At 39.1% G+C, this 57,671-nt stretch carries 53 protein-coding genes, 1 tRNA gene and 1 riboswitch (2 of these 55 running past the window's edge); of the genes, 49 read left to right on the top strand and 5 right to left on the bottom strand.

Annotation, left to right across the window (positions count from 1 at the left end):
* The 6 genes from ABVZ64_RS08880 to ABVZ64_RS08855 form a co-directional block, all read left to right on the top strand.
* Positions 1–661, top strand: the 3' portion of a protein-coding gene (locus ABVZ64_RS08880) for a CatA-like O-acetyltransferase (RefSeq protein WP_352400653.1). 8 nt of this gene lie to the left of the window's left edge; only the last 661 of its 669 coding nucleotides appear in the window; its start codon lies beyond the left edge, outside the window; the stop codon is at positions 659–661.
* 214 nt (positions 662–875) lie between these two features.
* Complete coding sequence (locus tag ABVZ64_RS08875; RefSeq protein ID WP_352400652.1) at positions 876–1,151, top strand: autorepressor SdpR family transcription factor; 276 nt, start codon at positions 876–878, stop codon at positions 1,149–1,151.
* Positions 1,144–1,794, top strand: a complete 651-nt coding sequence (locus ABVZ64_RS08870) for an SdpI family protein (RefSeq protein WP_352400651.1) — start codon at positions 1,144–1,146, stop codon at positions 1,792–1,794. The genes ABVZ64_RS08875 and ABVZ64_RS08870 overlap by 8 nt, the downstream gene beginning before the upstream one ends.
* 165 nt (positions 1,795–1,959) lie before the next feature.
* Positions 1,960–3,603, top strand: coding sequence for a putative manganese-dependent inorganic diphosphatase (locus ABVZ64_RS08865; RefSeq protein ID WP_352400650.1), 1,644 nt, complete (start codon positions 1,960–1,962; stop codon positions 3,601–3,603).
* Positions 3,600–4,364, top strand: coding sequence for a tRNA pseudouridine(38-40) synthase TruA (gene truA / locus ABVZ64_RS08860; RefSeq protein WP_352400649.1), 765 nt, complete (start codon positions 3,600–3,602; stop codon positions 4,362–4,364). Before ABVZ64_RS08865 ends, truA begins: the two co-directional genes overlap by 4 nt.
* Positions 4,357–5,937 carry an NAD(P)/FAD-dependent oxidoreductase gene (locus tag ABVZ64_RS08855; RefSeq protein WP_352400665.1) on the top strand — a complete coding sequence of 527 codons (1,581 nt, stop codon included), beginning with the start codon at positions 4,357–4,359 and terminating at the stop codon, positions 5,935–5,937. Before truA ends, ABVZ64_RS08855 begins: the two co-directional genes overlap by 8 nt.
* 127 nt (positions 5,938–6,064) lie before the next feature.
* Here the strand turns inward: ABVZ64_RS08855 and ABVZ64_RS08850 are convergent, their stop codons facing one another.
* Complete coding sequence (locus tag ABVZ64_RS08850; RefSeq protein ID WP_352400648.1) at positions 6,065–6,544, bottom strand: GNAT family N-acetyltransferase; 480 nt, start codon at positions 6,542–6,544, stop codon at positions 6,065–6,067.
* Between the two features lie 181 nt (positions 6,545–6,725).
* Positions 6,726–7,577 (bottom strand): LytA/YqiH family protein, encoded by an 852-nt coding sequence (locus ABVZ64_RS08845; protein ID WP_352400647.1) that lies wholly within the window; start codon positions 7,575–7,577, stop codon positions 6,726–6,728.
* 252 nt (positions 7,578–7,829) lie between these two features.
* Here ABVZ64_RS08845 and ABVZ64_RS08840 point away from each other — a divergent pair, with 252 nt between their 5' ends.
* From ABVZ64_RS08840 to ABVZ64_RS08800, 9 genes are all read left to right on the top strand, one after another.
* On the top strand, positions 7,830–7,988 hold the full coding sequence (locus ABVZ64_RS08840) for a hypothetical protein (RefSeq protein ID WP_352400646.1): 159 nt from the start codon (positions 7,830–7,832) through the stop codon (positions 7,986–7,988).
* A gap of 22 nt (positions 7,989–8,010) precedes the next feature.
* The gene (gene glmS / locus ABVZ64_RS08835) at positions 8,011–9,834 is read left to right on the top strand and encodes a glutamine--fructose-6-phosphate transaminase (isomerizing) (RefSeq protein WP_352400645.1); all 1,824 of its coding nucleotides are present in this window, start codon (positions 8,011–8,013) and stop codon (positions 9,832–9,834) included.
* Between the two features lie 171 nt (positions 9,835–10,005).
* A complete protein-coding gene (locus tag ABVZ64_RS08830; RefSeq protein WP_352400644.1) occupies positions 10,006–10,392 on the top strand; it encodes a GntR family transcriptional regulator in 387 nt (128 codons plus the stop codon).
* Entirely contained in the window at positions 10,389–11,237 is an 849-nt protein-coding gene (locus ABVZ64_RS08825) for a hypothetical protein (protein ID WP_352400643.1), read from the top strand. The genes ABVZ64_RS08830 and ABVZ64_RS08825 overlap by 4 nt, the downstream gene beginning before the upstream one ends.
* A gap of 12 nt (positions 11,238–11,249) precedes the next feature.
* Positions 11,250–12,737: a hypothetical protein gene (locus ABVZ64_RS08820; protein WP_352400642.1), complete on the top strand. Its 1,488-nt coding sequence runs from the start codon at positions 11,250–11,252 to the stop codon at positions 12,735–12,737.
* Positions 12,725–13,450 (top strand): ATP-binding cassette domain-containing protein, encoded by a 726-nt coding sequence (locus ABVZ64_RS08815; RefSeq protein WP_352400641.1) that lies wholly within the window; start codon positions 12,725–12,727, stop codon positions 13,448–13,450. The genes ABVZ64_RS08820 and ABVZ64_RS08815 overlap by 13 nt, the downstream gene beginning before the upstream one ends.
* A 284-nt stretch (positions 13,451–13,734) precedes the next feature.
* Positions 13,735–13,974, top strand: a complete 240-nt coding sequence (locus ABVZ64_RS08810; protein ID WP_352400640.1) for a FeoA family protein — start codon at positions 13,735–13,737, stop codon at positions 13,972–13,974.
* On the top strand, positions 13,971–15,977 hold the full coding sequence (gene feoB / locus ABVZ64_RS08805; protein WP_352400639.1) for a ferrous iron transport protein B: 2,007 nt from the start codon (positions 13,971–13,973) through the stop codon (positions 15,975–15,977). Before ABVZ64_RS08810 ends, feoB begins: the two co-directional genes overlap by 4 nt.
* A gap of 12 nt (positions 15,978–15,989) precedes the next feature.
* Complete coding sequence (locus ABVZ64_RS08800; RefSeq protein WP_352400638.1) at positions 15,990–16,127, top strand: hypothetical protein; 138 nt, start codon at positions 15,990–15,992, stop codon at positions 16,125–16,127.
* 35 nt (positions 16,128–16,162) lie between these two features.
* On the opposite strand, the gene ABVZ64_RS08795 is transcribed toward ABVZ64_RS08800, so the two are convergent.
* Together ABVZ64_RS08795 and ABVZ64_RS08790 are read right to left on the bottom strand one after the other, a co-directional pair.
* Entirely contained in the window at positions 16,163–16,966 is an 804-nt protein-coding gene (locus tag ABVZ64_RS08795) for a CAP domain-containing protein (protein WP_352400637.1), read from the bottom strand.
* 195 nt (positions 16,967–17,161) lie between these two features.
* Positions 17,162–17,848: a TIGR00266 family protein gene (locus tag ABVZ64_RS08790; protein ID WP_352400636.1), complete on the bottom strand. Its 687-nt coding sequence runs from the start codon at positions 17,846–17,848 to the stop codon at positions 17,162–17,164.
* Between the two features lie 291 nt (positions 17,849–18,139).
* Between ABVZ64_RS08790 and ABVZ64_RS08785 the strand changes: the two genes are divergently transcribed.
* The 11 genes from ABVZ64_RS08785 to ABVZ64_RS08735 all read left to right on the top strand — a co-directional run bounded on the left by ABVZ64_RS08785 (position 18,140) and on the right by ABVZ64_RS08735 (position 28,072).
* A tRNA-Gly gene (locus ABVZ64_RS08785) sits at positions 18,140–18,211 on the top strand.
* Positions 18,212–18,453: 242 nt separating this feature from the next.
* On the top strand, positions 18,454–19,584 hold the full coding sequence (locus ABVZ64_RS08780; RefSeq protein ID WP_352400635.1) for an aldo/keto reductase: 1,131 nt from the start codon (positions 18,454–18,456) through the stop codon (positions 19,582–19,584).
* Between the two features lie 5 nt (positions 19,585–19,589).
* A complete protein-coding gene (locus ABVZ64_RS08775) occupies positions 19,590–20,042 on the top strand; it encodes a DUF1893 domain-containing protein (protein ID WP_352400634.1) in 453 nt (150 codons plus the stop codon).
* Entirely contained in the window at positions 20,029–20,928 is a 900-nt protein-coding gene (locus tag ABVZ64_RS08770; protein WP_352400633.1) for an SPL family radical SAM protein, read from the top strand. Before ABVZ64_RS08775 ends, ABVZ64_RS08770 begins: the two co-directional genes overlap by 14 nt.
* Positions 20,929–20,943: 15 nt before the next feature.
* Complete coding sequence (locus ABVZ64_RS08765; RefSeq protein WP_313529620.1) at positions 20,944–21,225, top strand: DUF503 domain-containing protein; 282 nt, start codon at positions 20,944–20,946, stop codon at positions 21,223–21,225.
* Positions 21,226–21,402: 177 nt separating this feature from the next.
* Positions 21,403–22,704 carry a trigger factor gene (gene tig, locus ABVZ64_RS08760; RefSeq protein ID WP_352400632.1) on the top strand — a complete coding sequence of 434 codons (1,302 nt, stop codon included), beginning with the start codon at positions 21,403–21,405 and terminating at the stop codon, positions 22,702–22,704.
* Between the two features lie 99 nt (positions 22,705–22,803).
* Positions 22,804–23,403: an ATP-dependent Clp endopeptidase proteolytic subunit ClpP gene (gene clpP, locus ABVZ64_RS08755; protein WP_352400631.1), complete on the top strand. Its 600-nt coding sequence runs from the start codon at positions 22,804–22,806 to the stop codon at positions 23,401–23,403.
* Positions 23,404–23,405: 2 nt separating this feature from the next.
* A complete protein-coding gene (gene clpX / locus ABVZ64_RS08750; protein ID WP_352400630.1) occupies positions 23,406–24,701 on the top strand; it encodes an ATP-dependent Clp protease ATP-binding subunit ClpX in 1,296 nt (431 codons plus the stop codon).
* Positions 24,702–25,088: 387 nt separating this feature from the next.
* Positions 25,089–26,282 carry a threonine ammonia-lyase gene (ilvA, locus tag ABVZ64_RS08745; protein ID WP_352400629.1) on the top strand — a complete coding sequence of 398 codons (1,194 nt, stop codon included), beginning with the start codon at positions 25,089–25,091 and terminating at the stop codon, positions 26,280–26,282.
* A gap of 373 nt (positions 26,283–26,655) precedes the next feature.
* Positions 26,656–27,594: an EamA family transporter gene (locus ABVZ64_RS08740; protein WP_352400628.1), complete on the top strand. Its 939-nt coding sequence runs from the start codon at positions 26,656–26,658 to the stop codon at positions 27,592–27,594.
* Positions 27,575–28,072 carry a GNAT family N-acetyltransferase gene (locus tag ABVZ64_RS08735; protein WP_352400627.1) on the top strand — a complete coding sequence of 166 codons (498 nt, stop codon included), beginning with the start codon at positions 27,575–27,577 and terminating at the stop codon, positions 28,070–28,072. The genes ABVZ64_RS08740 and ABVZ64_RS08735 overlap by 20 nt, the downstream gene beginning before the upstream one ends.
* 81 nt (positions 28,073–28,153) lie before the next feature.
* On the opposite strand, the gene ABVZ64_RS08730 is transcribed toward ABVZ64_RS08735, so the two are convergent.
* Positions 28,154–28,732, bottom strand: a complete 579-nt coding sequence (locus ABVZ64_RS08730; protein ID WP_352400626.1) for a ferredoxin domain-containing protein — start codon at positions 28,730–28,732, stop codon at positions 28,154–28,156.
* Positions 28,733–28,928: 196 nt separating this feature from the next.
* On the opposite strand from ABVZ64_RS08730, the gene ABVZ64_RS08725 reads away from it, so the two are divergent.
* The 23 genes from ABVZ64_RS08725 to ortB form a co-directional block, all read left to right on the top strand.
* The gene (locus ABVZ64_RS08725) at positions 28,929–31,766 is read left to right on the top strand and encodes an FtsK/SpoIIIE family DNA translocase (RefSeq protein WP_352400625.1); all 2,838 of its coding nucleotides are present in this window, start codon (positions 28,929–28,931) and stop codon (positions 31,764–31,766) included.
* 388 nt (positions 31,767–32,154) lie between these two features.
* Positions 32,155–32,234: riboswitch (ZMP/ZTP riboswitch) on the top strand.
* A 79-nt stretch (positions 32,235–32,313) separates the two neighbouring features.
* A complete protein-coding gene (locus ABVZ64_RS08720) occupies positions 32,314–33,984 on the top strand; it encodes a formate--tetrahydrofolate ligase (RefSeq protein WP_352400624.1) in 1,671 nt (556 codons plus the stop codon).
* A gap of 12 nt (positions 33,985–33,996) precedes the next feature.
* Positions 33,997–34,854: a bifunctional 5,10-methylenetetrahydrofolate dehydrogenase/5,10-methenyltetrahydrofolate cyclohydrolase gene (locus ABVZ64_RS08715; protein WP_352400623.1), complete on the top strand. Its 858-nt coding sequence runs from the start codon at positions 33,997–33,999 to the stop codon at positions 34,852–34,854.
* A gap of 15 nt (positions 34,855–34,869) precedes the next feature.
* The gene (rimO, locus tag ABVZ64_RS08710) at positions 34,870–36,228 is read left to right on the top strand and encodes a 30S ribosomal protein S12 methylthiotransferase RimO (protein WP_352400622.1); all 1,359 of its coding nucleotides are present in this window, start codon (positions 34,870–34,872) and stop codon (positions 36,226–36,228) included.
* Complete coding sequence (gene pgsA, locus ABVZ64_RS08705; RefSeq protein WP_352400664.1) at positions 36,212–36,745, top strand: CDP-diacylglycerol--glycerol-3-phosphate 3-phosphatidyltransferase; 534 nt, start codon at positions 36,212–36,214, stop codon at positions 36,743–36,745. The genes rimO and pgsA overlap by 17 nt, the downstream gene beginning before the upstream one ends.
* A gap of 7 nt (positions 36,746–36,752) precedes the next feature.
* A complete protein-coding gene (locus ABVZ64_RS08700; protein ID WP_352400621.1) occupies positions 36,753–37,676 on the top strand; it encodes a DMT family transporter in 924 nt (307 codons plus the stop codon).
* A 104-nt stretch (positions 37,677–37,780) separates the two neighbouring features.
* The gene (locus ABVZ64_RS08695) at positions 37,781–39,022 is read left to right on the top strand and encodes a competence/damage-inducible protein A (protein ID WP_352400620.1); all 1,242 of its coding nucleotides are present in this window, start codon (positions 37,781–37,783) and stop codon (positions 39,020–39,022) included.
* Positions 39,012–39,890: a DMT family transporter gene (locus tag ABVZ64_RS08690; protein WP_352400619.1), complete on the top strand. Its 879-nt coding sequence runs from the start codon at positions 39,012–39,014 to the stop codon at positions 39,888–39,890. Before ABVZ64_RS08695 ends, ABVZ64_RS08690 begins: the two co-directional genes overlap by 11 nt.
* A gap of 41 nt (positions 39,891–39,931) precedes the next feature.
* The gene (recA, locus tag ABVZ64_RS08685) at positions 39,932–41,053 is read left to right on the top strand and encodes a recombinase RecA (RefSeq protein WP_352400618.1); all 1,122 of its coding nucleotides are present in this window, start codon (positions 39,932–39,934) and stop codon (positions 41,051–41,053) included.
* 279 nt (positions 41,054–41,332) lie between these two features.
* Entirely contained in the window at positions 41,333–41,959 is a 627-nt protein-coding gene (locus ABVZ64_RS08680) for a regulatory protein RecX (protein ID WP_352400617.1), read from the top strand.
* An 18-nt stretch (positions 41,960–41,977) separates the two neighbouring features.
* The gene (locus ABVZ64_RS08675; protein WP_352400616.1) at positions 41,978–44,749 is read left to right on the top strand and encodes a tetratricopeptide repeat protein; all 2,772 of its coding nucleotides are present in this window, start codon (positions 41,978–41,980) and stop codon (positions 44,747–44,749) included.
* A gap of 130 nt (positions 44,750–44,879) precedes the next feature.
* Positions 44,880–45,185, top strand: coding sequence for a 50S ribosomal protein L21 (gene rplU / locus ABVZ64_RS08670; protein WP_313529582.1), 306 nt, complete (start codon positions 44,880–44,882; stop codon positions 45,183–45,185).
* 2 nt (positions 45,186–45,187) lie between these two features.
* Complete coding sequence (locus ABVZ64_RS08665) at positions 45,188–45,520, top strand: ribosomal-processing cysteine protease Prp (RefSeq protein ID WP_352400615.1); 333 nt, start codon at positions 45,188–45,190, stop codon at positions 45,518–45,520.
* Between the two features lie 2 nt (positions 45,521–45,522).
* A complete protein-coding gene (gene rpmA, locus ABVZ64_RS08660) occupies positions 45,523–45,813 on the top strand; it encodes a 50S ribosomal protein L27 (RefSeq protein ID WP_307884108.1) in 291 nt (96 codons plus the stop codon).
* A gap of 115 nt (positions 45,814–45,928) precedes the next feature.
* A complete protein-coding gene (gene obgE / locus ABVZ64_RS08655) occupies positions 45,929–47,206 on the top strand; it encodes a GTPase ObgE (protein ID WP_352400614.1) in 1,278 nt (425 codons plus the stop codon).
* Between the two features lie 164 nt (positions 47,207–47,370).
* Positions 47,371–49,068 (top strand): sensor domain-containing diguanylate cyclase, encoded by a 1,698-nt coding sequence (locus ABVZ64_RS08650; protein ID WP_352400613.1) that lies wholly within the window; start codon positions 47,371–47,373, stop codon positions 49,066–49,068.
* Between the two features lie 179 nt (positions 49,069–49,247).
* A complete protein-coding gene (gene yfmF, locus ABVZ64_RS08645; RefSeq protein ID WP_352400612.1) occupies positions 49,248–50,507 on the top strand; it encodes an EF-P 5-aminopentanol modification-associated protein YfmF in 1,260 nt (419 codons plus the stop codon).
* Entirely contained in the window at positions 50,494–51,741 is a 1,248-nt protein-coding gene (yfmH, locus tag ABVZ64_RS08640; protein ID WP_352400611.1) for an EF-P 5-aminopentanol modification-associated protein YfmH, read from the top strand. The genes yfmF and yfmH overlap by 14 nt, the downstream gene beginning before the upstream one ends.
* 204 nt (positions 51,742–51,945) lie before the next feature.
* A complete protein-coding gene (locus ABVZ64_RS08635; protein ID WP_352400610.1) occupies positions 51,946–53,952 on the top strand; it encodes a transporter substrate-binding domain-containing protein in 2,007 nt (668 codons plus the stop codon).
* Position 53,953: 1 nt separating this feature from the next.
* Positions 53,954–55,309 (top strand): sigma-54-dependent transcriptional regulator, encoded by a 1,356-nt coding sequence (locus tag ABVZ64_RS08630; RefSeq protein ID WP_352400609.1) that lies wholly within the window; start codon positions 53,954–53,956, stop codon positions 55,307–55,309.
* 185 nt (positions 55,310–55,494) lie between these two features.
* Positions 55,495–56,952, top strand: a complete 1,458-nt coding sequence (locus tag ABVZ64_RS08625; RefSeq protein ID WP_352400608.1) for a Na+/H+ antiporter NhaC family protein — start codon at positions 55,495–55,497, stop codon at positions 56,950–56,952.
* 14 nt (positions 56,953–56,966) lie between these two features.
* Positions 56,967–57,272, top strand: coding sequence for a 2-amino-4-oxopentanoate thiolase subunit OrtA (gene ortA / locus ABVZ64_RS08620; protein ID WP_352400607.1), 306 nt, complete (start codon positions 56,967–56,969; stop codon positions 57,270–57,272).
* Positions 57,272–57,671, top strand: partial view of a 2-amino-4-oxopentanoate thiolase subunit OrtB gene (gene ortB / locus ABVZ64_RS08615; protein WP_352400606.1) — the start only. 1,019 nt of this gene lie beyond the right edge of the window; the window shows 400 of its 1,419 coding nt (coding positions 1–400); its start codon is at positions 57,272–57,274; the stop codon falls past the right edge of the window. The genes ortA and ortB overlap by 1 nt, the downstream gene beginning before the upstream one ends.

The raw sequence follows: 57,671 nt of genomic DNA, 5'->3' as shown, positions 1-57,671 counted from the left end.
AACAGAGGAACAGCTATTTGAACCAATAGATATGGAGAATTGGTCGAGGGCACAAAGCTTCTATTATTACACCCAAATAGCTCCTACAACCTATTCTATTACTGTGTCTATGGATGTTACAGTGTTGCGAAAGGAATTGAAGATTAGAGGGCTAAAGTTCTTTCCTGCATACCTATGGCTTGTAACAAGGGCTATTCAAGAAGTAGAGGAGCTTAGAGTAGGAGTAATGGACGGTGTTTTGGGGCACTGGAAGAGACTAATTCCTGTATATCCACAATTTCATGAAGATGACAGAAGTACCTCATTATTGTGGACTGAATACTATGATAATTTTTCCAAGTTTTATCAATGTTATTGTAGCGACATAAGGGAATATGGTGACAACCATGGTATTTTGACCTCAAAGGGTATTCCTTTGCCAAACGGATATGTAATTTCTTGTATACCCTGGTTTACACTTCAGAGTTTTTCCCTATATAACCATAACTTAAAAGACTATTATTTTCCTAGTTTTGAGGCGGGAAAATTTGTTGAGACACAGGGTAAGATTTTAATGCCATTATCGGTTACGTTGCATCATGCAACAACAGATGGCTATCATTTGAAAGTTTTTTTTGAAGCATTACAGCGTATGATGGATTATCCATCCCAATGGATTTGAAGAATGCAATGGATTATTACCTATTAAATGCCTTAGGAAGATAACCTAGGGTATTTTTTATTGAAAGAAGAACTACGAACCAATTGCTTAGGAGAAGTGTCTGTCAGGAAATGGGGGAATATATTTAGATAATCATCTAAATGATATTGACGCAGTGTTGAATATATGTTATTTTATATTTAGATAAATATCTAAATGAAGTGGAGGTAATCAGTTGGGGATTCAACAAACATTAAAAGCAATAGGAGACCCCACTCGCCGGGAAATCTTAGATTTATTAAAGGCAGGAGAAAAAACTGCTGGTGAAATAGGTCAGCATTTCCAGGCTACAGGGGCAACAATTTCTCACCATTTATCCGTTTTAAAAAATGCGGGTTTGATTATGGATGAGAAAAAAGGAAAGTATATTTATTATGAGCTAAACATGACAGTTTTTGAAGAAATTTTAAGCTGGTTAACAGCTTTTACCGGAGGGAATAAGGATGAATAAGAAGAGATTAGCTATTTATTTTTTTGGAGCTTTGCCACTCATTATGGTGTGTTTGGTTTATAAAAATTTACCCGACTTGGTTCCCATGCAGTTTCAAAGCGATGGCGGTATAAGATATGGAGAAAAGTGGAAACTATTTTTGATTGCAGGTTTAAGTTTGGCCATGGGGGTATTTATGCCCCTTATGGCTAAAATTGATCCTAGACGAGAGAACTATTCAAAATTTTTTCCTGTCTATGAAAGAATTGTTTTAATAATAGAAGTTTTTATGGCCGTGACAATGGGGATTGTGATTTTAGAAACACTTTTTCCTGGACGAATACCAGTGATACGTGTAGTAAGCGGAACAGTTGGCTTAATGTTTGTTCTGTTGGGCAATATGATGCCAAAGGTTAAATCCAATTATTTTACAGGAATAAAAACTCCTTGGGCTTTAAGCAGTGAAACAGTTTGGAATAAAACACAAAGGCTGGGTGGCAAGATGTTCTTTTTTGGTGGTTTGGTTATGTTTTTAAGTGCATTTGTTTTTCCCATACAAATGATGCAGTATATAACCATTGGTTTAGTATGTTTGATTGTGTTGGCGCCAACGTTAATGTCATATGTTTGGTATCAAAATGAGATAAAATCCATAGAGAAGTAGTAAAGAAACTCTAATTTATTAGGGCTTGCATAAAATAGTGAGCATGCTAACAAAAAATGTTGACGGTACAAAGATTTACGGCTATACTGAGTTCAATGATAGCCAAAGATGCTTTTACCGTCAATTTTTTAGAGGGAATTTTTTTCTCCTTGGGAGGTTAAGAATATGCAAAAAGAGAGAACTGTTTTTGTGATTGGACATAAGAACCCTGATACGGATTCCATTTGCGCTGCTATTGCTTATGCAGCATTAAAAAACAAGTTAAACGAAGGTAGTTTTGCTCCAAAAAGGGCAGGAGAAATTAACAATGAAACAAAATTTGTTTTGGAACATTTTGAAGTTGATGTTCCCGAGTTTATAGACCATGTTGGCACGCAGGTGAGTGATGTAACGATTAAAACCACACCTGCAATCAGTAAAGAGTTTTCCTTAAAAAAAGCATGGAATACCATGCGTGACTTAGGGGATGCCACAATGCCAGTAGCACAGGATGGAAAACTTGTGGGAATTATTTCTGTTAAAGATATTGCTACAGCAAATATGGATGTATACGAAACTCATATTCTTGCAATGTCCCATACCAAATATACAAATATTCTGGAGACCATCGATGGCAAAATGATTGTAGGCGATGAGAATGACGTTGTAACAAAGGGGAAAATTTTGATTGGTGCTGCAAATCCCGATTTATTGGAATCATACCTGGATGAGGGGGATATTGTGATCACTGGGAACCGCTTTGAGAGTCAGCTTTGTGGGATTGAAATGAATGCAGGGTGTATTGTTGTTTGTATGGGGGCTCCAGTCTCTAAAACCATTCAGAAATTGGCTATTGAAAACAACTGTAAAATTATCAGCACACCTCATGATACCTATATGACAGCAAGATTAATGAGCCAAAGTACTCCTGTTGGCTATTTTATGCGGAAAGAAAATTTAATTACGTTCCATAAAGATGATTTTATCGTAGATATAAAATCGGTGTTATCAAAAATTAGGCACAGAGACTTCCCTGTTTTGGATCATGAGGGAAACTACTGTGGTATGCTTTCCAGACGTTCTCTGTTGAACACGGAAAAGAAGAAAATTATTATGGTGGATCATAATGAAAAATCTCAAGCTGTAGACGGTATAGATGAGGCGGAAATTATTGAAATTATCGACCATCATCGTTTGGGTAGCTTGGAAACTACAATGCCTGTGTATTTCCGTAACCAGCCCGTTGGATGCACGGCAACAATTGTTTATGGAATGTATTTAGAAAACGGGATTGAGGTTGAACCTAAAATTGCTGGGCTGTTATGTTCTGCTATTTTATCAGATACATTAATGTTCCGCTCTCCTACCTGCACAGAAAAGGACAAATTGGCTGCGGAGGCTTTGGCTGAGGTAGCGGGGATTGAAATTCAGGAGTATGCTGAAAAGATGTTCCGAGCTGGAAGCTGCTTGGGTGATAAGGCTCCTGAGGAAATCTTTTACCAGGATTTCAAAAAGTTTAGTGGTGGTGGCCTAAGCTTTGGTGTTGGGCAGATTTCCTCTTTGGATCAGGATGAGCTGGCTCAATTACGCCCCAAAATTGCCGCCTATATGAAATCTATCCAGGGTAGCTGTGACATATTATTTTTCTTATTAACGAATATCATTACCGAATCTTCAGAGTTGGTGTTTGTTGGAGATAAGGCGAAAGAGGTTGTTGATGCAGCATTTTGTGGTAAGATGGAAGATGATTGGATTCTACTGCCGGGAATGGTTTCTAGAAAGAAACAGTTTGTTCCTAAAATACTAAATGGGATTCAACAATTGATATGATGAAAAATTATAAAATAATTCTTGCCTATGATGGCGGCCGATATAATGGTTGGCAGAAGCAAGGCAACACAGATAATACCATACAAGAAAAATTGGAGGGCATCCTTACTGCTTTGGCAGGATGCCCTACGGAAATTTATGGCTCAGGCAGAACAGATGCGGGAACCCATGCCTATGGACAAGTTGCTAATTTTCATATGAATTGGTTGGGAACGCCAGAAAAATTGATGGATAGCATTAATGAAAAGCTACCTGAGGATATAGCGGTGCTGTTCATTCAAGCGGTTAGTCCAAAGTTTCACAGCAGGTTGAGTGCAAAGGCCAAAATTTATGAATATACCATATGGAATAGCAAAAAACCCCCAGTGTTTGATAGAAAGTATGTTTTTTGGAGCCAGAAATCCTTAGATATTGAGAAAATGAAGACGGCGTCTAAGTTCTTTTTGGGTGAGCATGACTTTAAAAGTTTTTGTGCCAATAAGCGTATGAAGAAATCCACTGTACGCCAAATATATGATATTCAGTTTTATTGCTCTGTGGACAAAGTCACTATTGCTTATTATGGAAATGGATTTTTATATCAAATGGTAAGAATAATGACTGGAACGCTTATTGAGGTCGGCGAAGGCAAATACAAGCCTGAAGAAATCCCCTTAATATTAGAGGCATTAGATAGAAAAAAAGCAGGCTTTACAGCGCCAGCCAAAGGGCTTGCATTAAAAGAAGTATTCTATGAAGAAGGGCAGGATGGAAATGATTAGAATAACTGATTTAAAACTACCTATTCATGGAACGGAGGAACAACTAAAAAAGAAAGCAGCTAGGGCCTTGGGTCTCCCTATGGAGGCCATCGTGGAACTACAAGTTTTTCGTCGGTCGATAGATGCAAGAAAAAAAGATCAAATCCACTATGTGTATGTAGTTGATGTTCTAGTTAAGGACGAGAAAAAGATATTAGCCAAGACAAAAGGTAAAAATATTACAGTGACGCCAGATTTTTCGTATTCATTCATACAGGGAAAAATAAAATGTAACTATCGCCCAGTGGTTGTGGGGTTTGGACCAGCGGGGATGTTTGCAGCCTTACTTTTGGCAGAAATGGGTATAAAGCCTATTGTGGTGGAGCGAGGCGGGGATGTGGAGAGTCGCCATAAAGCCATAGAGGGATTTTGGAAAGAAGGCAAGCTTGACACTGAGAACAATGTTCAGTTTGGGGAAGGCGGTGCTGGGACTTTTTCAGATGGAAAGTTAACCACGAGAATTAAAGATCCTCGATGCCGCAAGGTTTTGGAAGAACTTGTGGAGGCCGGTGCACCTGAGGAAATTCTATATGATGCAAAGCCACATATTGGTACAGATCTATTACGAGGCGTGGTACAGCGAATTCGGGAAAAAATTATTTCTCTTGGCGGTGAAATTCATTTTTTTGCAAAGGTAACGGATATTGTTGTGGAAAGTGGAAAAGTACAAGGGGTTATCTTAGCAGATGGCAAAACCATTGTAACCAATGATGTTGTGCTTGCCATAGGTCATAGCGCAAGGGATACCTTTGAAATGTTGCATGAAAAGGGTGCATCCTTAGAACAAAAACCCTTTGCCATGGGTGTTAGAATTGAACATCCACAAAAAATGATTGATGATGCCCAATATGGAGCTACAGCAGAGAATCTTCCCCCTGCGGATTACCGCCTAACTTATACCACTCAGAAGGGTCGAGGCGTATATACTTTTTGTATGTGCCCTGGTGGGTATGTGGTGGCTGCGGCTTCAGAGGAAGGCCGATTGGCAGTGAATGGAATGAGTGAGTATTCTAGAGATGGTGAAAATGCAAACTCAGCCCTCCTGGTACAAGTTTTCCCGGAGGATTTTGGCTCAGACCACCCCTTGGCAGGAATGCATTTTCAGCGTAAGCTAGAGGAAAAATCATTTCAGGCAGGCGGCGGAAACTACGCTGCACCAGTTCAAAGGGTAGGTGCATTTTTGCAAAGAAAGGCAGAGACCTTAGAAGTTTCTCCAACTTATCTTCCTGGAACAAAAGAGGTGGATTTGGATGCGATTTTCCCTGCCTTTATGACAGAAGCAATGCGAGAGGCAATACCCGCCATGGCTAAAAAATTAAAGGGGTTTGACAGGGCAGACGCTGTATTAACGGCAGTGGAAAGCAGAAGTTCCTCCCCAATACGAATTTTACGTGGTGAGAATGGTGAAAGTCCATGGGCAGAAGGGCTCTATCCCACAGGGGAAGGTGCTGGCTACGCAGGTGGCATTGTTTCTGCCGCTGTGGATGGGATTTCTGTGGCTGAAAAGATTTTTACTAAGTATAAACAGCAATGATTCTTAACACTTTGAGAAAAACTACGAAAACTCGTAGGATAGTATTATATCTATCTTACGAGTTTTTTCATAAAAACAAGCTTAAATTTTTAGCAATATATACTAAAAATTTCCTTTAAGTTTTTGGTTAATCACCTCTTGCCAGGCTATGTAAAGTTTCCCCTGAAAGACGATACACAGTCCAATCTTTCATGGGTTCTGCGCCAAGGGATAGATAAAAATGAATGCTTGGCTGATTCCAATCCAAACACCACCACTCTAAACGACCACATCTGCGATCTACAGCAATTTTTGCCAATTTTGCTAGAAATTTTCTACCGTAGCCAAACCCTCTAAATTCTTCTTTGATGTATAAATCTTCAAGATAAATACCAGATTTACCCAAGAAAGTTGAAAAGTTGTGGAAGAAAAGGGCGAAACCGATTTCTACACCTTCAACCATGGCGAAGATGACCTCAGCTTTTCTTTGGTCAAAAATCCATTCTTCCAGGAGTGCCTCAGTGGCAACTACTTCATCTAACATCTTTTCATAATCTGCCAACTCTCGAATAAACTGCATTATTAAGGGCGAATCAGCTTTATTTGCAAAGCGAAAACTCAATTCCATAAAAATCTCCCTTCGGTAGTCTTATTTGTTTTAATTTAATATAGAGGGTAACTTTATTTAAGTTTGTAGGTATCCACTCCATTAACTATGGTACCCATGTAGGATGGATACCATAGTTTTAAATACTAGAATCATGGTTGCCTTATTGGAAAAAGGATTGTTTAAAGGCGGTATAAATCCTTTAGTCGATTTCTAAAATGGTTAAGGATCCTGTCTTATCATCACACAGGTATTTAAGTGAAAATGCATCACCCTCGTTTAGACTATGTAATTTTTCAGACACGGTAGAGTTGTAAAACTGAAAGGCTTGTATGGTTCCATCTTCTAAGGTAACTTCCACAGTATGGTTATCGGAGAGGCCGTTAAAAATAGCGGAAACACCTTGAGGTGGGAGAACCAAACCGTTAATAGGGGTAACATCTGTAATGCTGTAAAAATACTTAGGGTCTTTAATACCGTCGGCAAAGATATTTTTTTGCATGGTAATATTCCACTCACCCAAAACTTCTTGAACTTCCGTGGTTGATTGAAGTTTCGCTGTTACTGAGTATGTATCATCGGATTTCTTATAGTCTGATAAAACTGTCTCGGCTAGACCTCGGTCTCCTTGTTCTAGTAAATAGGAATCCCAATTTTTGTCATAGGTGATAAAGCTAGACAATCCTTCGGGAAGGGGCAATAAATCAACATAGTTTGCAAAGAGAGCAATAGCATATTCTTGTGCTACCTTTCTTGGAACTTTTAGGCGATTATCATCTGTTTCGGAAACCAGGGGATGTTCTGCTCCGTATTCCCCTAAGAAGTAATATAGGGCGCTCCAGAAAAAATCGGGATCCGTTGGGGTATAAGTTTTATTATTTTCAAGCATACACCGCACTAGGGAATCAACGGGTTCAACCATAGCTGTCATATCTTGAGGCAGCGTGTTGGAAGTTTCTTTTTGCTGAGCCTGGGGTTCATTCATTTTTTTGCTACAAGCTGTTGTACCAAATAATAAAAGCCCAGAAATTATATAAATTATGTATTTTTTCATTTACAGTCCTCCTTAAGGCTAGTTTCATATACAATAGTATATTCCTATTTTATAAACGAATCGTAACAAAAGTCTTTCATATTTATAAATTTTTTTTGCAAGTCTTTCCTCCTCATACATAAAATATGATAGGAGAAGTCTTTACCCCTTAGAAAAAAAATGTTATACTATCAAAACGATATTGTCATAACATAGATAAGAATGGCAAATCGTGGGCTTCCTATCGGTTAATATGGAAGAAGGGATGGTTTTTTGTATGATAGCGCCAGAACCGCAGATAGGGCGGTTGACGAGGTAGAAGTGATCGAAATTTCGGCGGATGCTTCTCGCCCATTCGTTCAGGGTCGCAGGTCTTTCTACAAAATGGAAGAGTGGATTTTCCAGACAAAAAGAAGGGCAACGGACGAATAAAAAATGAAGGAGAACTTTAATTATGTGTGGAATTGTTGGATATGTCGGTAACGAGGAGGCAATACCTGTTTTGCTAAATGGCCTTGCCAAGTTAGAATACCGTGGATATGATTCGGCGGGTATTTCGGTTTATAAGGATGGAATTCAAACCATTAAGACAAAGGGCAGGTTAGCGATGCTCTCAGAAAAAATTGAAGGTGGAGAATCAGTATCTTCACACATTGGTATTGGCCATACCAGATGGGCTACCCACGGTGCGCCAAGTGACAGAAATAGTCACCCTCATAATAGCCAAAGCGGTAAAATATCTGTTGTTCATAACGGGATTATTGAAAATTATATTGAGCTAAAGGATTTTTTGGAAGATAATGGATATCATTTTTTGTCGGAAACAGACACAGAAGTGGTTGCCCAGTTGTTTGATTATTATTACGAAGGTGACCCTGTTGGCACCCTAAGAAAAATAATTGGGAAAATTCGTGGTGCATATGCTTTGGGTATTATGTGTAGCGATCATCCCGATAGTTTAATTGCAGTTCGTAAGGATAGTCCTCTTTTGGTAGGCCTAAGTGAGGATGGAAACTATATTGCTTCGGATATTCCTGCATTATTGGAATATACAAGGGACTATTATTTATTGGATGACAATGAAATTATACTTTTAACCACGGAGGGTGTTACCCTTTTTGACTTAGATGGAAATCAGATTCAAAAAGATGTCTTCCATGTAACATGGGATATTGATGCAGCTGAAAAGGGTGGCTATGACTACTTCATGATGAAAGAAATTATGGAGCAGCCAGAAGCCCTAAGAAAAACTATTTTTCCAAGAATCGAAGAAAAAGGAATTGAGTTGGAATCTCTTTCGTTGACAGAGAAGGAAATCAGGGAGTTTAACCGCATTCATATTGTTGCTTGCGGTAGTGCATGGCATGCAGGAATTGTAGGAAGATATGTAATGGAAGAGGTTAGCAGAATACCCGTTGAGGTTGATATTGCTTCGGAATTCCGTTACCGCAATCCTATTTTGAATAAAAATGATCTTTGTATCATTATTAGTCAGTCAGGTGAGACAGCAGATACTTTGGCTGCCCTAAGAGAAGCGAAGAAACAAGGGCTTAAGGTGCTGTCTATTGTGAACGTAGTTGGTAGCTCCATTGCCAGAGAAAGCGATGATGTGATCTATACATGGGCGGGACCTGAAATTGCAGTAGCAACTACAAAGGGTTATACAACCCAACTCTCAATGCTGTATTTGGTGGCGCTTCATTTTGCAAAGGTTCGTGGTACAATGAATGAGGAAAATTTGCAAGCATATGTGCAAGAACTTCATCAATTGCCAGAAAAAACCGAGGAAGTGTTAAAATTGGATGGCCAGATGGCTGAACTTGCGAAAAGGTATGCCCATAGTGAGGATGTATTTATTATTGGTCGTGGCCTGGACTATGCAGCTGCCATGGAATCTTCACTTAAGCTAAAGGAAATTTCTTATATTCATAGTGAGGCTTATGCTGCCGGAGAATTAAAGCATGGCACAATTTCTTTAATTGAAGAGGGAACATTGGTGATTGCCATTGCAACCCAGGAAAGATTATTCGAAAAGTTGGTCAGCAATGTGAAAGAGGTAAAAGCTAGGGGTGCAAAGGTAATTGCCATTACAACTGAGGGAAGCCACGATATGGATAATGTGGCTGATGAGGTTGTTTATTTACCAAGATCCGTAGATATGTTCACAAGTTCTTACAATGTTTTGCCTATGCAGTTGTTTGCATACTACACAGCGGTTGAAAGAGGTTGTGATGTGGATAAACCTAGAAATCTTGCTAAGTCTGTAACTGTAGAATAAATAAAAAGCCTTCATGAAATTCATGAAGGCTTTTTTTATTGGTTAAGCAGGGAAGACTGTATGGATTAAATTGTAAATTTAACTGCGTTTCTATTGACACATAGGTGTATTATTTATATAATACACCTATGTAGTGTACTATTGATATAGTACACTTGGGGAGGGTTTGATATGTTAGACTTTACAGAGCTGACTCTAAACACAGTGGAACCAGTTTATATACAAATAAATCGATTTGTAAAACGTCAAATTTTTTTTGGAAAGGCAAAAAAAGGGGATCCATTACCATCAAGAAGGGAGTTGGCGACACAACTAAAGATTAATCCCAACACGGCTCAAAAGGCCTTCAAGGCTATGGAAGAGGCAGGTTTGGTGTTAACGCCCAAAAACACTGTGAGCATTTTGTATTTTGATGAGGAAATGTTGATCGAGATTCAGCGTCAAATGACAGCAGATATTGTGGCAGAGTTTGTAAAAAGGGCAAAAGAAAATAAACTATCCCTTGAGGAGGTAATGGAATTGCTTCAAATGGAGTGGGAAATGGGGGCGAAAGAATGAAAAATATGTTAAAGCTTTGTAATTATTTGTTTGCTTGGTTTTTTCGTAAATATGAGCGATATATTTTAGCAATTTCATTGGTAATTGCAATTATATTGCTTTTGGTTGGGGACTTGAATAATAGAGATATGTACAATCATATTGCCATTGAATTTCGTACATATGATTTAGTTGTGGACTATAGTGGTGCTGGATTTGTATTTTTACTTGGTTTGATTATACTTTTTGCCTCACTCTTTATTCAAATAAACAGTTTTTATACCAATGGGAAAGGGATGTATTCTTTATTGACCTTGCCTATGAAGCGAAGTGAGGTTTTTATGGCGTTCTTTTTGTTGGCTATAACCTCTATTATGCTTTATTTTTTAGCGTGGTTCATTGTCATGGTACTGCTTTATTTTCCTATAACAAATATGTATGAAAAAGCAGCCTCTGAGGCGGTATTATATATTTCCGAACAAGTGACTCTAAGAAAGTTAGATGCAAGGATTACCAATGGGTTCTTTCTAGCATTCCAGAGGAGTGTTTTTTTGTCAACGTGTTTTCCAACATCTTGGATACAGTGCTTAGCATTATGGTCAGGGATGTTTTTATCCGCTGTTGCCATTGTGTTTGCAGGGCTTTATAATGAGTTTATTTTTACTCGGATAGGGTTGCTTATCGTTGGTCTTGGAGGCTTTATTGTTTCGATTTACCAGGCTTGGGTTTTGTTTGATGGTTTTTTCTTTTATTCTGGGAAAAAACTGCTACCTACGAGTAAATTTATTTCCGTTGGTGCCGTGTTCACTGGGGTAGCTTTGATTTGTGCTGCTTTATACAAATTGAAGCGTAGAAAAGAAATTTAGGGAGGGATGGTTATGAGAAATAGAGTTATTTGGGTAATGGTCATATCTATCCTCATTTTCTCGGTTTTTATTGGCGGAATGACCAAGCTTAGAGATAAGGGTATCTTTTATCTAGAAGATATAGAAGGCCAAAGAGAATACTTAAGTCTTTTCCCCTTAGAGGGGATAACGGGAGATGGAACACACGCGTTTACCTTTCGCATAGAGGATGGGGATCTTTCTACAAGATTTTATTCCATGGGGTCAGAGCAAGTGCGCAACTTATTTTTTGCAGAGCGGGCAGGTATAAAGGGATTTCAAAAGTATCATTATGACTATTATAATTCAATGTTTCAAAATGATATGAATTCTTATGCAGACTCGGCACCTTCTCATGGTGCCTCTATTCAAAAAAAAGAGGGAATCCACGAGGAAATGATTGAAAAAGGGTATTTTGCTTATGATGAATTTACCGCAGGCGAAACCATTGTTGCAGACAAAATAGATGTTTACTTAAACTTTTGGGGGTTAGAAGGTGTCGGTGAAGCAAGGTTACGTACAGGTATGACCATACAAGACAAAGATTACTACTATACTAGAGGATATAGAGGAAACACCGAAAATTACGCCGGATACGCGTCTTTTGATGATTTAGGTATGCAATCGTACTGTGTTAGACAGGGGGATGCATATTATATTTTAGTGGGATCCAAAAGCAATTGTGTAGGGGAAACATCCCTTTATCGTATAAAGGAGGATGGGCTTAAGGCTCCAGAGGCTCAATATGTGGATCCTGGCATTTACAATACTGCGGAGTATGGAGATGCACAGGTTCTTTGTTCTTTTCCCATAGATCCATCCAACCAGGTACTTGGGATGTTTGGGGTAGGTGATAATTCGCTTGGTATATTTAGAGTGGAGAATGAAAACTTATTGTTCGAAATCTATGATCTTGAGGGTAACCGAAAGGCACAAGATTTGCTTTCGCGTGAGCAGAGCCGAAAAATAGATCAGACAGAGGCAGAGGTTACCGTATGGGATGATGGGACTGTGTCCATTTATTTTAAAATGTATGATGTAGTTGAGAAAGAAAAAAATTCACAGGTTTGGGAATGCTTGATAGATGGCATTTATCAGGTAGATGAAAAAGGATTAAAAAGATTTAAGTGCTACGGTGAAAATGGAGGGAAATTACTTTCTGCTTGCAGAAATAATTTGGTTTTGGATGTGTATATGGATTTTGAGGAGGAAACAAAGATTCCATATAACTATAATTATGATGTTTATATTTGCATTACCAATGGCGACACTGGCGGTGTTTTATACCAGGGAGTATTCCGAACAGATTATTCGGAGGATAGTTTAAAGAACTTGTCTGGGTATAACATTGCGAAAAATGCTGTCTATTTGGAAGAAGCCATGAAGACCCAATATATAGATGGTATCATAGGGCAAAGGAAACGTCTGATTTCTGATGTTGTGCCTATAAATGGAAGGGGGCAAAGTATATGGTGGAGATAAATAACTTATATTTTACCTATCCAAATTATTCAACGGTTTTGGAGAAGATATCCTTTTCTGTACCCACAGGGCAGATTGTAGCAGTGTTGGGAGAAAATGGTGCAGGAAAAACCACTCTTTTAAAGCTCATTGCAGGTTTATTGGTCCCTGACGGGGATGTACACGTCCTGATTGACGGAAAAATACCCCAACAAGCCTCAGGACAAATTGCTTACATTAGTGAAGCAGGAACATATTTTAACGACTTGACACCAAAGACCTATGGTGATTTTTTGCAGGACTTTTTTCCAACGTTTGATCGACAATATTATGATATGCTGTTAGATTTCTTTCAGCTAGAGATGCGTCCTATTAAAAAAATGTCTAAGGGTCAAAAAGCAAAAGTAGAGATCGCAGCAGGAATGGCAAAGCGCACGCCATATATCATTATGGACGAACCTTTTGTTGGGAAAGATATGTTTACACGTCAAGATTTTATGCAGGCCTTGGCAGGAACACTTAGCGGCGATGAAACTATCTTTATAACGACCCATGAAATTGGAGAAATTGAAAATTTTGTGGATCGTGTAATCATTTTGAAAGGTAATAAAATTGCTGTCGATATTATGTTGGATGAGTTGAGAAGAGAAAGTAAGACCATTCAAGAATTAATGAAGGAGACCATAGGTTATCAGGAAAATAGTTTTTATTCCCTGTTAGATAAGATGGAATAGTGATGGATGGTTAAGTCCCGGTATACATTATGATGTTAAAAAAATGAATGTATATTGGGACTATTTTTTGTGGGGAGGGTTTTTCTGGAGAAAGTTATAACTGGTTTAAGTTAAGACGAATATTAAGTCCTATTTGATTGTAATAATGCCAAGTGGTTTTTTTGTATGAATATAGATTAAGGCTTAATTTGCCGTAAAATCAGTATAATTGACATCAGGAGGGGGCTGTGCTATACTTTCACGAGAATTATAAGTTAGCCTTAATTAATTAGGTGAATAGAGGGATGAAAATGATGTTAAGTGAGTTGCCAATTGGCAAAGAAGCGACAATTACTGAAGTTGGCGGCGAGGGTGTATTGCGCTGCCGACTTTTAGATATGGGATTAATCCCTAAAACGAAAATAATAGTAACAAAGGTTGCACCTATGGGCGACCCTATAGAGTTGCGTGTGAGAGGGTATACGCTTACCATTCGTATTGAAGATGCCCAAAAAATCCAAGTGGTTGAGGGGGCTAAAAAATGATATTTGCTTTAGCCGGAAATCAGAACTGCGGTAAAACCACTTTGTTTAACCAATTGACAGGTTCTAATCAGCATGTGGGAAACTTCCCTGGTGTAACCGTGGATCAGAAAGTTGGAGAAATTAGGGGTCATAGGGACTGCAAGGTAGTAGACCTACCGGGTATTTACTCCATTCGTCCTTATACAAATGAAGAAATTGTTACACGAGATTTTATTTTAAATGAAAAACCAGACGGCATTATTAACATTGTTGATGCAACGAATATTGAAAGAAATCTTTATTTAACCCTTCAGTTGATGGAGATGAGAATTCCTATGGTGTTGGCCCTCAATATGATGGATGAGGTGCGTAATAACGGCGGGACTATAAATGTGGAAAAGATGTCAGAACAATTAGGCATTCCCGTTGTTCCCATTAGTGCCGTAAAAAATGAGGGTATAGAAGAATTACTAAATTGCGCATTGAAAGAAATAAGGCAAAAGAAGTTACCTGAGAGAATGGATTTTTGCCCGCAGGGGCCTGTCCATCGTTGCATTCATTCCGTATGCCATCAGTTGGAGGATCATGCGGAAAACGCAGGCCTTCCGTTACGCTTTAGCGCAACAAAAGTGATTGAAAATGATGCCGATATCATCCAAAGGCTAAATTTAAGTCAAAATGAATTGGAACTCATTGAACATAGCATTATTGAAATGGAGACAGAACTTTCAATGGATCGTAACGCCGCCCTTGCAGATATGCGCTATGATTTTATTGAAAAAGTATGTGACTCAACGGTGATCAAATGCCAGGAGAGTAAAGAACATATTCGAAGCGTTCGAATCGATAGCTTATTAACCCATAAATACTTGGCAATTCCCATTTTCATTGGAATTATGTTTACAATTTTCTTCTTAACCTTTAATGTGTTTGGGGCAGTTTTAAGCGATGGTTTGTCTGTTTTAATCGATGGCGCTACGGCCTGGGTGGATGGAGCCTTGGCTGCCTATGGGATTAACCCCGTTGTACATAGCCTAGTAATTGATGGTATCTTTGCGGGCGTAGGCAGTGTTTTAAGTTTTTTGCCTATTATCGTTGTTTTATTTTTTTTCCTGTCTATTTTGGAGGATACGGGATATATGGCACGTATCGCCTTTGTGATGGATAAACTCCTAAGAAAAATTGGACTTTCTGGACGAAGCATTGTCCCATTACTAATGGGTTTTGGCTGTACGGTACCTGCTGTTATGGCAACCAGAACTCTTTCTTCCCAAAGGGATAGGAAGATGACCATCATGCTAACACCTTTCATGAGTTGCTCTGCCAAAATACCAATTTATGCGGTTTTTACAGCAGCTTTTTTTCCTAAGTACGCTGCATTCGTAATGATTGGATTGTATGTGACTGGGATTGTAGTTGGTATCTTGGTAGCTTTGTTATTTGGAAAAACAGTTTTTGAGGGGAAGCCCATTCCTTTTGTAATGGAACTGCCGAATTATCGGTTCCCTTCCCTCAAAAGTGTACTCCTTCTGATGTGGGATAAAGCAAAGGACTTTTTGCAAAAGGCATTTACTGTGATTTTTGTAGCCACGATTATTATTTGGTTCTTGCAAAGTTTTGATAGCCATTTGAATATAGTTACTGATAGCGCTGACAGTTTGCTTGCTATAATTGGTCAGGTTTTAGCACCTTTGTTTGTTCCTTTGGGCTTCACTGATTGGAGAGTTCCTACTGCTCTTATTACAGGGTTCACAGCAAAAGAAGCCGTAATTAGCACCATGAGCGTTTTGTTGGGAACAACGGTGGCACAGCTCAATGGTGCCCTATCAACCTTGTTCACCCCAATGTCTGCCATCAGCTTTTTGGTATTCACATTGTTATATACACCCTGTGTTGCTGCCGTTGCAGCAGTGAAAAGGGAGCTAAATTCAGGGGTATTGGCAGCAGGAATCGCGTTTCTACAATGTGTGGTTGCTTGGATTGTAGCTTTTGGCGTATACCAATTACTGCATTTATTTGTATAAGGGGCTGTAACTATGAATTTTGCAGATTTTATTATTTTAGGATGTATAGCATTGGGTCTGATTTTAGCCATTCGTCAAATGAAGAAGAAGGGCGGCTGTTGTGGTTGTTCTGGGAATTGCGCCCACTGCAAAAAGGATAAAAAAAAGTGAACCCAAGAGGGTTCACTTTTTGCTTTTTGTTTCAATTAGTATGTAAATAACTGTGTCCATGCTGTGCCGTCAACGCCAACACCGATGGATTTGAAATTGGAGTTTAAAATATTTTTTCTGTGTCCTTCAGAGTTCATCCAAGCGTTTACTACCTGCTCGGGAGTTTTTTGACCAAGGGCAATATTTTCCCCAGCACCTCTGTAAGATGCACCTGCTTCGTCAAGGGCTGTAAAACAGCTTCTGCCATCAGGTCTTGTGTGAGAGAAACTGGTCTGAATTTCTTTTGCTCTAATCTGGGCAGCTTTCATTACGTCTGCATCCACTGCCAATGGGCTAATTCCCTGTTTTGCTCTTTCTTCATTTACTAAGTCAACCACTTTCTGCGCATAAGCAGAGATGGAAGCAGAAGTATCTTCGGAGGTATTACCGTTGTTACCGGAACCTGCGTTACCGGAACCTGCATTGCCGGAGCCTGTGTTACCGGAACCTGCGTTACCGGAACCGTTATCGCAAGAACCGTTATCGCAAGAACCGTTATCACAAGAACCGTTATCACAAGAACCGCCATTTAAATTGCAATTAAAATTTGGAATTGTAATGGAGGGTTTTACACTGGAGCCGTTAAGACCCTTTAAAATGCTGTTGATATCCAGTGAATTTACGCAACTCTTACTTGTGCTACCATTGCTACTGCAATTTGCTGTGATGCAGTTTTTCACTGCGGTAACGTTTTTACACTGCAAGGATGCTGTATTTCCACTTAGAGGCATAGCCATCGCCTGCACAGACATAGACAATACTGCAACGGAAACTGCTGAGATTAATCGGAATTTTTTCATTTTAGTTCCTCCTTTAAATTTAAGTTAAAACAATTACAGAAATATTTCTTTTATGTTATGTAATTGTTACAAAAATGTTACATAAACATCTTACCATATTCTTCTGCGGAATAAAAGAGGTAACATATTCCAATTATCTAATGAGAATCTTATAAAAAAGGTACTCTTTAGCAGATATTATACTTTGATAGTAAATTAGTTGGATGAACTGGAGGGGAAATAGGGTCTTAACACTCCGGCAACTGCACTAATGGGCATGGTTTGAAGCCAAACATGACCAGGTCCTGTGATAACTGTATTAAAAAGTCCTTCGCCACCAAACAGCATATTTTTGATACCAGGGACCATTTGGATGTCCATCTGACAGGTGGTGCTCATGGCGGCCAAGTAACCGCTGTCGATGACAATTTGTTGTCCAACTTGCAGATCATATTCAACGGTGTGGCCATCAAATTCTGCAAAGAAGATGCCGTTTCCAGATACCTTTTGTAGGATAAAACCTTCCCCACCAAAGAGTCCAGAGCCAATTTTTTTATGAAAATGAACAGAAAGCTGTACACTTGATTCACCTGCAAGAAAAGCACTTTTTTGCAAGATGTATTCTTTGTTTGGACCTACTTCAAAGGCCTTGATGCTTCCTGGAAAACTGGAGGCAAAGGCAATTACCCCTGGACCCTGACTTGCAGTGTATTTATTCTGGAAAAAAGACTCCCCAGAAAACATTCGACCAAAAGCTTTACCGATTCCCCCATTTGTGTTCGTATCCATCAGCATATTTGGAGACATCCACGCCATAGAACCTTTTTCTGTAATCATTGTTTCATTTGCATCTAGCTTGCAGATAACAACGGGTAAGGTTTCGCCCAAAATTTCATATTTCATGTAAAATCCTCCTTAAATAAAAAACTGTTATGAGTAGAATACTTTACTTGCCCCTTGTATCGTTTTTATATACTATAAATAAATAACATTTTAAAGGCAAATAAATGACAATTTTAGGGTTTAATTATAGCATATAACAATGTAAGGTTAGGTAAAATTGATATAAATGTTTTAGCTCAATAGCTTTATCATGATTAAGGGGTGTTGCTTGTTGTCGAATGCACAATATTTTTTTAAATTATTATTGACAACCTTTAAAATTTAGTATATTATATCTATGCAATTAGATATGCGCGAGTGGCTCAGTGGTAGAGCATCGCCTTGCCAAGGCGAGGGTCGCGAGTTCGAATCTCGTCTCGCGCTTTAAAATCGATTTTGATTATTCAAAATCGATTTTTTTATTGCATAAATTTTTTGAATGTTTAGGAGCTAGAATCAATAAGAAAAGAGATGATCTTAACAGAATTTTATTTTTACATACTAAATATCTATGATTTTATAAAAAATTATGATAGGGTAAAGGGACAGAATTAAAGGATAATTATTGTGATTTCCATGGAAGTTTTGTATGCCAAATACTTATGAAGGGGCAGAAGGGAGTTATTATGGAAAAGAGAAAGCTAAATAATATAGGAGTAGAGACTTCATTATTGGGGTTTGGATGTATGCGTTTTCCGGTAACAGAAAATGGTATGATTGATGCGATGCAATCTCAGGCAATGATAGATTATGCTCTAGCTAAAGGTGTCAATTATATTGATACGGCTTATTTTTATCATGAGGGCGAAAGCGAAACTTTTCTGGGTAAGGCACTTAAAAAGCATGACAGACAATCTTATTTCTTGGCAACAAAATTACCCGTTTGGATTTTAAAAAATAGACAAGAAACGCGAAAAGTGGTTGAAGAGCAATTGCAACGCTTGAATACAGAATATATAGACTTTTATCTACTGCACACATTGGATCGAAAAAAATGGGATGTGGTATTGAAATATGACATTTTATCCATTTTAGAAGAATTGCGTGAAGAAGGGAAGATACGGTATATTGGCTTCTCTTTTCACGATGAATACGACGTTTTTGAGAAAATTATTGGGTATCGAAATTGGGATTTCTGCCAAATTCAGCTAAATTATATGGATATAGAGGAACAAGCGGGGTTAAAGGGTTATTATCTTGCAGAAAATTTGGGTATACCTGTTATTGTGATGGAGCCGGTTAGGGGAGGTGCGTTGGCTAGCTTCTCTGAGGAGATGAATGCCAAATTTAAGGCCCTTGATGATTTGGCGTCTATCCCATCTTATGCACTGCGGCATGTTGGGGGATTGCCAAATGTAAAGGTGGTTTTGAGTGGTATGAGCTCTATGGATCAGGTTCGAGATAACATAAAAACTTTCGCCTCATTTGCGCCGTTAACTAAAAGTGAAAAACAAGTTATTCAAGAAATTAGGGAGATTTTGCAAGGAAGGGTACAAAATAGATGTACAGGATGTGGCTATTGTATGCCCTGCCCTCAGGGGGTAAATATACCAGAAAACTTTAAGATTTGGAACAAATATCATATGTACCAAAAATTTGAGGCTATTCGATTTAGTTGGGCCGGAGTTGGAAAAAGAGCCAAGGCGAATCATTGTATACAGTGCAAATTATGTGAAGAAAAATGCCCCCAAAAGATAAAAATATCTGAGGATATGCCCCGAGTGTGGACAGATATCAATGAGAAAAGGTGGAAGTGAGAATAATGGTGACGTTACAAATGGAACAGGCCAAAGCTGCATTGGCTGAAGATCAAGTAACCTTTGCTGTGGTTTCAGCACAAGGAGAAATACGTACCTCAACAAGAAAAGGAATTACACCCATTATGGAATTGCTGAAAGTGGAACCGAAATTTTTAGAAGGGGCCTCTGTGGCAGATAAAGTGATTGGAAAGGCTGCAGCATTGTTGTTGATAAAAGGGAAAATTAACAATTTGTATGCTCACATTATTAGTAGCCATGGAGTTGAGGTGTTGAAAAAGTATGGAATACCATTTCAATATGATAAAATGGTACCATTTATTATCAATCGTGCAAAGGATGGAATGTGCCCCATGGAGGCAACCGTTTTAGAGGAAGTAGATGCCGAAATTGCCTTTATACAATTGCAAGATAAATTAGTGCAATTAGCAGGGAGAAATGAAAATGCAGGGGTGTAGCCACATTCAATGCAAAACAGCTTGCACGTTGGTAAAGGGAGGCTTCCCTTATCATTGGGACTTAAATGTTTATAGAGGATGCAGCCATGATTGTAAATACTGCTATGCTCGTTACTCCCACAACTATCTGCAGGAAAAGGGTAGCTTTAACCAAAAAATTTTTGTGAAATCTAATATAGCGGAGGCATTGGAAAAACAACTTCGAAGCCCCAAGTGGGATAGAAGTGTAATAAATTTAGGCGGGGTTACAGATAATTACCAAAGTGCGGAATCAGTAGAGAAACAAATGCCGGAAATACTTCGTCTAATGATTCAATATAACAATCCTATTATCATTTCGACCAAATCTGACTTAATCTTACGAGATTTTGATTTGATTGATGCATTATCAAGAAAAACATATGTGAATATTGCATCAACAATTACAACAGCAGATGAGTACTTGCAAAGAAAAGTAGAACCGGGTGCAGTAAGCCCGGAACGTCGTTTTTTTATGCTCAAGGAGTTTGGAAAAACCAAGGCCTCTACGGCGGTGCATATGATGCCGTTAATGCCTTATTTAACGGATGGGGAAGAAAATATAGAGCGAGTGTTTGCTCAGGCAAAGGAATCAGGGGTTCATTATTTGTTGGCTGGGTTTTTATACTTAAGAGGAGAAACAAAGCAGGTTTTTTATAATTTTTTAAAAAAAGAATATCCACATTTGTCTATAGAATATAATAGGCTTTATCAAAAGGGTGAAGTTAATGATTATCGTAAGGTTGTTTTTCAAAGACTAAGTAAAGCAAGACGAAAGTATAAAATTTCCGCTGACTACAAAAGCAGACTGGATAAAGAGGTTTTTGGAAAAAATGAACCTATTCAGCTTACTCTTTTTGATACATAAGAAAGGGGGAATTCTATGATTATCGGTACTTGTGAAGTTACGTTTTATGCAGATTGGGTTTCATCACTAAAAGAAAAACGTATGGTAGTGAAAAGCCTTGTTGATAAAACCAAACACAAATTTAATGTCTCTGTGGCCGAAGTAGATTGTCAAGACGAACATAAAACGATTGTCATTGGTTTTGCTTGTGTTACCAATGAAAAACGGCATGCTGACAGTATGATACAGCATATCCTACGGTTTATGGAACAAAACACGGAAGCAGAAATGATTTCCACGGAAATTGATGTGTTTTAGGGAGGATTTTTGGCTGAAACAGTGGTTTTTTTTACATTTAACAGTAGATTTTCAAAATACCGTGTGTTATAATAACCTTTGATTGTGCGGTTTTAAAACTGACATTTGAGTGGCGACAGTTTAACTTAAGATAAGCTTGGTTGTCATAGAAACATATTTTAAGGAGGAGCTTCAAACATGAACGCAACATTGTTGAGCAAGGAAAAAACAGAAGTAAAGTTTTCTTTTGAAGTTAGTGCAGAAGTATTGGAAAAAGGTATGGCTTTTGCTTATAACAAGCATAAAAATCAGATTTCTATCCCTGGTTTTAGAAAGGGTAAAGTACCCAGAAAGTTGATCGAGGCACAGTATGGTGAAAGCTTCTTCTATGAAGATGCAGTAAACCACATTTTCCCCGAAGAATATATGGCAGCTGTTAAGGAATTAGGCTTGGATGTAGTTTCCACACCCACATTGGATGTGGATTTTATCGAAACAGGCAAAGGTGCGAAGTTCCTTATTGATGTAACTGTGAAACCAGAAGTTAAATTAGGACAGTACAAAGGCCTTTCCGTTGAAAAGGTAGTATCTGAAGTAACTGAAGAAGAAGTGTTGGCTGAGTTGCAAAAGGTTCAGACAAAGAACGCTAGAACAGTAGAAGTTACAGACAGAGCAGCAGAAATGGGCGATGTAGTAAAAATGAGCTACGAAGGTTCTGTTGACGGCGTTCCTTTTGAAGGCGGCAAGGCTGATGAGCACGAATTAGAATTGGGCAGTGGTATGTTCATTCCTGGTTTTGAAGAGCAGGTTGTAGGCCATACATTGGGAGAAAAATTTGATATTAACGTCAAATTCCCCGAACAGTACCATTCTGAAGAATTGGCTGGCAAGGATGCAGTTTTTGCAATTGAAATTAAGGGGATTACAAAGAAAGAATTGCCTGAGTTGGATGATGCATTTGCAGAAGATGTTTCTGAATTTTCCACTTTGGATGAATATAAAGCTAGCATTCTGGAAAAGCTTGCAAAGGAGAAAGCAGAAAAAGCAAGTCAGATTCAGGGCGATAAACTTTTGGATGTAGCAGTTGCAAACTGTGAAATGGAAGTTCCTCAGGTTATGTATGACAATAAAATTGACAGCATGATGAGAGAGTTTGAAGAAAACATCACTCGTCAAGGCTTAAGCTTAGATATTTATTGCCAGTACATGGGTACAACACCAGAAGAAATGAGAGAAAACTTCAAGGACACTAGCGTAAAAAGTGTTGACGCCAGATTAATGCTTGAAGCAATTGCAAAAGAAGAAAGCTTAACTATTTCTCAGGAAGATCTGGAAGCTGAAATCTGCAAATATGGCGAAAGCTATGGTATCGATGGAAAAACTATGCTGGAAATGTTCAGAGAAGAAGACAAAGAGGCACTGGAAAATGATATGCTTGTTAGAGCAGCGATGAAGCTGATTGAAGAAACAGCTGAATTAACAGAGCCTAAGGCTGAATAAGACCAACCAATTAGGCACAGGATTCCTGTGCCTAATTTTAACTTTATAGAGTTAAGGTGTTTCAAGTAATTAAAATAAATTGGAATGGAGGGAGTTCATATGAGTTTAGTGCCTATGGTAGTAGAACAAACAAACCGTGGAGAACGTTCTTATGATATTTATTCCAGACTGTTAAAAGACAGAATTATTTTTCTGGGCGAAGAAGTAAATGACGTTACTGCCAGCCTTGTCGTAGCTCAGCTGTTATTTTTAGCAGCGGAAGACCCTGATAAAGACATTAGCCTTTATATCAACAGCCCCGGTGGCTCTGTAACTGCAGGGCTAGCTATTTATGATACAATGCAATACATCAAACCTGATGTATCAACTATTTGTATTGGTATGGCGGCAAGTATGGGGGCTTTTCTTTTAGCCGGTGGTGCAAAGGGTAAAAGATATGCACTACCCAATGCAGAGGTTATGATTCACCAGCCTAGTGGTGGTGCAAGAGGGCAGGCAACGGATATCCATATTCACGCCGAAAATATCCTGCGGACAAAAAGAAAATTAAATGAAATTTTAGCAGCAAACACGGGTAAATCAGTAGATGTAATCGAAATGGATACCGAGAGAGATAATTTTATGACGGCTGAGGAAGCGAAGGCCTATGGCCTTATTGATGATGTAATCACCAAACCTCAGACAAAGGAGAGAGGCTAAATATGGCAGGAAAAACAGAAGATATGAACAAATTGCGTTGTTCCTTCTGCGGGAAGGCTCAGGAACAGGTGAAAAAACTGATTGCTGGGCCGAATGTATACATTTGTGATGAATGTATCGATCTTTGTGCCGATATTATGGATGAAGAGTATGATGTTTTAGCAAATAAAGAAGAAGATTTTAATGTTCCCAAGCCCATAGAAATCAAGGAAACCCTTGATCAATATGTAATTGGTCAGGATAAGGCGAAGCAGGCACTGGCTGTAGCGGTTTATAACCACTATAAGCGTATTTTCATGGATGCCAAGGCGGATGATGTGGAACTGCAAAAAAGCAATATTCTTTTAGTGGGACCTACGGGTACCGGGAAAACTTTACTTGCACAGACTTTGGCTAAAGTTTTAAATGTTCCTTTTGCCATTGCAGATGCAACCTCTTTAACGGAAGCAGGCTATGTTGGCGAGGATGTGGAAAATATCCTTCTGAAGTTGATTCAGGCAGCTGATTATGACATTGAACGTGCAGAAAGAGGTATTATCTACATTGACGAAATTGATAAAATTACCAAAAAGTCTGAAAATGTATCAATAACCAGGGATGTAAGCGGTGAAGGCGTTCAGCAGGCATTGCTAAAAATTTTGGAAGGTACAACAGCAAGTGTGCCACCGCAGGGTGGTAGAAAGCATCCTCATCAGGAATTTATTCAGATCGATACAACAAATATTTTGTTTATTTGTGGTGGTGCTTTTGGTGGTATAGAAAAAATCATCGAAAACCGTATGGGTCACAAAGTAATCGGCTTTGGCGCTGAGGTGCATAGCAAGCTGGACAAGACAAATGACGAGATTCTACGTTCGTTAATGCCTCAGGACTTGTTGAAGTATGGGTTGATACCAGAATTTATTGGACGTTTACCTGTTGTGGTAACGTTGGATAATCTGGATGAAGATGCGTTTATCCATATTTTAACAGAACCTAAAAATGCATTAACAAAGCAGTATGAGTATTTGTTTGCATTGGACGATGTAATCTTAGAATTTGAACAAGATGCACTTCTTTCTATCGCAAAAAAAGCAATGGAAAGAGCAACGGGAGCCAGAGGACTGCGAGCAATCATGGAAGAATTCATTAATCCAATTATGTACCAGATTCCAGCAGAAGCAACGGTAGAAAAATGTATCATCACCCAGGGCGTTGTAGATGGTAAGGAAGAACCTACCTATGTTTACAACGAGAATAGACAACCTTTACAGCGTATGCGTAAGCGCAAACCAACAAGAAAGGTGAATGCTTCCTAAAGAATTGGGAATTGCAGTCATATAAAAAGGAAATCGAACCTCTATGATTATTTTTCATAGAGGTTTTCTTATTGATAAAGCGGTTTTTTTCTTATTTTTAGCAAAAATGTTTATCCAAAAAACGTTTTTAAGTTGAAATTGTGGGGAATTGGTAAAGTATTTTTTATGCATAACTACATAGAACATGAAGGATTTGTTTTTTTTCTGCGGAATAATGTGCATAAAAGATGGAATGAATAGCAATTATCACAAAAACATAAAATAACGGAAAAATATTATGAAATAGGTTGACGTTGTGAAAAATGAGACATATAATTAATTTGTATTTGAGAGATAGACAAAAATAAACATATGTCCATATATTAAAGACGCAGGAGTGAGCATATTATGTTATCTTTAGAAATGATCCAAGATGCAAAAAAGGTTTTAGAGGGCGTAGCAACGGTTACACCTTTGTTTCAGTCAAAATTCATTAATCCAGATGCTGATGTTTACATTAAGTGTGAAAATATGCAGGTAACAGGTTCCTTCAAATTAAGAGGTGCCTATTATAAAACCGTTAACTTAACACAGGAAGAAGCGAAACATGGTGTTGTGGCCTGTTCTGCTGGTAACCATGCTCAGGGCGTTGCTTTAGCAGCACAGAAAGAGGGAATTCCTGCTGTTATTTGTATGCCTGCTGGAGCACCATTGGCAAAAGTGGAAGCAACGAGAAGCTACGGAGCAGAAGTGGTTTTGGTTCCAGGAGTTTATGATGATGCGGCCGCAAAAGCGGCAGAATTAAGAGATGAAAAAGGATATACCTTTTTACACCCTTTCAATGATGACTATGTAATGGCAGGGCAAGGAACGGTCGGTCTTGAGATTTTGGAGCGTTTGGAAGATGCAGAAGTTGTTTTAGTTCCTATCGGTGGCGGCGGATTAATTAGCGGTGTTGCTTGTGCGATTAAGTCTTTGAAGCCAAGCTGCAAAGTCTACGGTGTGCAGGCTGCAGGTGCTCCATCCATGTATAACTCCATTCGTGGTGGCAAAATTGAGACACTGCCAGAAGTTAGCACTGTTGCTGATGGTATCGCTGTAAAGCAGCCAGGTGATAAGACTTTTGAAATGTGCCAGAAGTATGTGGATGGCATTGTTACGGTTACGGAGGAAGAAATTGCCTCTGCCATTCTTCTACTTTTGGAAAAACACAAAATGGTTGCAGAAGGCGCAGGTGCTGTTTCTGTTGCGGCTGCAATGCATAATAAGGCTGACATTAAAGGCAAGAAGACTGTTTGCGTTATTTCCGGTGGCAATGTGGATATCAATATTTTAGACCGTATTATTGATAAAGGCTTGCAGGTAAATGGACGTTTAACAAAGTTCTCTGTAACAATGATGGATAAACCGGGCCAGCTTACAAGCTTACTTGGGGTTATTGCAGAAGAGGGCGCAAATATCTTTAATGTAAATCATGACCGTATGGTGCGTAATGTGGCCGTTGGTAAATGTGTGGTTGATGTCACTGTGGAAACAAGAAATAAGGAACACTGTGAAGAATTAATCAAAATGCTGAATTCTAAAGGTTATGATGTGAAGTAATAAAAAGAGATATTTCACAGGTATTGAAGAGTTTTTTGCTATTGTCGCTGAGATATGGCTGTCGAAATTCATTTGGTGGCACAAATAAAAAGTAGATACATCTGAATATACCATGTTTGTAATAAGGGGAAAAAGAGATATTTATAATAAACTAGGGTTGTGGAAGATAATATGTTAAGGAAGAATACCTACTATTAATTTCCAGAACAATCTGATAATCTGCCTCTTTGTGGGAAAGAGGAGATTGGTATATCATTAAAATTGACCTAACATTTAAAAACATCCTTCTGTTTGACAAAAGGATGTTTTTTTAGTTGCACAGTTGAGGGTGAACCTCTATACTATAAGTTAACTTGATTATGGAGGGAAGGGAATGGAAGGAAAGAAAAAAACGGGTATTTTGATTACCCTAAGTGGTGGAATCTGTTGGGGGATTTCAGGCTGCTTTGGGCAGTATCTCTTTGTGGAAAAAGGGGTTACAGCAGAGTGGCTTGTTACAATACGACTTATTTATGCTGGGATTTTATTGATTGCAATGGGACTCATATTACAAAAAAATAAAATGTGGAATGTTTTTAAAGACAAGGCGGACCGTAAACAATTGCTAATTTTTTCAATTTTAGGGATGCTATTATGTCAATACACTTATTTTGCGGCAATAGAACATTCCAATGCAGGAACAGCAACGGTTTTGCAATCCTTAAACCCGTTGGTTATTCTGGTGGTGGTTTGTGTAAAAGAAATTCGTCACCCAAGCAAGTTAGAGGTAGGAGCCATTATTTCGGCCCTTTTAGGTACATTTTTACTAAGTACCCATGGAGACATACATAATATGTCTCTAACGGGTATGGCATTGTTTTTAGGGTTAAGTTCAGCAGTATGTGCTGCCCTTTATAACCTTCTTTCCGGTGGGCTAATGAAAAAATACGGTGTATATGTTGTTGTTGGGTTTGGTATGCTCATTGCCGGTATTGTCATGACAGTTCTTGTGCGTCCTTGGGAGTATGAAATTCTTTGGGATAGAGAAACAATTTGGGCTGTTTTAGGTGTTGTTGTAATCGGTACTGCTGTAGCATTCTCTCTATATTTAAAGGGGGTGAGTATGGTGGGGCCATTTATGGGAAGCCTTTTGGGTAGCATTGAGCCGGTAACAGCGATTGTGGTTTCCTTGGTATTCTTAGGTTCGGCATTTCATCCCATTGAGCTGGTTGGATTTATCTTGGTTTTGGGAACAGTTTATGTATTGTCTTTTTACTCTGGTAGAGAAGTGAAGGATAAGGAAGTGAAAAAGGATGAAGCTAAGACCTTATAAGAATGAGGACGCAAAACATATTGTGGGTTGGATCAAGGATGAAACAGCTTATTATCAATGGTGTGCAGGACTTTTTGGTGAGTACCCTCTTTCTGAAAAAAAGATAATTGAATTTTATGAGGCGTTACAAAACAACACTTCCTATTGGGGTATGACTGCTGAGGATGAACTGGGTGTCATGGGTCATATTTCAATGCGCTTTGTGGATGAGAAAAAGAGAGTTGTACGCCTAGGCTTTGTGCTGGTAGATGTTAATAGAAGAGGTCAGGGTCTTGGAAAAGAGTTAGTTTCCTTGGGAATTGCGTATGCGAGGCTGTTTTTGGAGGCAAACCGAGTCACTTTGGGTGTGTTTGAACAGAATGCTGTTGCGAAAAAATGCTATGAGTCTTTGGGATTTGTGCAAGATCAGGAGAGTGTGATAAAATATAAAGTTAAAGAGCAAGAGTGGAACTGCCTGGAAATGGTTTTAAATCCTTGAGAGCTGCTAAAACAGGAAATTCCCCTAATTTTGAAAGGAACCCCTTTGTTAGAAAAAAATCTAACGAAGGGGTATTTTTATTTATTTGGCGTTACATCCAGGTGTGGCAGCGGATGAAGCCGGAGCAGTTGCAGGACGATCAAAATAAGGGCTCTTTTCAGAAACAGAAAGAGGCACACCATAGGCTAAGAATACTTTTTCGGAAAAAAGGCCTAAGGCTAATGCGGCTTTTCCGGCGGAAAACATAATGCGGTTGTCAATATGGTGTGCAGCTGCAACAGAGACAGCAGAACCCATGGCAATGCCTAAGTCACCAACGGCAAAAGCACAATGGGTGCCACTTTTATTAGCTCCAAAGCAATCACCTGCTCCGCAGTAACCACAAAATGGTAGACCGCGGTAAGTTTCCTGTGCACCAAAAAGAACAACACATGCGGACAAGTCAACGTTTTCTGCATCTCTAATATAGAAAGGTTGCCTGGTTTCTTCACCGATTTTTCTCATTTGTGCAGAGAGGGCATCCTTGTCAGCACCATCAATAATAATTGTTTCCATGCTATCTCTGCCACATCCCTTGGGTGCAGTCTTTGCCGCTGCAATCATGAGGGATGCAACTGTTTCGATTGCTCTTAATTGAATCTTTTCTCCACTGTATTTCATCTTAAGTTCCTCCTTAATCCTTTTGTAGACATGAATCCCTCATATTATACAGTATTATCTATAACCCTGGCAAGGAGACAATAGAAAATGTGATTGTGAAAAAAAGATGCGTAAATTGCATATTTATGGTATAATTTTATATTAAGGCAAATACAAGTAAGATTCTTTGATTCAAAAGATAGATGGGGTGAGAAGTTTGGAAGAACAGAAAAAGACAACAAAAAAGAGTGGTGCAAAGGGTGCTTCTAAGCCTACCGCTAAATCTCCTGCCGTGAAAAAAAGTACAACAAAAAATAATGGAACGGGAAAACCTAATTCGAAGAAGGTGCCTCAAAAGGCGTCCACAAAGGTAATGACTCAGACCAGCCGTTTTGGGGATAGTATTTTGGATGAGGTCATTCTGATTATTATAATACTGGTTGCTATTGTAGCTGAAATTAGCTTAATTACAGAAAAAATGGGAGTTATCGGCCTTATGTTCAATGGACTTTTTAAAGGGCTTTTTGGACTTTCAGGGGCATTATTACCATTGCTTATTATTGCATATTGTGCTTGGTTATTGGCCAGTAGTGAGAGGAAAATGCCATTGGTTCGTGCAATGGGAGGTCTTTTATTTTTACTCTGTGTTTCTTCTGGTATGCAATTGATTAACCCCATTGAGACAACTGCCAACTTAAGTTTCTTTGGAAAAATAGGGGCATACTATGGTGAAGGTACCTTATTGAATGGTGGCTTTTTTGGCGGTGTGTTTGGAGGTTTGTTATATCGTGCCCTGGATACCCTTGGTAGTACCTTGGTACTGATTGCGCTATTGATCGTTTCTGTGATTATGGCTACGGGGAAATCTTTTTTTCAGGCGCTTGGAGACTATTCTTCCCATCGTAAAGCAAATCAAAAAATTAGAAATGAAAAAATTAAAAGTAAGGCTGAGCAAATTCGACAAATGGAAATGGCAGAGGCTGTGAAATTGGAGCGCCGTCGAGAGAAGGCTAGGAAAAAAGTTAACTATAATATTAAACTAAATGAAGAAGAAGGGCTACCTGTGGAAGCACCGGTGATTGCAGAAACGGTATTCCGCAAGAAAGAGCCAACAAAATATAAGAAAGCAACTCCCATTTATAATTTTACCATGGATGATTATGAAGATGTAGTAGAGCCTATTGCAGAGGCCTCATCTTCAGATTTTGAAATTGAGACATTGCCAAAGACAGAGAATTTTAAAGAGGATATACCTGTCATTATGCATGCCAAAGGGGTTTTGGATGAGGATGAACAACTGATTGAAGATATCTTCAGGGAGGTTGCAGAAGAAGAAGAAAATAGGGAAGTGGAGAAATACTTGGGAGTTGCAGAAGAAGATTGTACAGAGGAAAATGCCATTAACCTAATAGACGGGCCTCAGGGTGAAGATGAAGATATTCCAATCGGCAGTTTGGACGATGGGGCAACCACTGAGGGTATCGATGAAACCGGGGAGGTAGGCACTGTGGAAGACGTTTCTCAGGGGACTGAGAAGCCGGAGGTGGCTTCAGCTGATGAGGACAAAGCCCAAGGGGTTATAGATACACCTGTAGAGGAGGAAATACCATATGTGTTCCCTCCAATTGAGTTATTGGGTGAAGACCCTAAAACGGGGGGGGGAGATTCCAAGGCAGAGATGTTAGCCAATGCCAGAAAGTTAGAGTCCACACTAAAAAGCTTTGGAGTAGATGCAAAAGTAATTCAAATTAACAAAGGCCCTACGGTTACCCGATATGAGTTATCTCCTAGTCAGGGTGTAAAGGTTAGTAAAATTGTAAATCTGGCTGATGATATTGCTCTGAACTTAGCGGCAAGTGGCATACGAATTGAAGCCCCTATCCCTGGTAAGGCGGCAGTAGGTATCGAGGTGCCAAATCGGGAAACGCAATCTGTTTATTTAAGGACGGTATTAGATAGTGAAGCTTTTCATAAGCATTCATCAAAATTAGCCTTTGCTTTAGGGGAAGATATTGCAGGGAACCCTGTGGTAACAGATATTTCTAAAATGCCCCATTTATTAATTGCTGGGGCAACAGGTAGTGGTAAGAGTGTTTGTATTAATACGTTAATAACCAGTATCCTGTACAAAGCCGATCCAAAAGAGGTAAAGCTCTTACTGGTTGATCCAAAGGTAGTGGAGCTTAGCGTGTACAATGGAATCCCTCATTTACTCATTCCAGTTGTAACGGATCCCAAAAAAGCATCTGCAGCTTTAAACTGGGCAGTGCGAGAAATGTTGCAAAGATACAACGATTTTGCAGCTTGTGGTGTTAGAGATATCAAAGGCTTTAATGCAATGAAACAGGATGCGGGGGATGAGAAAGGGAAGATGGCTCAAATTGTAATTGTCATTGACGAGTTAGCTGACTTAATGATGGCAGCTCCTGGTGAGGTAGAGGATGCAATTTGCCGATTGGCACAGATGGCTCGTGCGGCAGGTATGCACTTAATTATTGCCACCCAAAGACCATCGGTAGATGTTATTACGGGTGTCATTAAGGCCAATATTCCTTCTCGTTTGGCATTTGCAGTTTCTTCTGGCATCGACTCAAGAACTATTTTAGATATGGTGGGTGCGGAAAAGTTGTTAGGGAAGGGGGATATGCTTTTCTATCCTTCGGGACAAAGCAAACCATCCCGATTGCAAGGCGCATTTGTAACAGATAAAGAAGTAGAAGATATTGTAGCCTTTCTTAGAAAAAGTGGACACCCTGGCTATACGCAAGAGACCATAGACCAAATCACAAAAGTAGAAAAGGCTGGAATGGATGCAGGAGAAGATAGCGATGAGTTTTTCGAGCAGGCAGTGGACTTAATTATTGAAAAAGAAAAGGCATCTGTCTCTATGCTGCAACGACAGTTTAGAATTGGCTATAACCGTGCGGCAAGGCTTATGGATGAACTGGAGCGCAAAGGATTGGTTGGCCCCGAAGATGGCAGCAAACCAAGAAAAGTACTTATTTCCCGTGGGCAATGGGAGGCAATGAAAGAACCCATAGAAGATGAAATTTAGTAATAATTTTATTTCTTGTATGGAATAAAAGCCTTTTTATTCGCTATGAATGAAAAGACACCTAGTAAGCATAGATATATATGAAATATCAATGAGCCTAGATGCCAAGGTGATTGGAGAAGGAATGAATACCAACCAGTGAGAGTATGCTTAAAAACGGGGAGTAAATTAGGGAAGATTTGTGTGAAAAAATACCGTAAACATACAGACAGCCCCTGGTCTACAAAAGCCTAGGACAATAAAATTAGAAAATAAAAAAGTCTTTTGTCAAAGGAAGTACAACGGTAATTTTAAACAATGCAAAGACGAAGGACGAAATAAAAATAACACATCCTTAGAATTTTTTAATGTTTGTTGACAAAGATAAGAGCATATAGTACCATTTTCTAAGAGGTCATATGACTGACGGAAGTGGAGTTAACCACATGGAGTATGACTAGATAAATGCCGACCGTCTGGGCGATGATGCTTGGACTGTCGGCTTTTTTTCATTGCGGTTCAATGCTCATATAAACCAGTTTAAACAACGGAGAGGAGTTTGTTAATCATGAAAACAGATTTACAGATCGCACAGGAGTGCACATTGGAACCAATCACCGCAATTGCCGCAAAAGCAGGTATTCCCCAGGAGTATGTGGAGTGCTACGGCAAATACAAAGCAAAGATTAGTGACAAATACTATAATCAGATTAAAAACAACCCCGATGCAAAGCTGATTTTGGTAACAGCAGTAAACCCTACCCCTGCTGGCGAAGGTAAGACAACCGTAACCATTGGATTAACACAAGCATTGCAAAAACTAGGTAAAAACGCAATCACTTGTTTAAGGGAGCCTTCTTTGGGGCCTTGTATGGGAGTAAAGGGTGGCGCTGCTGGTGGGGGTTATGCTCAGGTAGTACCTATGGAGGAGATTAATCTGCATTTTACAGGTGACCTTCATGCGATTACTACGGCAAATAATCTTTTGGCATCCATGGTTGACAATCATATACAGCAAGGAAATGAATTGAATATTGATCCAAGAAAAATTGCTTGGAAAAGAGCAGTGGACTTAAATGATAGACAGCTTCGTAGCGTAATTTCTGGTTTAGGGGGTAAGGTAAATGGCATCCCTAGAGAAGATGGATTCCAGATCACTGTTGCATCTGAAATAATGGCAATTTTCTGTCTGGCAAATGATTTAAAACATTTAAAAGAAATGTTAGGTCAGATTATTGTTGGCTATACTTATGATGATGAGCCTGTAACTGCAAAGCAGATTGGCGCAGATGGGGCAATGACAGTGTTATTAAAGGATGCCCTCCAGCCTAACTTGGTTCAGACATTAGAGCACACCCCTGCCATTATTCATGGTGGACCGTTTGCAAATATTGCCCATGGTTGCAATAGTGTGCGTGCTACAAAATTTGCCATGAAGTTGGCAGATTATGTGGTGACAGAAGCAGGCTTTGGCGCAGATCTGGGCGCAGAAAAATTCTTTGATATCAAATGCCGTAAAGCAGGCATCAAGCCAGATGCAGTTGTTTTGGTTGCAACCATCCGTGCGATGAAATATAATGGTGGTGTTGCAAAGGCAGACTTAAGTAACGAAAACTTAATAGCCTTAGAAAAAGGTTTCGTTAATTTAGAAAAGCATATTGAAAACATCCAAAAATATGGTGTTCCTGTTGTTGTAACATTAAACCACTTTGTTTTTGATACAGAGGCAGAGGTGGCATTTGTGAAAGAACGCTGTGAAGCCATGGGCGCAACTTTTGCCATTGCAAAGGTTTGGGCTGCTGGTGGTGAGGGTGGCCGCGAATTGGCAGAAAAAGTAATAGAAACGCTGGCAACAAAAGAAAATAACTTCCACACCTTATATAACGATGACTTGAGCATCGAAGAAAAAGTGAATCGCGTGTGTAAGGAAATTTATGGTGCGGGTAATGTGAATTTCTCTGCAGCGGCAAAGAAAACCTTGGCACAGATTGATAAATTGGGCTTTGGACATTTCCCTGTTTGTATTGCAAAAACCCAGTATTCCCTTTCTGATGATCCAAAGGTATTAGGTAGACCTGAAGGGTTTGAGGTTACAGTGAAAGAAATAAGAATTTCCGCTGGTGCAGGCTTTATTGTTGTAATGCTTGGTGATATTATGACTATGCCAGGTCTGCCTAAAAAACCTGCGGCTTTAGATATTGATATTGATGACGATGGTAACATCGTAGGTTTGTTCTAAGGAGAGGATAACATGACAGCACAATTGATTGATGGCAAGTTGATATCGGGCCAAATTAAACAAGAGGCAGCAATAGAGGCCGCTGAGCTTAAGGCTCAGGGCGTTATCCCTTGCCTTGCAGTTGTTTTGGTGGGGAATGACTCTGCTTCTCAAGTTTATGTAAATAACAAAAAGAAAGCCTGTGAGGCAGTCGGCATCCGCTCTGTATCCTATGAATTATCAGAGGAAACAAAGGAGCAGGAGTTGCTGCAACTTGTTCACCAGTTGAATGTCGATGAAGGGGTTCATGGTATTTTGGTGCAGATGCCTTTGCCCAAGCATATTAACGAAGAAAAAATAATTCTTGCCATTGATGCTAAAAAAGATGTGGACTGTTTTCATCCTGTTAATGTTGGGTTGCTACATACTGGTGGAAAAGGCTTTTTGCCCTGCACTCCAGCGGGAATCATAGAGTTGATTAAGCGTAGTGGTCATACAATTCAGGGGCAAAATTGTGTTATTATTGGTAGAAGTAATATTGTAGGTAAGCCTGTGGCAATGCTATTGATGCAGGAGAATGGTACAGTCACAATTTGCCATTCAAAAACCAAAAACCTGGCGGATGTATGTCGGAGGTCCGATATTATTGTTAGTGCCACAGGTAAAGTAAATACCGTTACTGCGGACATGGTAAAGGTGGGGGCAATAGTTATAGATGTGGGTATGAACCGCAACGATGCAGGAAAACTCTGCGGTGATGTGGATTTTGAAAATGTAAAGGAAATAGCAGGGGCAATTACACCGGTGCCTGGGGGTGTAGGACCGATGACCATTGCAATGCTTATGAAAAATTGTCTTGTTGCTGCTAAAAAGCAGAATAACTTGATGTAAACTTAGGAGGCAAACATGAAAGGAACCGTAGCATTCACCTCTTTGGGGTGCGATAAGAACAGAGTAGATAGCGAGGTTATGCTTGGCATATTGGCACAAAAAGGTTTTCAGGCCGTTGCCGATGAAGCGCAGGCAGATATTATCGTGGTAAATACTTGCTGCTTTATCAAGGACGCCCTGGAGGAAAGCATTGAAACCATTTTGGAAATGGCGGAGTATAAAAAAACAGGTAATTGTAAGGGTTTGATTGTAGCGGGTTGTTTAGGACAACGCTATGAAGAAGAATTTTTCAATGAGTTGCCTGAGGTGGATGCAATCATTGGCACTGCGGCATATGAGTCTGTGGCAGAAGTGGCAGCAGAAATCTTAGCTGGAAAAACAGGGGAGAGATATTTGGAAGATATTGACCGCCCTATGGAGGATGCCAATGGTAAATTGCGTGTACTTTCTACGGCCCCCTATTTTGCCTATTTGAAAATTTCTGAGGGTTGCGATAACCATTGCACATATTGTGTAATTCCAAAGCTTCGTGGTAAGCATAGAAGCCGCGGTATGGAAAGTTTGGTGGAAGAAGCAACGGTGTTGGCACAAAATGGTGTAAAGGAATTGGTTATCGTAGCTCAAGATACGTCTATTTATGGTAGAGATTTATATGGCGAGCCAAAGCTTCATATTTTATTAGAGAAATTGGCTGAGATAGAAGGGATAGAGTGGATTAGACTGTTATACTGCTATCCTGAAACATTAACTAAAGAAACAATTGATGTAATGGCAAAGAACGAAAAAATTTGCCATTACATCGATATGCCTATTCAGCACGGAAATGATTCGGTTTTGAAGCGAATGGGTAGAAAGAGTAGCCAGGCTTTGATTAAAGAAAAAGTTTCGGCGTTAAGACAGGCAATGCCTGATATTGCAATTAGAACTACTTTGATTGTGGGCTTCCCTGGTGAATCGGAAGAAGAATTCAATGACTTGATGCAATTTGTTGAAGAAATGAAGTTTGACCGCTTGGGCGTTTTCTCCTATTCCCAAGAGGATGGAACACCTGCGGCCAGGATGGATAATCAAATTGATGATGAAATAAAGGAATCTAGAAGAGACATCATTATGGACATGCAAAAAAATATAGCTGCAGCCCTTTGTGAAAAAGAAGTAGGCAAGGTGGTGCAGGTATTGGTTGAGGGAAAATTACCCGAGGAAAGTATTTACTGTGGTCGTACCCGAAGGGATGCTCCAGATATTGATGGGTTGGTATTCTTAAATGCTGAAGAAGAAATATATTCCGGTGATTTTGTAACAGTAAAGATTAGAGAGGCCGGAGACTATGATTTGATGGGAGATGTTATTTATGCAGATGAACCTGCCGAATAAACTGACGATTTTACGGGTGATTTTGATTCCTGTTTTTCTACTGGTATTATTTTTAGCACCTGTGCCCACAAATCGCTATGTTGCAGTTTTCATTTTTGTAATTGCATCATTAACAGACTTTCTGGATGGATATCTTGCTAGAAGGTGGAACTTGGTTAGTAATTTTGGTAAATTTATGGATCCCTTAGCGGACAAGCTTCTGGTTATGGCTGCCCTTGTGTCCATGGTTGAGTTAGGTGATTTACCAAGTTGGGTCGTAATCATTATTTTGGCTCGTGAGTTTGCCATTACCGGATTCCGCACTTTGGCCATGGAGGCAAATATTGTTATGGCAGCAAGCTGGTGGGGTAAAGTAAAAACCACAGTTCAAATGATTATGATCGTAGTGGTGCTTTTGGATTTGCCCTTTGCATATATGGGAGCAGTAGAAACAATTTTGGTGGCTTTGGCGGTGTTCTTTACAATTGTTTCTGGTGTAGACTATATTGTGAAGAATAGACAAGTTCTGAAAGGCTGATGCAGGTTTGAAGACACAGACGAAAGGCATTTTGATTACATTATTGGCGGCGGCTTGCTTTGGGGCAGCGTCGCCAATTGCTAAGGCTGTATATCAATATGATGTTACAGTAGGGAATGTGTTGCTTTGGAGGTTTATCATTGCAACAGCCTTAGTGTGGGGGTACCTCCTGGTTTTTCGCAAGGATTTAAACATACGTCTACGAAAGGATCAGTTGCTAATGATGGTTGTTGTGGGTGGGGTGACTCACTTTCTAACAACCCAATGTTATTTTAATGCCTTAAGGTATGTGCCAATCTGCATACAGATTATGATTTTCTATACATATCCGTTTATTGTGAATATACTCAGCGTTATATTTTTCAAAGAATCCATTTCCCGAATGCAAGTGCTATCTTTAGTAGTGGCTTTTATAGGCATTCTGATGACAGTAACACTGGATGATTTGAGAATGAGTTTGATTGGCATTGCCTTTTGTGTGGGTGCTGCCATTTGCAATACGGCGTACATATTATGTTTGGGTAAGCGCAATGTGTTGGAGGTAGATAGCATTGTTGTAGGTGCTTATTCATCCTTGTTTGCGGGTATTTCGTATTTTATATTTTGCTTGGCAAGAGGAGAACTGCGGGTGAATATGCCATTGCCTTGTTGGACGGGAATCATAGCTATGGCTGTGTTTACCACGGCGGTGGGAGCCATAGCCCTTTCTTTGGGTGTAAAGATGATTGGTTCGGCGAAGGTGGCTATTGTCAGTGTGTTTGAACCTATTGAGGCTATTCTGCTGGGAGTGTTGATTTTTCAAGAGAAGATAACATTACGAGGGTGGGTTGGAATTATTCTTGTTATTGGATCTATTGTTTTGGTCAATTACGTACATATGCAAGGGACACAGGAAAAAATAGATATTGAAGAAACCAAGGGAGGAGTGTAAACTCCTCTTTTTTGTTTTAAAGGAATTTTGAAAAAAGGTTGGAAAGAAGATAAAAAAAGAGATACAATAGAAAAAGGATAATTTTAGAACATGAGGAGGAAATTATGAGAGCGGAGATAATCGCAGTTGGAACAGAACTGCTGTTAGGGGATATATTAAACACAAATGCCCAGTTTCTAGCTCAGGAACTGGCTACTTTGGGGATAGAAGTGTATTATCAGTCTGTTGTGGGGGACAACCCCCAAAGGCTTGAAGATACAATTTTTCATGCGTTTTCAAGAGCAGATTTAGTGATTACCACAGGCGGGTTGGGACCCACAGAGGATGACCTGACAAAAGAAACAGCTGTGAAATATTTTGGCGAAAATCTTGTGTTGGACGAAAAAGCCTTATCACAAATTCAGGTATTTTTTGACCGTATCGGTAGAGAGATGACTATCAACAATAAAAAGCAAGCTTTCGTGCCAGAAAATAACGGTGTTGTATTATATAATGCCAATGGTACTGCCCCAGGAATTATCATTGAAAAAAATGAGAAAATAATTGTCATGTTGCCTGGCCCCCCTAAAGAAGTAGTTCCTATGTTTCAAAACCAAGTTAAGCCTTATTTGGCGAAGAAGCAGGAATACACCTTTATTTCAAGAATATTGCGTGTCGCTAGCGTTGGGGAAAGTGCTATGGAAATGCTAGTAAAGGATTTGATTGATGCTCAAACAAACCCTACCATCGCACCTTATGCTAAAGATGGAGAGGCCATTTTAAGGATAACCGCCAAGGCTAAAGATGAAGGGGAAGCAAAAAGCTTGATCGACCCCGTTGCTGATGCTTTAAAAGAAAGATTAGGAAAGTCTGTTTATGCTGAGGGTGAAACCAACATGGAGACAGAAGTTGCAAAACTGTTGGTAGCTCAGAAAAAGACCATTGCCGTTGCAGAGTCCTGCACTGGTGGCGAAATATCTTCTCAGTTAATTCGCTACCCTGGTGTTTCTCAGGTGTTCTTGGAGGGCTGTGTCACATACTCTAATGAGGCAAAGATAAAACGCTTGGGCGTTTTAGAAGAAACCCTAAAGGAATTTGGTGCTGTTAGCAAGGAGACTGCTATGGAAATGGCCCAGGGTATTGCAAAAACATCGGGGGCAGATATTGGTATTGCAACAACAGGAGTAGCTGGGCCTGATGGTGGCACAGAGGACAAGCCGGTTGGCTTGGTATATGTGGGTATCTACTATAATGGAAAGGCGGAGGCAAAGGAATATCGCTTTGCTGGTAGCAGAAATAAAATAAGAGAACGGGCAACCTTCCAAGCTTTAGATTGGTTGCGGAGGAAATTGCAGTATGAGAACTAAAGGGGACTGGATATTACTGGTTGCCGCAATTATAGGCGGAGGTGGGTTCATCAGTGTTAAATATCTTTTGGATTGGGGATATAACCCATTCCAAGTGATGTTTGGCAGGTTTTTGATAGCCACTATTTGCCTAAGCCTTGTTTATTTTAAAAGGTTTCAAAAAATTTCTAAGAACGAATGGAAAATGGGCAGTATTTTAGGTGGGCTTTTAGCGGCAACTTTTCTGCTTCTTACAGTAGGACTACAATTTACAACCCCGTCAGTGAATGCCTTCTTGTGTAACACCCAGGCCGTTATTGTACCATTTTTTTGTTGGTGGGCTTTTCGTCAAAAACCTATGCCAAGCTGCTTTCTTGCGGCATTTTTAACTTTAGCAGGAGTAGCCCTTCTTTCAGTGACCGAGGAGTTTCGTATTGATATTGGGGCCATTCTTTCATTTGGGGCATCGGTGGCCTTTTCTATTCAGATGGCCTTAATGGGAAAAGCCGTTGAAGAGTGTGATTCTATTCACATTGCCCTTGTTGAGCATTTAACAGTAGCGGCAATAGCGTGGGTGATTGTATTGTTTACTGGAATACAGATCCCACCTTTAAATGGGGTGGCGATGGGGAACTTTTTGTTTGTTGGTATCTTTTGTACAGCGTTATATTTTGTTTTACAATCTATCGGTCAAAAATATACCTCCGCAAATAAAACTGCTATTATTATCACTTCGGAGTCTATTTTTGCCGCTATCATTTCAGCCCTTTTTTATGGGGAACGTATGGGTTGGCGTGGCTTTATGGGGTGTGGAATCATATTCGTAGCAATGATTTTGGCAGAAAAACCTATGGGCAAACCAGTTGACAGTAGAGAAAAAATAGGTTAACATAAGAACGTAAGTTCGATACATAGAGAGGATGGGTAAAAATGGCGAAGAAGGACGATTTTAAGAAAGATGATATAAAATTTGAAGATAAAGAAAAGGCCCTTGAAGCAGCACTGGGACAAATCGAGAAACAATTTGGCAAGGGTGCCGTTATGAAACTTGGCGACAGTGGCCAGCAAATGAATGTTGAAGTAGTCCCCACGGGGTCCTTGAGTCTTGATGTGGCTTTAGGTGTTGGTGGTGTGCCAAAGGGTAGAATTATAGAGGTGTATGGTCCAGAATCTTCTGGTAAAACAACGGTTGCCTTGCATATGGTGGCGGAGGTGCAAAAAAGGGGTGGTATTGCAGGGTATATTGATGCTGAGCATGCCATGGATCCAACCTATGCAAAAGCTTTGGGAGTTGATATTGACAATTTATATATTTCCCAGCCAGATAATGGTGAACAAGCATTAGAAATTGCAGAGACCATGGTGCGTTGTGGAGCCATTGATATTGTAATTGTTGACTCTGTTGCTGCATTGGTACCAAAGGCAGAAATTGAGGGGGAAATGGGTGATTCACATGTAGGCCTACAGGCTAGACTGATGAGCCAAGCCCTAAGAAAACTGACTGGTATCACCAATAAGTCTAAGTGCACCGTGGTGTTTATTAACCAGTTGAGAGAAAAAATTGGTGTTACATATGGTAACCCAGAAACAACTACAGGTGGACGTGCATTGAAATTCTACGCTTCTATTCGTATCGATATAAGGAAATCTGATGTGTTGAAACAGGGTACCGAATTGGTGGGTAATAGAGTTAAAGTAAAGATTGCAAAAAATAAGGTTGCACCCCCCTTTAAAATTGCGGAGTTTGATATTGTGTATGGACAGGGTATTTCTAAAGAGGGAGACATTTTAGACCTGGCCGCAGAGGTAAGCATCATCAACAAAAGCGGTTCATGGTATTCATACAAAGAAACTAGAATTGGTCAGGGCCGGGAAAATGCAAAGCAGTTTTTGAAAGAGCATCCGGATGTTTCCCTGGAAGTCGAAAATGCTGTTAGAGAGCATTATGGATTGCCTTCTTTGTCACAAGCTAATATCCAGCAAGCACAGAATGTAGCAGAACCATCAGAGCAAAAGAGTGAAAATTCTGTAGTTGAGTTAGACTTAGAATAAGAAAAGTATAAATTGTCAACATAACATGATTTGGGAAACAAACTTTTTGTTGAATGAAAGGGCTTTTGAAAAAGAAGGCAACAAGTATAGCGGCTTAAGGAGTAGAACGTGTTTGTTGCTAGGGTTGCAAACTCAGGTCATATTTCTATCATATATTTTTGATAATAAAAACCAGGTATTGAAAGATACCTGGTTTTTATTATACGAAGTAAAAGTAGTGCTGTGAAGAAGATTATGTTATAATTGGAATAATGAAATCAAAGAGGAAGGTAATCTGTAATGTTAGTGACAAAAGTGGTGCCCCAGAAAAGAGATATTACAAAATATAATATTTATATAGACGGTGAATATGTTTTTGCCCTTCATCCTCAAGATATGGAATATTTTGGGATAAAAGAAGGAAAAGAAGTACCACAGGATACCATTTCTTTTATTCAAAAAAGTTTGATTTATGTGCAAGCACAGGATGTGGCCTTGCATTTTATTGGTTATAAAATGCGTACTGAAAAGGAAGTACGACAAAAATTAGAAGAAAAAGAATTTGCAGAAGAAGTAGTAGAAGAAGTTATCAATTTTTTATGCAAATATAAATATACTGATGATAGAGAGTATGCCAAGCGTTATATTAAAGAGCGTTTAAGGCTAAACCCTAGGAGTGCCTATGCCCTACGGATGGAGCTTTTGCAAAGGGGGATTGCCGAGGGAATTTGTCAAGAAGTGTTAGACGAAACGCATGTTTCAGAGTTGGGGGATGCTGTTCGATGGATAGAGCGTAAGGCAAGAGGACAGTGGCCACCGGATGAGAAAAAGAAAAAGCAACTTTATGGGTTTTTGCAACGCAAGGGGTATTCCTATGGAGTAATAAAAAGTGCTTTTCAGGAAATGGATGAACAAGTGGAAAATTAGGGTGTAGGGTGTGAATGCATGAGTTTTTATTTGGCCGAAATTAGAGAGCTACGAAAAGATTTTATTCAGTCATATAAAGGTGGAGATTTGAAAAAAGCTCTATTTTTCGGAAAACGCCTATTGGACATTTACGATGAAAATGAGGACAAGGGTAGTGCTGGTTTAGCTGAAGATACCCATAATGTGGCTGTTGTTTTTGATGAGCTGGGATTGTATGAAAGGGCGGTTGAGCACTATCGAAAGGCGGCGTCATTGGAAAAGGCTAGGTGTGGCGAGTCACCATCCTTTGCGAATTCATTAAATAATCTTGCGATTGCATACAGTAATTTGGGCTTGCACCAGGAGGCTTTAAAAATTCATAAGTGCGTTTTGGCTGTGCGTAAAACAAAATTAGGAAAAGAAAACGTTGATTATATTTATACGTTATACAATTTAGGTAATACGTATGAGGCACTCAGCCAGTATGATAAGGCTCTTGAATGTCATGGGCAGGCGCTGGAGTTGAGCTATGGTTGCAAGGCTTTGCAAATGATGGATGTAGCGGATATCCATGGTGCCATGGCGGGTTGCTTTGAAAAGAAAGGGAATTATAAAAAATCAGTTTTTTATTATGAATTTGCCTTAGATATCATTGAAAAAAAACAGGGTGTTCAAAGTTTGCAGTATATCTCCAATGCCCTATCCCTTGCCTTGGTGTGTGAGAAGGCAGAATATTTCGGCCTTGCCGTGGAGTATTGTGAGCGTGTGGTGGAGATTCGGCGCAAAATGTTTCCTAAGGGTGACCTTGACTATGTGAATAATATGGAATACCTTTCGTCTCTTTGTCGAAAAGATGGACAATTCGATAAATCTTTGAAAATACACAAAATAATACTTGATTTGATTGAGGAAAAATTTGGGCAAGCACATCTATTTTACTTTGACACCCTTGATAAGATAGCGCTAGATATTTGTGGGAAGAAGGATTTTCAAAAAGCCTTTGAATATGCACAGAATTGTCTAAAGATTAGGCAAGGCATAATTTCTGAAGATCATTTAGAGATTACAAAAAGCTATATGACATTGGGTCAGATTTTAGATGAGCAGGGTAATTACGAGGAAGCCTTAGATTATTATGAAAAGGCATTATATGTAAGGGAGAATTCAAGCAATAGTCCTGATGGCGCTTTGGATAATGTTTGGAATAGAATAGCAACTCTTTTTGAGAAACAAGAGGCATATGAGGCAGCTGCTTTTTTGTACGAATATGTATTAAGGATTAGGAATTCGTGTTTATCTGTGAAAAATGAAAATGACATTTTCTATATGAAAATTCTTGCACAAACCAGGGAGAAGCAAGAGGAATATACTAGAGCCGTTGTAATTTGCCTTGAGATGGTGTCAATGGCAGAAAGGATTTATGGAAAACAGCATGCAAAGTATTCCCTGGCATTAAAACAGTTGGGGTTATCCTACCAAAAGGCAGGGGATTTGGCTGTAGCTTCAAAATATTTAGAGGAAGCCTTAAATATACAGAGGGAAACTTTAGATGAAGATAATCCAATTTATATTAAAACAATGGAAGCTTTTGCAGAGGTGTGTTATCAAAGAGGAGACTGCTTGCAGGCAATTCAACTTTATAAAGAACGCAATGATGTTAATTTTGAGGAAACACCTGAGGAGCAAAGGGAAGCAGCTTGTACCCTGTTGTCCATTGGTAATTGCTACTTAAAATTAGGGGAGTTTGATAAGGCTAAGGCGCACCTAGCTGAGGCCCAGGATAAAATGAAAAGAAGCCGAGCTAAGGCTAATGAAAGATATAGTTGTTTGATGGAAATGTACGAAAATGGAATAAAGGGGAATTTTCATGTGACCAAGCCTGTAAGAAGAAGGTTACGGGATGGAGAACGAAAATGTTTAGAAGAAACAATACATTTCCTTTTAAGGTATCATAGGCAATTCCATGAAGACGGGGAGATGGAAAAAAAACAAAAAGCCTTTATCGCTTTTTCTTTAGGAGAAATGTATCAACGATTAGGTAAAAAGGACGAGATGGTATATTGGTATACCTTGGCTGAGCAGGAAGCTCAAACAGAATATTATGTGCGTGCCTGTACACGCCTTGCGGAGGCTTATTTGGCCTTTGGTGAAGATGATAAAGCATTACAGCGGTTTATCAATGGTAAAGAATATATGGCTGAATATGGAGATATCCACTCCCCAGATTATTGTCGACTATTAGGTAATATAGGGGATTGCTTGTATAAAAAGGGTGACAAAAAGGCTGCCTTGGATTTTTATTTTGCCTGGAAACAATTGTATTATGAGCTGGGGTTACCGGATTGCATCGCTTATGACAATAGAATAGAAAAAATTTGTAGGCTTCTAACCGCATGCGATAGAAGCAAAGAGGCAGTAGAGTGCTATTATACTTTGGCTCTATCTATACGAAATAGAGAGGGAGAAACAGAAAAATTTGCAAAATTGCTATTGCGCATAGCTATGTTTCATATTGAGTTGGGAGAGACTAAGGAGGCGGAAACCCTTTTGGATCGGGTTTTAATTTTGGCTGGAAAAAGTGGCATAACCTCAGAAAAATTTGGTAGGGTGTGCGACAGGGTTGGCCGATTATATAGCTCTGCGGGCCTGGAGGAGAAAGCGGTGGAAGCTCTCAAACTAGCCTATAACGAAAGTATTAGTGGGAAAAAATGCATAACAAAGGAAGGGGTACAACTTTTGTGTGACCTTTTATGGAAAAATGGGGATTATGAAGCTTATTTTTCCGTAAAAAAGGGGAGTGAAATGGAATAGTTTTTATTGACATGTTTTTTGGCCTGTGATACTATAAGGGAGTATGTTTAGCCGCACGAAGAGGTTGTGGAAAATCAAAGAAAGGCTTTGGTTACCGTATTCGGCGAGTAAATTGCGAGGAGGTGTTCGGATGTACGCAATTATTGAAACAGGTGGAAAGCAGTACAAGGTAGCAGAAGGCGATATCATCACAGTTGAAAAGTTAGGCGTTGAAGCTGGTCAGGATTTTACTTTTGACAAGGTTCTCGTTTTAGCAAAAGACGGCGATGTTAAAGTTGGGGCTCCCTATGTAGAAGGTGCTGCTGTTACAGCTTCTGTACTTGGTGATGGTAAGGCTAAAAAGGTTATTGTTTATAAATACAAACCTAAAAAAGGCTTCCACAAGAAAAGAGGTCATAGACAGCCTTTCACTAAATTACAGATCAAATCTATCTAATTATGATAAAGGCTATTATTTATCGTAAAGACGGAATAATCTGTGGAGTTGAGTTAACCGGTCATGCGGGTTATGCAAAGAGTGGCGAGGATATCGTGTGCTCAGCAGTATCTGCATTGACACTTAATACCATAAATGCCATAGAGCAGTTTACGGAGATTCCGTTTCGAGCTGAAGCGGATGAGAAAAAAGGCGGTTTTCTTAAAGTCCTTTTCCCTTTAGAGGGTATGGCAGACCATGATACCCAATTGTTATTAATGACATTGGAAATGGGTTTGTCCGCAATAGAGACAGAATACAATCAGTATCTTACTTTGAATTATAAGGAGGTGTAGTGATGTTCAGATTAAACCTTCAGTTCTTCGCGCATCATAAGGGCGGCGGTTCCACAAAGAATGGTCGTGACTCTAATGCAAAGAGACTTGGCGCAAAACGTGCAGATGGTCAGTTTGTATTGGCTGGCAATATCTTATACACACAGAGGGGAACAAAGATTCACCCTGGCGTAAATGTAGGCAAAGGTGGCAATGACACTTTGTTTGCTTTGGTTGACGGTCGTGTGAAATATGAAAGGAAAGGTAGAGACAAAAAACAGGTTTCTGTTTACCCTATCGAAATTGCTGAATAAGAATTGCGAAGGCTTCAAATGATACCATTTGAAGCCTTTTTCGTGAAAAGCAAAAGTTTTTTGCTTTTGACGAAAAAGGTAGAACCTAAGATGTAAGATAAAAGAGGTGAAAGTAATGTTTGTAGATAGAGTTAAAATTCACGTAAAAGGTGGCAATGGTGGAAATGGTATGGTTTCTTTCTATAGAGCCAAGTACATTACCCATGGCGGTCCTGATGGTGGTGACGGTGGAAAAGGTGGAAGCGTAATTTTTGTCGGTGATGAAGGTATGAATACTCTTATGGATTTTCGATATAAGAGGCTTTTCAAAGCGCAAAACGGTGAAGATGGCGGTAAGAGAAACTGCTTTGGTAAAGATGGAGAAGATGTGGTAATTAGGGTGCCGGTGGGCACTGTCATCCGCGAGTCAGAAAGCGGAAAAGTTATGGCGGACATCAGCAAAGCAGGTGAGGAAAAAGTTCTCATTTTTGGAGGAAAGGGTGGAAAAGGCAACCAGCATTTCGCAACCCCCACCAGACAAGCCCCAAGATATGCTGAAAGAGGACGCATAGCAAAAGAATATGATGTTATTTTGGAACTAAAACTGATTGCAGATGTTGGCTTAATTGGGTTCCCCAATGTAGGCAAATCTACACTGCTTTCCATGGTAACCAATGCAAATCCCAAAATTGCCAATTATCACTTTACAACCCTTTCTCCTAATTTAGGGGTAGTGCAGGGAAGATTTGGCGATAGCTTTGTGTTGGCAGATATCCCAGGTTTGGTTGAAGGTGCCAGTGAAGGTGTCGGTTTGGGTCATGAATTCTTACGTCATGTTGAAAGAACAAAGGTATTTATTCATGTTGTAGATGCAGCAGGTGTTGAGGGCGATGACCCCGTTGAATGCGTCCGTAAAATCAACAAAGAGCTAGAAGAATATAATGCAGAGTTGTTAAAACGCCCTCAGGTGATTGCAGCAAATAAAACAGATATTCCGGAAGCAGCTGAGAATGTTGCCAGGCTAAAACAAGCTTATGAAAAGGAAGGGTACCAGGTATTCCCCATTTCTGCAGCTACAAATAAAGGCTTGGATGAGTTGCTAGCTGCAGTTGCAATGATTTTAAAAGACTATCCTGAAAATATTATTTTTGAGGAAGAATATGAAGAATTTGATGAAGTTGCTGTGGATAGAGAACCGTTCACTGTTGAAGAGGAAGAAGACGGTTACTTTGTAGTAAGTGGCGTTGGTGTAGAAAAGATGATTGGTTATACCAATATTGAAACGGAAAAGGGTTTTGCATTCTTCCAGAAGTATTTAAAGGAAAAGGGTATTATAGAAGCCTTGGAAGAAAAAGGAATCGAACAGGGTGATACTGTCCGTATCTATGATTTAGAATTCGAGTTTTGGAAGTAAAAGATTAAAAGAAATCAAAAAAAACACCCCATGTGGAGTAAACTCTACTGGGGTGTTTTTTGTCGATAAAATACGGAATATTTTTTACAGAAAAGCCATAATTTTTATGAATTTCTTGGATTAAACATATATAATTGAAGTATAAGAATAAGGAGAATGTACCTATGAAAAGAAAAAAATTGTTTCTTATACTTTATGTGGTTGTCATAGCTGTACTAGGTCTGGTTTGTATTGATGCGGTTGATTTTTTTCATTTTGGGGTAACAAAAGTACAACAGGAAAAGTTAATTGAAATAAATGAAAATTGGGCAATCAAAGGGCGTAAAGATGTGCAACAGTTGGGGAAATTACCCCAAGTTTTTTTTCACGATACGAAACAGGTGACTCTTTTTCGCCAACTCCCAGATGGTCTTAACAGTGATTCTATTTTAGTGTTTACCAATCGCTTTCAGGATGTCACAGTCAAAATTGGGGGACAGGAGCGTTATTCCTATTGCGGCGTATTACCCAATAGTACTAGGCAGATGAACAACAATACCTTTTGTATTGTTGGCTTTACCAAAGAAGATAGTGGCAAAATTATAGAAGTTATGTTTCACTCACCTCTAAAGAATACAAGCTTATATCTACCTAATTTTTATATAGGAACAGAAACAGGAATTCTTTTAGAGCTTTTACGATATGATGCATCTTCGTTGGTTTTTTCCGGCATCATGTTCTTTTTTGCTTTTTTATTTTTTGCAATGTACATCAGAGAGCATATTGGTAAGGGAGATAACTGTAATATAATGGCCCAATCTTCAGTTTTAATGGCTTTAAGCGGTATTTGGTCCATTGCTAATTCGCCTATCATTCATTTATTAGTTCAAAATGACATTATCTTAGGTTTTCTTGCTTTTAATGCATTTATGCTATTACCATTGGTAATTCCAATCTTTTATGGGAATGTGTTGGAAGCACATAAGGGCTCCCTAAATAAACTGGCAGTTATTGCGGCAGTAAACTTTATCCTCCAGAATATAGTGTGCTTTCTAGGGTTATTTCAGTATATCCAAATGATGCCCATTACTTATATAATCTCCATTCTTTCCCTTATGGCCTTAATTGGTTTAACATTTCAGGAGCATAAGAAAAGAGATACTTATTATGCAACGGGGTTTTTGATTGCAACGGTGATATTTATGGGATTTTTTATTCTTGATGTGTTTCGGTTTTTCTATGATGTTCCCCTGGATAATGCTAAGTATTTTAGATATGGCATTTTGACTTTTATTATAGTTATATTATGGATTTGTGCAAAGAGAATGTTATGTTATGTTGAGGTTGAAGTGGAAAATCGCATCTATAAGGAATTGGCATTAAGGGATGTTCTAACCCATTTGCCAAACAGGGCAGCCCTTGAGGAACGGATAGAAAGATTAGAGGAAAATAAAGCCGTATGTAAGTTTTTGACGGTAATATTAATGGATGTAAATGGTTTAAAGCCTGTGAATGACAAAAGTGGGCATGGTGCAGGAGATAGGCTATTGTGTGAAGCGGCAAGAAGTATTAAAACTGCTTTTCCAGAGGAGGACGATGCATGGTATCGTCTGGGCGGGGACGAATTTGTGGTTTTAATGACAGAAACGGAGATTGACAACGAGGAGTGTCAGCAACGTTTGCTAAAAGCCACGGAAAGATGGAAAAATTTTGAGCATGGACCAGTTTCTATTTCCTGTGGAAGCAGAACAGTGAAAGACGTAATCGTAACAAGGGAGGGAGTGCATCGTTTGATGCATGAGGCTGACCAAATGATGTATAAAAATAAATTTCAATACTATCAAAAAAAAGTAAATAAAAAAAATTCACAAGATACCGTTTAAGAATGTCTATGGATGTTCTTAAACGGTATTTTGTTCAAATAGAGGGAATTTTATTAGTGGGTAATATAAAAAATGAAGAATAAGCTAAAAAATATAGGCTGAAAAAATTGTAGCGTAAGTCCGCTTATTTTTACTTCTTTGGGACAAAATAAACCAAATTGAAAAAATGAGGTGAAGAAATGTATTCCTTGGAAAGAAATATACCAAGATGTAGAATCTATTGGCTTGATGGAAAAAAGTTTAAAACAAATTTATTTGTTCTTCTTTTTGATTTACCATTAAGACGTGAAACTGCTACAAAGACTGCTCTTTTGGCAGAGGTGCTTAGGGAAGGATGCAAGCCTTATCCAGATGCACGAACCTTGGCCGTTGCTGCGGAGGAAATGTACGGTGCGTTGTGGGATATTTCGATTGTGAAAAAAGGGGATAGGCAATTATTGCTTTTTTCCTTGGAAGCGGCAAAGGCGGTAGATGTTGAGGATGCTATGGGATTTTTAAAGGCAATCTCATCGGAGCCCTTAATAGAGAATGAGGCGTTCCCACAAGAAGTTGTAACGCGGCGTAAGGAAATATTAGCAAGAAGGCTGGCCGCATTGAAAGATGATAAAAGGGAATATGCAAGAAGGCGCTGTCTGGAGGAAGTAGGAAAAGACACCCCACTAGAGATTTCTGCTGATGGCTATGCTGAAGACTTAGATCAAATAGATGGTAAGGAATTATATAACCATTATCGCCAAATTATTGAAAGTGGAACGGTAAAAGTATTCTTTTGTGGTGACGAAAGGGAAAAAAGAAAGTTAACTCTATTTCGGAAAATATTCGACGGTGGAGAGCCTTTATCAAATATGAGGGATGCTGAAATCTTGCCAAAACATGAGCCGGTTTTTGTGAAAGAGCAAGCTAATATGGAGCAGGCAAGGTTGGTATTGGCTTTTGATACCAAGGCGGAATGGGGTAAGCGAAGTTATGCAACGATGCTGGTTTTGAATCAGCTTTTCGGTGGTGATCCTGATTCCTTACTGTTTCAGAATTTGAGAGAACGGGATGGCCTTTGTTATGATATAAAATCTTATACCTACCCCCTTACAGGGCTATTGTTTGTTCAAACTGGAATTAAGGTTCAGGATGCAAAAAAATCTGCGGTGGGTATTTTAAAAGCTTTGGAGGAATTGGGAGAGAATGCGGTGGAGCCCAAAAAATTGCAACAGGCAAAAACAGCCCTATTAAGGCAGTGTAACACCATTGCTGATCAACCCTGGAGTATGGTGGATTTTTCTGTGGAGCAGGTTTTGATGGAAGGTGAACGAGGTCTAGACCCATTTATGCATCGCATTGAAAATGTAACGGCGGAGGAAGTATGCCGCATGGCAAATAGATCTAAGCTTAGAACCATATACTTGTTAAGCGGTCAGGAGGTGGCGAAAAATGAAGCTAAATGAGTCAGATAAAAATGGTGTGATATGGAGAAGAATGCCTTCGGGAATGGATTGTTACTTTATGCCCATGCTAAACTATGGAGAAAAAATGGCAGCGATTGTGGTAAAAGCAGGATCAAATTTTTTGGCGTGGGAAAGTGCATCTGGAAAGAAGCCAACACGAATCCCAGAAGGAACAGCACATTTTATTGAACATAGATTGTTTCGACAAAAGTGGGGGGACGCTTTTGCCGCTTTTAGTAAGCAAGGGGCATCGGCTAATGCCTTTACAGATTCAGAGAAAACCGTTTACTATTTTAGCTGCCAAGAAAACTTTTTTGAAAATTTACGACTGCTTTTAAGTTTTGTACAAAATCCTTGTTTTCTAGAGGATGAAACAGAACAAGAGAAAAATATCATTAATAGTGAAATCACTATGTACGATGATGATCCAGATTGGTTAGTATATTATCAGCTTCTGCAAGCTATGTACAAAAATCATCCCATCAGGATTCCCATTGCCGGAGATGCAAAGTCTATTCAAAAAATTGATCATAACGTGTTGCAACAAGCGTATGACTGTATGTACACGCCTGATCGCTTTAGCTTAGTATGTGCTGGAGATATACCGGTAAGAAAACTAATTGAAGCGGCAGGAATGGTTAAGAAAAGAAAAGCTGGAGTTCAGCCACTTTTTGACAGGGAACCTGATAGCGTAAGTGAAAACTATGTAGAGCGGAAGTTGGGTATTACTCGACCCATCTTCCAAATTGGTTTTAAAATGGCACCTGTGGAGGAGTATCCACTGCGACAAAGGCTGATAATGAGTATTGTTATGGATATTTTGGCAGGAGAGAGCAGTGCATTTTATCAAGAGGCCTATTCCAAAAAATATTTGGATGAACCACTAGGAAATGCTTACTTTAGTGGACAGGGTTATGCTTTTTGTGCATTTTCGGGTATTGGAGAAAGAGGAATGGAGGTAAGCGAACTGCTGAAGCATTACGTTGAAGTTTTGCAAAAAGAAGGTATCAAAGAGGAGGATTTCCGGCGTATCCGGAAAAAACAAATTGGACGATTCATTCGACGAAGCCAGTCTGTTTCGGGTATGGTTCTTGGTCAAATCGAGTGGGCCATGGAAGATACCTCTGCGGGAGAGGCATTTCGTTTGATTAAGTCTATGAAAAAAAGAGAAGTTGAAGGCCTTCTTCGTAAAGGTTTGAATGCAGAAAAAATGGTCCTTTCAGTGATCAGGTAGCTTAAAAAACACAGAAATGATAAATTTCTGTGTTTTTTTATTTCATTATTGTAAAAATTGCTTGATTAATAATGTGCGTTGAGATTTCAATAAGTAAAAAATATCAAATAAAGTAATGAAAAAATTCATTTATTGACATAAAGTTACATGATAATTACAATGAAGCATATAGGAGTTCTTTGTAAAACTTTAGGGGGAATAGAGTTGGATAAATCAAAAAGTTTAGAGGAAGCAAAGGTATTCCTTGAAAAAAAGAAGAAGATTTTAATGAATTTGGGCGTTATTAGTATGATTGTGGTAGCCATTTTCTTTATATGCTTGGATACCAAGAAAAAGGCATTTGAAAGGGATAAGCAGATAATTTTAGAAAAACATTTAAGAAAACAGGATTTTTTGATTTATGGGGCAAATATTTGTGCACCACCATTAAGATTTCTTGATGAAGACGGTGTATATAAGGGTGTGGTTGTAGATTATATTTCCTTACTCTCCCTAGAAATGGGAGTAGAGATAAAGACGGAACCATATGAATGGGAAGAGGCGTTATGGAGGCTAAAAGAGGGAGAAACGGATTTTTGCGATATGTTTGTCAATGAGGAACGGGCAAAAGACTATGTATTTACGGATCCAATTTATAATTTAAGAACAGTTTTAGCTGTGAAGGAGGAGTCAAAATTTTCCTTTAATGATATCAATGAAATGAAAATTGCCACGGAAAAAGGGGATTATGCAAATTACTATATCGAAAAAAACTTTCCGCAGGCAGATTTGTTTTTTGTCGATAATGTTGGAGCGGGGATGGATTTGCTCTTACTGGGGCAGGTAGATGCGGTGATAGGGGATGAGCCCATCGTTTCTTACTATATTGGGAAAAAGAGTGCACAAATTAGGATGATCAACACTGCTCTTTATGAGGAGCCTGTTGTATTAGGCTTGCCTAGAAAAAATGCAGATTTATTGCCAATTGTAAATCAAGCCATCAAAGAGGTAAATAAAAAGGGCCAGCTAGAAAAGATCCAACAAAAGTGGTTTGGTATTTCAACCCCCTTAAAGGATGCAAACGGAGCAAAGAAATATATCCGATTAGGGATTATTAGTGGTGGTGCATTGTTAATACTGGTGGGTACCATTGCTGCAAATAACCATTCCTTGAAAAGACAAGTTCGTATTCGCACCAGAGAACTTGAGGCAAGCAAAAATGAATTGCAGTTAATTTTTGATAGTATCCCCGAATACATTCTCATGGTTGACCAATTCGGCAAGGTTGTAAATGCCAACAGAGGCATTTTGGAATACACCGGTTTAGACCCAAGTCTTTGTTTTGGGCATTGTTGTGATACCATCTTAAATAAGTTTTCATTAGGATATAGAAATATCATTTCTGATGAGAAGGGTTTGCAAGATGAAAAAATGCTTGTTAAAACAGGCAAACGAATTTATGAGGTAAAAATATATCGGCTTTCAGAGTTTGAACGGGGTACTTTGATTACGCTGAGAGATATAACTTTAGATGAAGTGAATAAAAAACAATTACTCCAGTCGTCAAAGATGCTAGCCGTTGGGCAGTTGGCTGCCGGCATGGCACATCAGATTAGAAATCCCCTCTCTATTATTCGTATGCATACATATATGCTTAGAGAAAATCAGAATATGGATGAAACGGGAAAAAAATCGTTAAAATATATTGATGAAAATGTGCAAAAGGCAGGAGGTATCATTGATAATGTTATGAATTTCTGGCGTGTGTCAGGGAATCAAATTGAAACAATCAACTTATCAAAAAATTTTGGTGATATCATTTCTCTGCATGAAAACTTGCTAAGCAAAAAAGAGATTGAGGTAGAGATAGTTTGTGATAGTGAGCTTTGGTTCCGCTGCAACGAGGAGGCTCTAAAGCATATTTTAGTTAACTTAGTTTCAAATGCCATAGATGCCATGGAACGGTTGGATAAGATAATACTATTAGGTGAGAAAATAGAAGATGGCGTGCTAATCCAATGTATAGATACTGGTTGCGGCATTGCTGAAGAGAATATGGAAAATCTATTTAATCCATTTTTTACAACAAAAGAGTTGGGAAAGGGTACTGGATTGGGGCTATTTGTAGTGTATTCTGAGGTGGAGAAACTGTCGGGAAGCATTAAGGTTGATAGCAAACTAGGTGAGGGTACTTGTTTTACTATCAAACTTCCACTGGGAGAGGAGTATTAAGATGTCTGATTTATTTAAAATTTTGGTGGTGGATGATGAGGCAGATGCAAGAGAGAGTATGCAAATGCTACTGAATAGCGTTGGTTATCAAGTAAAAACAGCACAAAGTGTTGCACAAGCTTTAAATTTTTTGGAAGTGGAATACTACCCCCTGGTTATTACGGATATTATGATGCCTGGAATGAGTGGCATTGAATTTCTAAATAAAATTAAAGACTCTTACAAAGAAAACATCGAAGTTATTATGGTAACGGGATATGGAAGCATTGAGACTGCGGTGCAAACAATAAAAATGGGAGCTTTTAGCTATTTAATGAAAGGCTCCAAGCCGGAGGATCTTTTATTAGATATTAAAAAGGCAAAAAGCTTGATTGAACTAAAAGCGGAACAATTCCAAAACACAAAACAAAGAAATAAGAAATTCCATCTAACCAGTAAAAATCCTAAAATGCAAGAAGTTTGGGAGATGATAAATCGTGTTGCAGATTCTAATGTGAATGTATTAATTACGGGAGAGACCGGTGTTGGCAAAGAGATTGTTGCCAGAGAAATTCATTTGAGAAGCAAGCGTTCTAATAAGCTGTTCATTCCTTTAAATTGTCAAAATTATCCTGACAAATTGATTGAATCTGAGCTGTTTGGCCATGAGAAAGGTGCGTTTACTGGGGCGGTAACAAAAAGAGTGGGAAAGATTGAAGCAGGCAATGGTGGTACAATTTTTCTTGATGAAATTGGTGAGATGAGTTTAGCAACTCAGGTAACGTTATTGAGGGTTTTGGAGGCAAAGCAGATTGAAAGGATTGGTTCAAACCGATTGATAGATGTAGATTTCCGCCTTGTGAGTGCAACCAATAGAAACCTACACCAAAGGGTTAAAGAAGGACTTTTTCGGGAGGACTTTTTGTATCGTATTAACACCATAGAGGTTAAAGTGCCTCCTCTAAGGGAAAGAAGAGAGGACATTCCAAGTTTTATAGACTTTTTCATAGGAAAGTATATGCATGATACAGGAAAGCATATAAAATGTATGGATAAGGAAACTGAAAAGTTTTTGTTGGAATATCCCTATTATGGAAATATTCGTGAAATGAAGAATATGATAGAGCGCATGGTCCTTCTTTCTAGGGATGGTATCCTTAGAGTATCAGAGACTTTGGATGTGAGAGGACCTAAGGAAGTGAATGCGAGAACTTCGTTTTTATCATATAAAGAAGCAAAACAAAATTTTGAAAGAAAGTACATTTGCTCCATATTAGAATGTTGTGATAACAATATATCTAAAGCTGCGGAAAAAATGAAGATGAGTAGACGGCAGTTATTCAATAAAATTCAAGAGTATGAGATTGAAACAAAATAAGAAGTATGCATAATTTTGCTAGGAAAAAAATTTCCATATGGTTATTTTTTTCCTAGCTTTTTTCATAGTTGAGAAAAGGAAACCTTGTAAAATCAAGGTTTCCTTTTTTTAAATGGTTGGCACGAGTTTTGCTTTATTAATATAGGGTAATCTTATTTCAACAAATTATTTAAGGAGGAGAGAATATGGATTCAAACGAAAAGAAATTAGAGTTTTATGGAGGGACCTGGGTATCATTTTTACCATTTATTGTGTTTTTGTCCCTCATTGTACTGACAACCTTTATTTGGGGGTCTATTTCCGACGGTGCTCTATGGATTCCTGCTTTTGCAGCTATCCTTGTGCCCTTTTTTCTGGCGAAGGATAAGACACAGTATGCCAATGTAGTTATCGAGGGTATGGCAAGCAAGGAAGCAATTATCCCTGTTGTTTGCTGGATCTTTGCCGGGGTATTCTCCAGAGTTTTGCGTATGTCAGGTTTGGCTGATGGCGTAGCTGGTGTGGCAGCAAGCTTGGGTGTAGGCAGTATTACCTTTGCAGTAATTACCTTTATTGCTTCTGCAATACTTGCAACTGCCTCAGGAACTGGATTTGGTACAATTGCAGCAGGTATGGGCGTTTTGTATCCAGCAGGTGTTGCTTTAGGCGGAAACCCCGCTTTATTGGCTGGTGCAATCATTTCTGGTGCAGCTTTTGGTGACAACTTAGCACCTGTTTCTGACACTACAATTTGCTCAGCCACATCTCAGGGGGTAGACGTACCGGGGGTTGTTCGCTCTCGTCTAAAATATGCCCTAACAGCAGGTGTTTTAACAATTGCATGTATTATTATTTATGGCATGATTACCGGCTCAACGGAAGGCTCTGCCATTGAATATGCATATAATGCCAAAACGTTATCTATGTTTATCCCAGTTGTTGCAACTATTTTTATTGCTATTAAAACAGGGGATATTATCATAGCAACAACCGTTGGTACTGTGGTTGGCATCGTAGTTGGTTGTGGATTCGGATTATTTGACTTTATTCAAATTGATGTGGCAAACCCAGAAGTTCCAGCAATTATTTCTGTTTATGGTGAGGGATTAGACCGTACAGTGGGCGGCGTTATTTACACCGGCATTAACAGTATGTTGCAGGTTTGTATTTTGGCATTATTGCTCTTTGGTTCCATTAATATTATGCGCCGTGGTCGGGGTGATGTGATGTTGTTGGATTCACTAGGTAAAATTGCAAAAACACCCTTTAGTGCCGAATTAACCATTTCCTTAATGGTAATTGTTCTTTCTGGATTGATGGGTTTAAATGCCCCTGCTATTTTGGCAGTTGGTGCATCCTTTGCAAAGCCATTATCTCGAAAGCATGGAATCAGCCCATACCGCACTGCAAACTTAATGGATGCCCAATCTAACACATTGGTATATTGCTTACCTTGGACACCAGCAATGATCTATACACTGGGATTTGCCGCTGATGGAGCTGCACCTTTGACAGCATTGCAAGTAATGCCTTGTGTATTCTATTGCTATGTAATGCTTGTAGTTATGGTTGGCACAATGATTTTTGGTATTGGCCGTAAAGACTATATGGATAAATTGCCTGAGGATATGAAGGCAGAGTATGAGGCAGCACAGAGCTTATAAAGGGGAGTGTAGAAATGATAAAAGCAAAAAAAGGCGATTGGGTACAAATTGAGAATATTATTTTACCAGCAGGGCACAGAGCTCCACAAGTTCCTGAGGATACGCAGCAGTGTGACTTAAAAATGTGGGTAAAAGGTGAAGCACTGGGGGATGCAGAAGAGAATGAAGAACTTGAAGTAAAAACTACGACGGGAAGAATTGTAAAAGGTAGATTGGTAGAGGTGAATTCAAGATATATTCACGACTATGGCGAATTCCAACCAGAACTTTTGAGAATAGAACATCAGTTAAAAGAAATTTTGTTTGGAGGTGAAAACTGATGGCAAAGGATATGTCTTATGAGGCTTTAAATGCTAGAAAAAATGAAATTATGAAAGCAGCAATGCAGATTAGTTATGAAGACTTTGAGTTTGAGGGCATAGGTTTTGATTATGAGAAAATGATGGATGAAGTTGGATATTCCATTGAAGAAATGCGCAAGATGCAGTTGGATAACGCAGTAGGAAATACCCCTTTATTGGAAATGCGTAATCTAACGGCTTTGGCAAGAAAATACGCACCAGCAGGCAAGGGTGCCAAGATTCTTGTAAAAGATGAGGCATGTAATGCTTCAGGCAGCTTTAAAGCAAGAAGAGCGGCAATTGCAGTTCAACAGGCAAAAAAATTAGGTTATAAAGGTGTAATTGCAGCAACAAGCGGAAATTACGGAGCTGCTGTTG

Origin of the sequence: Anaerotignum sp. (assembly GCF_040307045.1) — a bacterium.
GTDB lineage: Bacteria > Bacillota > Clostridia > Lachnospirales > Anaerotignaceae > Chakrabartyella.
Note: the sequence above shows the minus strand (reverse complement) of the source record. Positions and strands in the feature narration are given on the sequence as shown.

Excerpts from the sequence above, each read along its gene's own strand:
- ABVZ64_RS08850 (WP_352400648.1), bottom strand. The coding sequence starts at position 6,544 with ATGGAATTGAGTTTTCGCTTTGCAAATAAAGCTGATTCGCCCTTAATA.
- ABVZ64_RS08820 (WP_352400642.1), top strand. The coding sequence starts at position 11,250 with ATGAGAAATAGAGTTATTTGGGTAATGGTCATATCTATCCTCATTTTC.
- obgE (WP_352400614.1), top strand. The coding sequence starts at position 45,929 with ATGTTTGTAGATAGAGTTAAAATTCACGTAAAAGGTGGCAATGGTGGA.
- ABVZ64_RS08855 (WP_352400665.1), top strand. The coding sequence starts at position 4,357 with ATGATTAGAATAACTGATTTAAAACTACCTATTCATGGAACGGAGGAA.
- ABVZ64_RS08845 (WP_352400647.1), bottom strand. The coding sequence starts at position 7,577 with ATGAAAAAATACATAATTTATATAATTTCTGGGCTTTTATTATTTGGT.
- ortA (WP_352400607.1), top strand. The coding sequence starts at position 56,967 with ATGATAAAAGCAAAAAAAGGCGATTGGGTACAAATTGAGAATATTATT.
- yfmH (WP_352400611.1), top strand. The coding sequence starts at position 50,494 with ATGAAGCTAAATGAGTCAGATAAAAATGGTGTGATATGGAGAAGAATG.
- ABVZ64_RS08695 (WP_352400620.1), top strand. The coding sequence starts at position 37,781 with ATGAGAGCGGAGATAATCGCAGTTGGAACAGAACTGCTGTTAGGGGAT.
- rplU (WP_313529582.1), top strand. The coding sequence starts at position 44,880 with ATGTACGCAATTATTGAAACAGGTGGAAAGCAGTACAAGGTAGCAGAA.
- ABVZ64_RS08870 (WP_352400651.1), top strand. The coding sequence starts at position 1,144 with ATGAATAAGAAGAGATTAGCTATTTATTTTTTTGGAGCTTTGCCACTC.
- ABVZ64_RS08730 (WP_352400626.1), bottom strand. The coding sequence starts at position 28,732 with ATGAAATACAGTGGAGAAAAGATTCAATTAAGAGCAATCGAAACAGTT.
- ABVZ64_RS08665 (WP_352400615.1), top strand. The coding sequence starts at position 45,188 with ATGATAAAGGCTATTATTTATCGTAAAGACGGAATAATCTGTGGAGTT.
- ABVZ64_RS08680 (WP_352400617.1), top strand. The coding sequence starts at position 41,333 with ATGTTAGTGACAAAAGTGGTGCCCCAGAAAAGAGATATTACAAAATAT.
- glmS (WP_352400645.1), top strand. The coding sequence starts at position 8,011 with ATGTGTGGAATTGTTGGATATGTCGGTAACGAGGAGGCAATACCTGTT.
- truA (WP_352400649.1), top strand. The coding sequence starts at position 3,600 with ATGATGAAAAATTATAAAATAATTCTTGCCTATGATGGCGGCCGATAT.
- ABVZ64_RS08795 (WP_352400637.1), bottom strand. The coding sequence starts at position 16,966 with ATGAAAAAATTCCGATTAATCTCAGCAGTTTCCGTTGCAGTATTGTCT.
- rimO (WP_352400622.1), top strand. The coding sequence starts at position 34,870 with ATGAAAGGAACCGTAGCATTCACCTCTTTGGGGTGCGATAAGAACAGA.
- clpX (WP_352400630.1), top strand. The coding sequence starts at position 23,406 with ATGGCAGGAAAAACAGAAGATATGAACAAATTGCGTTGTTCCTTCTGC.
- ABVZ64_RS08825 (WP_352400643.1), top strand. The coding sequence starts at position 10,389 with ATGAAAAATATGTTAAAGCTTTGTAATTATTTGTTTGCTTGGTTTTTT.
- ABVZ64_RS08780 (WP_352400635.1), top strand. The coding sequence starts at position 18,454 with ATGGAAAAGAGAAAGCTAAATAATATAGGAGTAGAGACTTCATTATTG.
- ABVZ64_RS08690 (WP_352400619.1), top strand. The coding sequence starts at position 39,012 with ATGAGAACTAAAGGGGACTGGATATTACTGGTTGCCGCAATTATAGGC.
- clpP (WP_352400631.1), top strand. The coding sequence starts at position 22,804 with ATGAGTTTAGTGCCTATGGTAGTAGAACAAACAAACCGTGGAGAACGT.
- ABVZ64_RS08720 (WP_352400624.1), top strand. The coding sequence starts at position 32,314 with ATGAAAACAGATTTACAGATCGCACAGGAGTGCACATTGGAACCAATC.
- pgsA (WP_352400664.1), top strand. The coding sequence starts at position 36,212 with ATGAACCTGCCGAATAAACTGACGATTTTACGGGTGATTTTGATTCCT.
- ABVZ64_RS08740 (WP_352400628.1), top strand. The coding sequence starts at position 26,656 with ATGGAAGGAAAGAAAAAAACGGGTATTTTGATTACCCTAAGTGGTGGA.
- ABVZ64_RS08715 (WP_352400623.1), top strand. The coding sequence starts at position 33,997 with ATGACAGCACAATTGATTGATGGCAAGTTGATATCGGGCCAAATTAAA.
- ABVZ64_RS08675 (WP_352400616.1), top strand. The coding sequence starts at position 41,978 with ATGAGTTTTTATTTGGCCGAAATTAGAGAGCTACGAAAAGATTTTATT.
- yfmF (WP_352400612.1), top strand. The coding sequence starts at position 49,248 with ATGTATTCCTTGGAAAGAAATATACCAAGATGTAGAATCTATTGGCTT.
- ABVZ64_RS08865 (WP_352400650.1), top strand. The coding sequence starts at position 1,960 with ATGCAAAAAGAGAGAACTGTTTTTGTGATTGGACATAAGAACCCTGAT.
- ABVZ64_RS08650 (WP_352400613.1), top strand. The coding sequence starts at position 47,371 with ATGAAAAGAAAAAAATTGTTTCTTATACTTTATGTGGTTGTCATAGCT.
- ABVZ64_RS08765 (WP_313529620.1), top strand. The coding sequence starts at position 20,944 with ATGATTATCGGTACTTGTGAAGTTACGTTTTATGCAGATTGGGTTTCA.
- ABVZ64_RS08770 (WP_352400633.1), top strand. The coding sequence starts at position 20,029 with ATGCAGGGGTGTAGCCACATTCAATGCAAAACAGCTTGCACGTTGGTA.
- feoB (WP_352400639.1), top strand. The coding sequence starts at position 13,971 with ATGATATTTGCTTTAGCCGGAAATCAGAACTGCGGTAAAACCACTTTG.
- ABVZ64_RS08775 (WP_352400634.1), top strand. The coding sequence starts at position 19,590 with ATGGTGACGTTACAAATGGAACAGGCCAAAGCTGCATTGGCTGAAGAT.
- ABVZ64_RS08735 (WP_352400627.1), top strand. The coding sequence starts at position 27,575 with ATGAAGCTAAGACCTTATAAGAATGAGGACGCAAAACATATTGTGGGT.
- ABVZ64_RS08625 (WP_352400608.1), top strand. The coding sequence starts at position 55,495 with ATGGATTCAAACGAAAAGAAATTAGAGTTTTATGGAGGGACCTGGGTA.
- rpmA (WP_307884108.1), top strand. The coding sequence starts at position 45,523 with ATGTTCAGATTAAACCTTCAGTTCTTCGCGCATCATAAGGGCGGCGGT.
- ABVZ64_RS08790 (WP_352400636.1), bottom strand. The coding sequence starts at position 17,848 with ATGAAATATGAAATTTTGGGCGAAACCTTACCCGTTGTTATCTGCAAG.
- ABVZ64_RS08810 (WP_352400640.1), top strand. The coding sequence starts at position 13,735 with ATGAAAATGATGTTAAGTGAGTTGCCAATTGGCAAAGAAGCGACAATT.
- ABVZ64_RS08800 (WP_352400638.1), top strand. The coding sequence starts at position 15,990 with ATGAATTTTGCAGATTTTATTATTTTAGGATGTATAGCATTGGGTCTG.
- ABVZ64_RS08630 (WP_352400609.1), top strand. The coding sequence starts at position 53,954 with ATGTCTGATTTATTTAAAATTTTGGTGGTGGATGATGAGGCAGATGCA.
- ABVZ64_RS08815 (WP_352400641.1), top strand. The coding sequence starts at position 12,725 with ATGGTGGAGATAAATAACTTATATTTTACCTATCCAAATTATTCAACG.
- ilvA (WP_352400629.1), top strand. The coding sequence starts at position 25,089 with ATGTTATCTTTAGAAATGATCCAAGATGCAAAAAAGGTTTTAGAGGGC.
- ABVZ64_RS08830 (WP_352400644.1), top strand. The coding sequence starts at position 10,006 with ATGTTAGACTTTACAGAGCTGACTCTAAACACAGTGGAACCAGTTTAT.
- tig (WP_352400632.1), top strand. The coding sequence starts at position 21,403 with ATGAACGCAACATTGTTGAGCAAGGAAAAAACAGAAGTAAAGTTTTCT.
- recA (WP_352400618.1), top strand. The coding sequence starts at position 39,932 with ATGGCGAAGAAGGACGATTTTAAGAAAGATGATATAAAATTTGAAGAT.